The sequence below is a fragment of the Mesorhizobium sp. M0833 genome (assembly GCF_040319905.1).
Taxonomy (GTDB): Bacteria; Pseudomonadota; Alphaproteobacteria; order Rhizobiales; family Rhizobiaceae; genus Mesorhizobium.
On the sequence record NZ_JAMYOQ010000019.1, the window covers coordinates 57,376 to 113,896 of the forward strand.

Annotated in this window: 52 protein-coding genes and 1 pseudogene (1 of these 53 cut by a window edge); 18 read left to right on the forward strand and 35 right to left on the reverse strand. The window is 63.1% G+C overall.

The features are described 5' to 3' along the window. On the reverse strand, positions 1–670 hold the 5' portion of the coding sequence (locus tag NKH98_RS21205; protein ID WP_352901327.1) for an oxidoreductase. 1,376 nt of this gene lie to the left of the window's left edge; the window shows 670 of its 2,046 coding nt (coding positions 1–670); its start codon is at positions 668–670; its stop codon lies off the left edge, out of view. 113 nt (positions 671–783) lie between these two features. Between NKH98_RS21205 and queF the strand changes: the two genes are divergently transcribed. Beyond that, the gene (gene queF, locus NKH98_RS21210) at positions 784–1,245 is read left to right on the forward strand and encodes a preQ(1) synthase (RefSeq protein ID WP_023674394.1); all 462 of its coding nucleotides are present in this window, start codon (positions 784–786) and stop codon (positions 1,243–1,245) included. A gap of 29 nt (positions 1,246–1,274) precedes the next feature. Here queF and NKH98_RS21215 read toward each other — a convergent pair whose 3' ends face one another. From NKH98_RS21215 to NKH98_RS21235, 5 genes are all read right to left on the reverse strand, one after another. Further along, positions 1,275–2,459: a mandelate racemase/muconate lactonizing enzyme family protein gene (locus NKH98_RS21215; RefSeq protein WP_352901330.1), complete on the reverse strand. Its 1,185-nt coding sequence runs from the start codon at positions 2,457–2,459 to the stop codon at positions 1,275–1,277. Between the two features lie 11 nt (positions 2,460–2,470). Beyond that, a complete protein-coding gene (locus tag NKH98_RS21220; RefSeq protein ID WP_502894287.1) occupies positions 2,471–3,028 on the reverse strand; it encodes a hypothetical protein in 558 nt (185 codons plus the stop codon). A 4-nt stretch (positions 3,029–3,032) separates the two neighbouring features. Continuing rightward, positions 3,033–3,512 (reverse strand): DUF3828 domain-containing protein, encoded by a 480-nt coding sequence (locus tag NKH98_RS21225; RefSeq protein ID WP_352901332.1) that lies wholly within the window; start codon positions 3,510–3,512, stop codon positions 3,033–3,035. Between the two features lie 105 nt (positions 3,513–3,617). Next, the gene (locus tag NKH98_RS21230; RefSeq protein WP_352901334.1) at positions 3,618–5,267 is read right to left on the reverse strand and encodes an ABC transporter substrate-binding protein; all 1,650 of its coding nucleotides are present in this window, start codon (positions 5,265–5,267) and stop codon (positions 3,618–3,620) included. A 41-nt stretch (positions 5,268–5,308) separates the two neighbouring features. Further along, entirely contained in the window at positions 5,309–6,859 is a 1,551-nt protein-coding gene (locus NKH98_RS21235; RefSeq protein ID WP_254817465.1) for a trimethylamine methyltransferase family protein, read from the reverse strand. A 91-nt stretch (positions 6,860–6,950) separates the two neighbouring features. On the opposite strand from NKH98_RS21235, the gene NKH98_RS21240 reads away from it, so the two are divergent. Continuing rightward, entirely contained in the window at positions 6,951–7,853 is a 903-nt protein-coding gene (locus NKH98_RS21240) for a LysR substrate-binding domain-containing protein (RefSeq protein WP_254817464.1), read from the forward strand. A gap of 17 nt (positions 7,854–7,870) precedes the next feature. Here the strand turns inward: NKH98_RS21240 and NKH98_RS21245 are convergent, their stop codons facing one another. Beyond that, entirely contained in the window at positions 7,871–8,860 is a 990-nt protein-coding gene (locus NKH98_RS21245) for a zinc-dependent alcohol dehydrogenase family protein (protein WP_352901336.1), read from the reverse strand. Positions 8,861–8,963: 103 nt separating this feature from the next. On the opposite strand from NKH98_RS21245, the gene NKH98_RS21250 reads away from it, so the two are divergent. Both NKH98_RS21250 and mutL read left to right on the forward strand, forming a co-directional pair. Further along, positions 8,964–9,866: a LysR family transcriptional regulator gene (locus NKH98_RS21250; RefSeq protein WP_352901338.1), complete on the forward strand. Its 903-nt coding sequence runs from the start codon at positions 8,964–8,966 to the stop codon at positions 9,864–9,866. 80 nt (positions 9,867–9,946) lie between these two features. Then, positions 9,947–11,806 carry a DNA mismatch repair endonuclease MutL gene (gene mutL / locus NKH98_RS21255; protein WP_352901340.1) on the forward strand — a complete coding sequence of 620 codons (1,860 nt, stop codon included), beginning with the start codon at positions 9,947–9,949 and terminating at the stop codon, positions 11,804–11,806. Between the two features lie 34 nt (positions 11,807–11,840). On the opposite strand, the gene NKH98_RS21260 is transcribed toward mutL, so the two are convergent. Then, positions 11,841–12,602, reverse strand: coding sequence for a hypothetical protein (locus NKH98_RS21260; protein ID WP_352901342.1), 762 nt, complete (start codon positions 12,600–12,602; stop codon positions 11,841–11,843). Between the two features lie 126 nt (positions 12,603–12,728). After that, on the reverse strand, positions 12,729–13,622 hold the full coding sequence (locus NKH98_RS21265; RefSeq protein ID WP_254817460.1) for a DMT family transporter: 894 nt from the start codon (positions 13,620–13,622) through the stop codon (positions 12,729–12,731). Positions 13,623–13,712: 90 nt separating this feature from the next. Between NKH98_RS21265 and NKH98_RS21270 the strand changes: the two genes are divergently transcribed. Beyond that, complete coding sequence (locus tag NKH98_RS21270; RefSeq protein ID WP_352901344.1) at positions 13,713–14,639, forward strand: LysR family transcriptional regulator; 927 nt, start codon at positions 13,713–13,715, stop codon at positions 14,637–14,639. Positions 14,640–14,869: 230 nt separating this feature from the next. Continuing rightward, a complete protein-coding gene (locus tag NKH98_RS21275) occupies positions 14,870–15,103 on the forward strand; it encodes a DUF2093 domain-containing protein (protein ID WP_031211156.1) in 234 nt (77 codons plus the stop codon). Positions 15,104–15,356: 253 nt separating this feature from the next. Here NKH98_RS21275 and lpxK read toward each other — a convergent pair whose 3' ends face one another. The 7 genes from lpxK to NKH98_RS21310 form a co-directional block, all read right to left on the reverse strand. Further along, positions 15,357–16,385 (reverse strand): tetraacyldisaccharide 4'-kinase, encoded by a 1,029-nt coding sequence (gene lpxK, locus NKH98_RS21280; protein WP_352901345.1) that lies wholly within the window; start codon positions 16,383–16,385, stop codon positions 15,357–15,359. A 1-nt stretch (position 16,386) separates the two neighbouring features. Continuing rightward, positions 16,387–17,703, reverse strand: a complete 1,317-nt coding sequence (waaA, locus tag NKH98_RS21285) for a lipid IV(A) 3-deoxy-D-manno-octulosonic acid transferase (RefSeq protein ID WP_254817457.1) — start codon at positions 17,701–17,703, stop codon at positions 16,387–16,389. Further along, the gene (locus NKH98_RS21290) at positions 17,700–18,479 is read right to left on the reverse strand and encodes a lysophospholipid acyltransferase family protein (RefSeq protein WP_023717166.1); all 780 of its coding nucleotides are present in this window, start codon (positions 18,477–18,479) and stop codon (positions 17,700–17,702) included. Before NKH98_RS21290 ends, waaA begins: the two co-directional genes overlap by 4 nt. 5 nt (positions 18,480–18,484) lie before the next feature. After that, entirely contained in the window at positions 18,485–18,730 is a 246-nt protein-coding gene (locus NKH98_RS21295; RefSeq protein WP_352525444.1) for a DUF4170 domain-containing protein, read from the reverse strand. Positions 18,731–18,804: 74 nt separating this feature from the next. Beyond that, a complete protein-coding gene (locus tag NKH98_RS21300) occupies positions 18,805–19,611 on the reverse strand; it encodes a 3'(2'),5'-bisphosphate nucleotidase CysQ (protein ID WP_352901347.1) in 807 nt (268 codons plus the stop codon). Continuing rightward, entirely contained in the window at positions 19,598–20,941 is a 1,344-nt protein-coding gene (locus tag NKH98_RS21305) for a TldD/PmbA family protein (RefSeq protein WP_352901350.1), read from the reverse strand. The genes NKH98_RS21300 and NKH98_RS21305 overlap by 14 nt, the downstream gene beginning before the upstream one ends. A 162-nt stretch (positions 20,942–21,103) precedes the next feature. Further along, positions 21,104–21,595: an FAD-dependent oxidoreductase gene (locus NKH98_RS21310; protein WP_352901353.1), complete on the reverse strand. Its 492-nt coding sequence runs from the start codon at positions 21,593–21,595 to the stop codon at positions 21,104–21,106. Positions 21,596–21,615: 20 nt separating this feature from the next. Between NKH98_RS21310 and NKH98_RS21315 the strand changes: the two genes are divergently transcribed. Then, entirely contained in the window at positions 21,616–21,756 is a 141-nt protein-coding gene (locus NKH98_RS21315; RefSeq protein ID WP_352479933.1) for a hypothetical protein, read from the forward strand. After that, on the forward strand, positions 21,750–22,061 hold the full coding sequence (locus NKH98_RS21320) for an ABC transporter permease (RefSeq protein ID WP_352479932.1): 312 nt from the start codon (positions 21,750–21,752) through the stop codon (positions 22,059–22,061). Before NKH98_RS21315 ends, NKH98_RS21320 begins: the two co-directional genes overlap by 7 nt. 12 nt (positions 22,062–22,073) lie before the next feature. On the opposite strand, the gene NKH98_RS21325 is transcribed toward NKH98_RS21320, so the two are convergent. Further along, positions 22,074–22,748, reverse strand: coding sequence for a DUF8692 domain-containing protein (locus tag NKH98_RS21325; RefSeq protein WP_352479931.1), 675 nt, complete (start codon positions 22,746–22,748; stop codon positions 22,074–22,076). Positions 22,749–23,069: 321 nt separating this feature from the next. After that, positions 23,070–24,116: an EF-P lysine aminoacylase EpmA gene (gene epmA, locus NKH98_RS21330; RefSeq protein ID WP_352901356.1), complete on the reverse strand. Its 1,047-nt coding sequence runs from the start codon at positions 24,114–24,116 to the stop codon at positions 23,070–23,072. A gap of 114 nt (positions 24,117–24,230) precedes the next feature. Between epmA and efp the strand changes: the two genes are divergently transcribed. After that, a complete protein-coding gene (gene efp, locus NKH98_RS21335) occupies positions 24,231–24,797 on the forward strand; it encodes an elongation factor P (RefSeq protein WP_023674374.1) in 567 nt (188 codons plus the stop codon). Positions 24,798–24,918: 121 nt separating this feature from the next. Here efp and NKH98_RS21340 read toward each other — a convergent pair whose 3' ends face one another. Then, the gene (locus NKH98_RS21340) at positions 24,919–25,926 is read right to left on the reverse strand and encodes an AraC family transcriptional regulator (protein ID WP_352901361.1); all 1,008 of its coding nucleotides are present in this window, start codon (positions 25,924–25,926) and stop codon (positions 24,919–24,921) included. A 224-nt stretch (positions 25,927–26,150) separates the two neighbouring features. On the opposite strand from NKH98_RS21340, the gene NKH98_RS21345 reads away from it, so the two are divergent. The 4 genes from NKH98_RS21345 (at position 26,151) to NKH98_RS21360 (ending at position 30,150) form a co-directional block, all read left to right on the forward strand. Then, positions 26,151–27,533, forward strand: a complete 1,383-nt coding sequence (locus NKH98_RS21345) for an FAD-binding oxidoreductase (protein ID WP_352901364.1) — start codon at positions 26,151–26,153, stop codon at positions 27,531–27,533. A 476-nt stretch (positions 27,534–28,009) separates the two neighbouring features. Next, positions 28,010–29,050: a glycosyltransferase family 2 protein gene (locus tag NKH98_RS21350; RefSeq protein ID WP_352509473.1), complete on the forward strand. Its 1,041-nt coding sequence runs from the start codon at positions 28,010–28,012 to the stop codon at positions 29,048–29,050. Continuing rightward, positions 29,025–29,717: a class I SAM-dependent methyltransferase gene (locus tag NKH98_RS21355; protein WP_352901367.1), complete on the forward strand. Its 693-nt coding sequence runs from the start codon at positions 29,025–29,027 to the stop codon at positions 29,715–29,717. The genes NKH98_RS21350 and NKH98_RS21355 overlap by 26 nt, the downstream gene beginning before the upstream one ends. Next, the gene (locus tag NKH98_RS21360; RefSeq protein WP_352901370.1) at positions 29,710–30,150 is read left to right on the forward strand and encodes a GtrA family protein; all 441 of its coding nucleotides are present in this window, start codon (positions 29,710–29,712) and stop codon (positions 30,148–30,150) included. The genes NKH98_RS21355 and NKH98_RS21360 overlap by 8 nt, the downstream gene beginning before the upstream one ends. Here NKH98_RS21360 and NKH98_RS21365 read toward each other — a convergent pair. Then, a complete protein-coding gene (locus NKH98_RS21365) occupies positions 30,147–30,779 on the reverse strand; it encodes a hypothetical protein (RefSeq protein WP_352901373.1) in 633 nt (210 codons plus the stop codon). The two genes, NKH98_RS21360 and NKH98_RS21365, sit on opposite strands and share 4 nt — an antisense overlap. Continuing rightward, positions 30,766–31,923: a hypothetical protein gene (locus NKH98_RS21370; RefSeq protein WP_352901375.1), complete on the reverse strand. Its 1,158-nt coding sequence runs from the start codon at positions 31,921–31,923 to the stop codon at positions 30,766–30,768. Before NKH98_RS21370 ends, NKH98_RS21365 begins: the two co-directional genes overlap by 14 nt. Before the next feature lie 305 nt (positions 31,924–32,228). On the opposite strand from NKH98_RS21370, the gene NKH98_RS21375 reads away from it, so the two are divergent. Further along, positions 32,229–32,969 (forward strand): gamma-glutamylcyclotransferase, encoded by a 741-nt coding sequence (locus NKH98_RS21375; protein ID WP_352901378.1) that lies wholly within the window; start codon positions 32,229–32,231, stop codon positions 32,967–32,969. Here the strand turns inward: NKH98_RS21375 and NKH98_RS21380 are convergent. The 8 genes and pseudogenes from NKH98_RS21380 to NKH98_RS21415 all read right to left on the reverse strand — a co-directional run bounded on the left by NKH98_RS21380 (position 32,956) and on the right by NKH98_RS21415 (position 45,987). Continuing rightward, positions 32,956–34,938 (reverse strand): glycoside hydrolase family 127 protein, encoded by a 1,983-nt coding sequence (locus NKH98_RS21380; protein WP_352901381.1) that lies wholly within the window; start codon positions 34,936–34,938, stop codon positions 32,956–32,958. The genes NKH98_RS21375 and NKH98_RS21380 overlap by 14 nt on opposite strands. A gap of 27 nt (positions 34,939–34,965) precedes the next feature. Continuing rightward, positions 34,966–35,823 (reverse strand): carbohydrate ABC transporter permease, encoded by an 858-nt coding sequence (locus NKH98_RS21385; RefSeq protein ID WP_352901384.1) that lies wholly within the window; start codon positions 35,821–35,823, stop codon positions 34,966–34,968. Further along, positions 35,823–36,749 (reverse strand): carbohydrate ABC transporter permease, encoded by a 927-nt coding sequence (locus NKH98_RS21390; protein WP_352901387.1) that lies wholly within the window; start codon positions 36,747–36,749, stop codon positions 35,823–35,825. Before NKH98_RS21390 ends, NKH98_RS21385 begins: the two co-directional genes overlap by 1 nt. 337 nt (positions 36,750–37,086) lie before the next feature. Then, positions 37,087–38,340, reverse strand: coding sequence for an ABC transporter substrate-binding protein (locus NKH98_RS21395; RefSeq protein WP_352901390.1), 1,254 nt, complete (start codon positions 38,338–38,340; stop codon positions 37,087–37,089). Positions 38,341–38,409: 69 nt separating this feature from the next. Further along, the gene (locus NKH98_RS21400) at positions 38,410–39,465 is read right to left on the reverse strand and encodes a LacI family DNA-binding transcriptional regulator (RefSeq protein ID WP_352901393.1); all 1,056 of its coding nucleotides are present in this window, start codon (positions 39,463–39,465) and stop codon (positions 38,410–38,412) included. 208 nt (positions 39,466–39,673) lie between these two features. Beyond that, complete coding sequence (locus NKH98_RS21405; RefSeq protein WP_352901396.1) at positions 39,674–41,152, reverse strand: DUF6600 domain-containing protein; 1,479 nt, start codon at positions 41,150–41,152, stop codon at positions 39,674–39,676. Between the two features lie 219 nt (positions 41,153–41,371). Next, positions 41,372–41,584, reverse strand: a pseudogene (locus tag NKH98_RS21410) (LacI family DNA-binding transcriptional regulator); the annotation flags it as partial. 191 nt (positions 41,585–41,775) lie between these two features. After that, positions 41,776–45,987, reverse strand: a complete 4,212-nt coding sequence (locus tag NKH98_RS21415) for a helix-turn-helix domain-containing protein (protein ID WP_352901399.1) — start codon at positions 45,985–45,987, stop codon at positions 41,776–41,778. 17 nt (positions 45,988–46,004) lie between these two features. Between NKH98_RS21415 and NKH98_RS21420 the strand changes: the two genes are divergently transcribed. The 3 genes from NKH98_RS21420 (at position 46,005) to NKH98_RS21430 (ending at position 48,815) form a co-directional block, all read left to right on the forward strand. Beyond that, positions 46,005–46,241, forward strand: coding sequence for a dihydrofolate reductase family protein (locus tag NKH98_RS21420; protein WP_352901402.1), 237 nt, complete (start codon positions 46,005–46,007; stop codon positions 46,239–46,241). Between the two features lie 81 nt (positions 46,242–46,322). Next, positions 46,323–48,053, forward strand: coding sequence for an adenylate/guanylate cyclase domain-containing protein (locus NKH98_RS21425; protein WP_352901404.1), 1,731 nt, complete (start codon positions 46,323–46,325; stop codon positions 48,051–48,053). 225 nt (positions 48,054–48,278) lie between these two features. Beyond that, complete coding sequence (locus NKH98_RS21430) at positions 48,279–48,815, forward strand: dihydrofolate reductase family protein (protein ID WP_352901407.1); 537 nt, start codon at positions 48,279–48,281, stop codon at positions 48,813–48,815. A gap of 171 nt (positions 48,816–48,986) precedes the next feature. Here the strand turns inward: NKH98_RS21430 and NKH98_RS21435 are convergent, their stop codons facing one another. From NKH98_RS21435 to NKH98_RS21455, 5 genes are all read right to left on the reverse strand, one after another. Continuing rightward, the gene (locus NKH98_RS21435) at positions 48,987–49,850 is read right to left on the reverse strand and encodes a patatin-like phospholipase family protein (RefSeq protein ID WP_352901410.1); all 864 of its coding nucleotides are present in this window, start codon (positions 49,848–49,850) and stop codon (positions 48,987–48,989) included. Beyond that, positions 49,847–51,259, reverse strand: coding sequence for a M16 family metallopeptidase (locus tag NKH98_RS21440; RefSeq protein WP_352901413.1), 1,413 nt, complete (start codon positions 51,257–51,259; stop codon positions 49,847–49,849). Before NKH98_RS21440 ends, NKH98_RS21435 begins: the two co-directional genes overlap by 4 nt. 4 nt (positions 51,260–51,263) lie before the next feature. Then, a complete protein-coding gene (locus tag NKH98_RS21445; RefSeq protein WP_352901416.1) occupies positions 51,264–52,628 on the reverse strand; it encodes a M16 family metallopeptidase in 1,365 nt (454 codons plus the stop codon). A 98-nt stretch (positions 52,629–52,726) separates the two neighbouring features. Further along, positions 52,727–53,281, reverse strand: coding sequence for a 16S rRNA (guanine(966)-N(2))-methyltransferase RsmD (rsmD, locus tag NKH98_RS21450; protein WP_352649677.1), 555 nt, complete (start codon positions 53,279–53,281; stop codon positions 52,727–52,729). After that, entirely contained in the window at positions 53,262–55,187 is a 1,926-nt protein-coding gene (locus NKH98_RS21455; protein ID WP_352901420.1) for a pseudouridine synthase, read from the reverse strand. The genes rsmD and NKH98_RS21455 overlap by 20 nt, the downstream gene beginning before the upstream one ends. A 76-nt stretch (positions 55,188–55,263) precedes the next feature. Here NKH98_RS21455 and NKH98_RS21460 point away from each other — a divergent pair, with 76 nt between their 5' ends. Continuing rightward, positions 55,264–55,716 (forward strand): nucleoside deaminase, encoded by a 453-nt coding sequence (locus NKH98_RS21460; RefSeq protein WP_352901424.1) that lies wholly within the window; start codon positions 55,264–55,266, stop codon positions 55,714–55,716. Between the two features lie 71 nt (positions 55,717–55,787). On the opposite strand, the gene NKH98_RS21465 is transcribed toward NKH98_RS21460, so the two are convergent. Then, positions 55,788–56,468 carry a hypothetical protein gene (locus tag NKH98_RS21465; protein WP_352901481.1) on the reverse strand — a complete coding sequence of 227 codons (681 nt, stop codon included), beginning with the start codon at positions 56,466–56,468 and terminating at the stop codon, positions 55,788–55,790. Between the last annotated feature and the right edge of the window lie 53 nt (positions 56,469–56,521).

Consider the following 56,521-nt stretch of genomic DNA (forward strand, 5'->3'; position numbering starts at 1 on the left):
CGACCATGCGGATGCCGACGACGAACTTTTCGCCGACCGCGGCACGCACCGCGTCGAGCACCATTCCGGTGAAGCGCAAGCGGTTGTCGAGCGAGCCGCCGAAATCATCGTCGCGCTGGTTGGTGGCCGGCGACCAGAAGCCGTCCATCAGGTGGCCGTAGGCCTCGAATTCGATGCCGTCGAGGCCGGCAGCCTGGCAGCGCTGGGCGGCAGCGGCATAGTCGGCGACGATGCGCTCGATGTCCCAGTCCTCGATAGTCTTGGGAAAGGCGCGATGGGCCGGTTCGCGCACCGGCGAAGCCGACAGGACGGGCAGCCAGTCGGCCTTGTTCCAACCGGTGCGGCGGCCGAGATGGGTGATCTGTATCATCACCTTGCAATCGTGCTCGTGGCAGGCGTCGGTCAGCTCAGCGAGCCAAGGCACGATGCGGTCGTCATAGACATGCAGATTGCCGAAGGCGGCCGGGCTGTCGCGCGAGACGATCGCCGAACCGGCGGTCATGGTCAGCGCCATGCCGCCCTTGGCCTTTTCGGCATGGTAGAGCCGGTAGCGTTCCTTCGGCATGCCATCCTCGGAATAGGCCGGCTCATGGCTGGTCGACATCACCCGGTTCTTCAGCGTCAGGTGCTTGAGCCGATAGGGCTGGAGGAGCGGGTCGTTGCTAGTCATCGTCTTCCTGCTGTTTCAAATTGTGCTAATGAGCGGCAAATTTTTGTTTTTACGCATGTCGCTGTCCCAAAATCGCTGCGCAGTTTGGGCGACATGCAGCAAGGAACCTGCTCATGACCGATACGAAAAACCTCACCCAGCTCGGCACCAACGTCGAGGCGCCACAGAGCCCTGAAGCGGCAGTCCTGGAAACCGTGCCGTTTTCGCGCGGCGACGGCCCGCCGGCCATCGTTCGCTTCACCTGCCCGGAATTCACGTCGCTCTGCCCCGTCACCGGCCAGCCGGACTTCGCCCATATCGTCATCGATTACGCACCCGATGCGTTGCTGGTGGAATCGAAGTCGCTCAAGCTGTTCATGACCTCGTTTCGCAACCATGGCGCCTTCCACGAAGAATGCACCGTCATGATCGGCCGCCGCATCATCGCCGCGACCAAGCCATTGTGGTTGCGCATCGGCGGCTACTGGTATCCGCGCGGCGGCATTCCGATCGACGTGTTCTGGCAAACCGGCGCGCCGCCGGAAGGTGTGTGGCTGCCCGACACCGGCGTCGCCCCCTATCGCGGGCGCGGGTAAGCCTGAGTTACTACGAAGAAAATGTTGCATCAGTTGAGCGGCAGCCGCCGGTAACGCCCGGGATTGTTCGGATCGCTGAAATGGTGCATCGGCCCATGTTCGGCGAAGTGTGCTGACCAGCGTTTCATGGCGGCAGGGTCAAGCTCGACGCCCAGCCCGTCATCCTCCGGCACGCGCACCGTATTGCCGGTCTGCCGGAAAGGACCATCCTCGATGACATCGCCGATCTGCCAGCGAAACAGCGACTGCGATGCTTCGGTGATCCACGGTGTCGCCGCCACGACGTGCAAATAAGCCGATGTCATGATGCCGAGATCGTTCGAATAGCACCAGAACCCCTTGCCCATCGCCTCACAGGCGGCGATGAATTTCAGAGTTTTCGACAATCCGCCGAGTGCTGCGAAATTGCAGACGAAGTAATCCGGCGCACCGAGCGCGACTGCCCGCCTGAGATCCGGGATGTGCGTGGAGAACGGAATGCGCGAATGCTGGCGCAGCGCCGCCATCTCCTCGAAGGTCGCGACCGGATCCTCGTAATTGCGGATGTTGAACGGCTCGATCTCGCGCAGTACCCAGCGCGCTGTGGTTAGCGACCACTGCATGTTGGAATCGAGTTTGATCTGCGCCTTGTCGCCAAGCGCCTCGCGCAGCATGCGCACTGTCCTGATCTCGAGCTCGGGATCGCCCATTATCAGCTTGCCCTCGAAGATCGTCGAGCCGTGCTGTTCTCGCATGCCGAGACAGTAGTCGACGATCGCTTCGGCGGTCATCTCGCCGCCGGCTCCGCCTTGAGCGGGGCGAAAGGCGAAATATTCCGAAAACGGAATGTCCTTGCGCACCGCGCCGCCGAGCAGCTTATAGAGCGGCATACCGAAGACCTTGCCTCTTATATCCCACAGCGCCAGTTCGACGGCGCCGAACGCCACCGTGGCTGCGTTCTCGCCGGTGTTGGCGGTGATCTGCCAGGGCGGCACACAGCGCGCCTCGCAGTCGGCGATGTCGAGCGGATCGGCGCCAATCAGCGCCGGCGCGATCTCGGCCTTGATCACCTCGCCGAAATGCCACCATGGCGCCTCGCCCAGTCCGATCACGCCTTCGTCCGTCTCGACCTCGATGATCGATTTCGAGGCGCCGCCGTAGAGACCAGCGGTCCACCAGAACGGAGCATCGAGCGGGACGTTGACGTGGGTGACGCGGATGTTGGTGATCTTCATCGGTTCCGTTCTCACTCACACTGGTATTGGCTTAGCGCCCATTCGCCGGTCACCGAGAGCAGGTCCGATATTTTCCAGTCGCCGTCGACTTTCCTGAATTTCCACTCCAGCCGGTGCGGGTTGCCGGCGACGACGAACGCGACGACCACCTTGGCCTCGTCGCCGTTGATCGCTTCGATGGTCTTCAGGCTTTTGTCGATCTCCGCCTTGTCGTATTCGGAATTGTCGAGCGCCATGTTGGGATCGAGGCACTCGCCCTGCCCCGACTTCCGCAGCGCGTCGCTCTTGTCCAGCACCGACTTTGCCGGGTCGGTGAAATGGCCCCGCTGAGCCGGATCGACCTCGAGCCCGGCATGCTCGTAGAACGGCTTCACCACCGCGGTCGGCGAGCCCGGCTGCACGGGTGCAGTCGGCGCGTTTTCTGCCGGCGGCAACACTGCCGGCGGAGGTGGCGCACTGTCGGCCGGAGCGTTTGCGGGCGGCGCGCCGAACAGGCCCTGAGCGGCGGCGCTGCTCAATCCGGCCAGCAGGCACGCAGTCGCCAAAAGCCAGGGACGGCAGCGCAGCACGGCATCACTCCGGCGACTGCCCGGCCAGGCATTCGAGCGCACTCAGCGTCCAGCCGCTGGTCTTCGAGGTGATGTCGGCGACCTTCCACTGGCCGTCGATCTTCTTCAACGACCAGACCATTTCGCGTTTGGAATCATGCCCTTCCGGAAAAAGGTTGAAGGTCGCTGTCACCTCGGCGCTGTCGCCATCCAGCGTTTCGGCCAGCGTCAGCGTCTTGGCCACGGTCTTTTCGTCATAGTCCTGCGCATCGAGACCAGGGGCGAAGTCGATGCAGGGAACTTCATCCGGATGGTTCTTTGCCGCATTGTCGTTCAGTTCGAACAGTTTCGTCACCGGTGCGGTGAAGCGGTCGCGATATTGCGCATCGGCCTCGAATTTGACCGACGGGACATAAAAGAACTTCACGGCATTGGCAGCAGGGCCGGCAAACGCGGCCGCCGGCAAGGCCATCGAAAGCGCGGCAACAAAAAGTGGCAGTTTCATGCGTGTCCCCGATTGTTCACTGACGGAAGCTATCAGTACCACGCATCTTGCCCGTCGGCTTTCTTGCGGTCCATGAAATCCTGCAACGCGTCCTCTGCTGGCAACTCAGGCGTTCAGCCAGACGTTCTGGAGATCCATCTCGAAGGTTTGGTGCACACCGTAGTTCTTCACCTTCTCGTTCATGTGGCTGAACAGCTTCTGCCAAAACGGCTGAATGATGACGCCCGAATCCTGCAGGATCTGCTCGATGTCCTTCATGACCTCGCGGCGCTTCTCGACGTCGATGAGCGAGAGAGCCTGCTTGAGCCTGGCGTCGAAATCAGGGTTCGAGTAGCCGGTTTCGTTCCAGGCCTCGCCGGTGCGATAGCCGAGCGCCAACACCTGGACGCCAAGCGGGCGCATGTACCAGATGGTCATGGAATAAGGATATTTCGTCCAGTCGTTCCAGAAGGTCGAACCCGGCAGCACCGTGCGTTTCACTTTGATCCCGGCATCGCGCAACTGGCCGGCAATCGCGTCGCCGGTGTTCTTTTGCCAATCGTCCTCGACGGTGATCAGTTCGTGCTCGAAGTCGGCCTGCCCGGCCTCCGCCATCAGCTTCTTGGCGCCCACGGCGTCGCGTGTCTTCTTGGGCAGCGCGTAGTATTCCGGATGAATCGGGCTGACGTGGTGATTTTCACCGACGGTGCCTCGCCCGGCATAGCCAAGTTCGAGCACCGCATTGTTGTCGACGGCCATCTGGAGGGCGTTGCGGACCCGCTTGTCATCGTAGGGTTTGTGCGTGATGTTGGTGCGGGCAACGAGCGTGGTCGCTGTCGCGACCTCCGATTTCACCAGCCCCATCTTGTCGAGGATGTCTATGAAGTCGGCAGGCGTCTCGAAGTTGAGATCGATTTCGCCGGAGTCGAATGCGTTTATCGACGCATTGAAATCGGTTCCGTAGTCGATGAATTCGACGCCGTCGAGAAGCGCTTCACCGCCCCACCATTTACCATTTTCGCGACGCTTGACGACCGCTTTCTGGCCGACCGCATACGACACCAGTTCGAACGGCCCGGTGCCAATCGGCTTCTCGATCGGATTGGCGCCGTCGGCGTCGAAGTTGCGATGGACCACCAGCGCCGGATAGTCGGTGAAGTTCGGGATCAGCGAGATGTCCGGTTCGTTCAGCTTCAGCCTCACCGTGTTGTCGTCGACCTTGGTGATCGCTCCTTCCCTGGCCTTGCCGGTCTTTGCATCAATCAGCGCACCAACGCGCGCGGCCATCGAATTGCCGGCGGCAGCCTTCTCGCACCAGCGCGTCAGATTGTAGACCACATCTTCGGCGCTAAAAGCATCGCCGTTGTTCCAGGCGATGCCCTTGCGAACATGCAGCACATATTCGGTGGCGTCGTCGTTGACCTCCCAGCTTTCGAGCAGAACCGGCTCGAATGTGAACTGGCGGGTGTAGCGGACAAGCGGCTCCAGCCAGCAGCGTGAAATGTTCGCAAGTTCCACCCAGTCGTAGGTGCGCGGATCCTTCTGTGCCTTTACCGACATCGAAACGTGCAGCGTGCCGCCTTTCTTCGGCTCTTCAGCCAAGGCCCGTTCTGGCACGGCAAGACCGATCATGCCGTAGGCAAGGGCCGTCGATGCTCCGAAGGCGCTTGCCAGCGCCAGAAACTCGCGTCGGTCGACACGACCTGCACGAGCCTCGCTGGCCATCGCTTCGATGGCGCTCGGTACGCGATCGCCGTTGCTTCTGAAGAGTGTCATTTTTTCCTCCGTTATGGTTCCCATCGGGTCTTCGCCCGTTATCAACTAACGCTGTCCGGCAGTTTCTCCTCGCGCCGCGCAATCAAATCTTTGAGGCCATCGGCGATGCCCTCATCGAGCTTCGGCTCCTCGTAATCGGCGAGCATGTTGCGCGCTTTCTCGCGGCCGCGGGTGTCGTGGTCCTTTGCTCCTTCTGCCTTCCACTGTTCGAACGAATTGAAGTCCATGATGCTCGGTATGAAGAAGGCGGACTCGAAATGTTCGAGCGTGTGCTGGGTGCCGAGGAAATGGCCCTGCGGTCCGACCTCGCGGATAGCCGCCATAGCCTCCTTGAAATCGTCGAATGGCAGCCCGCCAGCATATTTGTACCAGCCGACAAGCTGCTCGCAGTCGGTGGCAAATTTCGAATAGCCGCAGGTCAGGCCGGCCTCGAGCCAACCGGCGGAGTGCCAGATGTAGTTGGCGCCGGCAAGGATGGCGGCATGCATCAGCATGTTCGCCTCGTAGCCCGCCTGGGCGTCGTTCAGCTTCGAGCCGACATGGAAACCGGACGTGCGCCACGGCAGCCGATACTTCCGCGCCAGCGCGCCCATGAGATACATCATCTGGGCCGCCTCCGGCGTGCCGCCCATGGGAGCGCCGGTCTTCATGTCGACCGTCACCATGAACTGTCCGTAGATCTGCGGCGAACCCGGACGCAACAGCTGTGTGAACGCGACGCCCGCCAGCGCTTCGGCGTTGACCTGCGCGACCGCACCGACGGCAGAGGCCGAAGTCGAGGCGCCGCAAAGGGCGAAGGGCGCGAGGATCAGCGGCTGGTTGTGGCGCGCATAGACTTTCATCGCGTCCAGCATGGTGGCATCCCAGACCAGCGGCGAATTGCAGTTGGTGATCGCAACCAGCACCGGGTTGTCGCGGACATAGTCCTCGCCGAACACGATGCCCGCCATCGCCATCGTGTCTTCGGCTCGATCCCTGGACGTCACGATACCCATGAACGGCTTGTCGGAGTGCTTCAGCGCCGAATGGATGATGTGGAGGTGACGTTTCGGCACTGGAATTTCCATCGGCTCGCAGATGATCGAGCTCGACGAGTGCAGCGCCGGCGCCATGTAAGCGAGCTTGTGGAAATTGTTGAGGTCGGCGAGTGTGCCGTAGCGCCTGTTGTTGTCGAGGTCGCGCACGTAAGGCGCGCCATACATCGGCACGAAGATGGAGTTGTTGCCACCCACACGTACGGAACGCTGGGGATTCCTCGCATTGAGCGTAAACTCCGACGGGACCTTCGAGATGAGCTCCATCAGCAGGGCGCGGTCTATGCGGACCCTTGTCTCGGAGACATCGGCGCCCGCTGCCTTCCACAGTGCGATCGCCTCGTCGTCGCGGAACTCGCATCCCACCTCTTCGAGGATGCTGAGCGATTCCTGGTGGATCAGCTCCACCGCCTCGTCCGGGACCATCTGATACACCGGAATCTTGCGAACCAGGGTCGGAAATGACGCAACGGGTGCGCCTCGCAGCGCCTTGCGCCCCAGGCGGCCACCCGCGCGACGATTGGTATGTTCGCTCACTTCAACGGCCGGTGCGTTCATGGAGGCTCCATCTTCCTGTCTCGACCAATCTAGCCAGACAAAATGCAGCTGTGACGCTGGAAAATCCTGATCTCTTGTATAAGGTCAGCTTATGCGAAGCTTGCGCCACCTGCTGCCGTCGGCGGGCAGCCTGATCGTTTTCGAGGCCGCCGGGCGGCTGTCGAGCTTTACCGCCGCCGGACGGGAGCTCGGCATGACGCAGGCTGCCGTGTCCTATGCGATCCGCGGGCTCGAAGAACAGCTCGGCGCCAAACTCTTCCAGCGCCGCCACCGGCAAGTCAGCCTTACCGAGGCCGGCGACCGCTTCCATGCCGACGTCTCGCTCGGCCTGTCGCACATTCGCAAGTCGGCGGAGGATCTGCGCCAGATCGCCGTCGGCGCGCATGTGACGCTCGCCGCCTCGACCGCCTTCGCCTCATTCTGGATGATGCCGCGCCTGCAGCAGTTTCGCGACGAATTGCCGGGCATCGACCTGCGCATCCAGACCGCCGACCGCGATCTCGACATCATCGCCGAGGACATCCCGCTCGGCGTCCGCGGCGGCGAGCCCAGGGAATGGCCGGACTATCATTCGCTGCCGCTGGCCGATGAAGTGATATTCCCCGTTGCCGGCGCGAGTTATGTGGCCCGGTTCGGGCTGCCGGAGCGTGTCGCGGACCTTCAATCGCACCGCCTCATCCATCTCGAAGAGCCGTTTCGCGAGGCCGCGAGTTGGGACGAGTGGTTCGCCTCGGCCGGTGTCGACATCGCCGATGCCGGACGTGGCTTGCGCATCAACGACTATGCGCTGGTGATCCAGGCAGTCATGGAAGGGCAAGGCATCGCGCTCGGCTGGGGTCACCTCGCCGAGCGGCTGCTGGCATCAGGGCTGCTGGTGCGCGTCACCGGCCACACGATGACGACCGGCAAGGGCTTTCATGTCATCTGGTCGAGGAACCGCGAGCTCAGCGACAACGCCCGCAAGGTGCGGGACTGGCTGGCAGCGCAGGCTTGAGATCCCAGGGTCACTGGTCACACCGTTACGACGATCTTGCCGAATTGTTCGTTCGCTTCGAGATAACGATGCGCCTCGACGATCTGGTCGAGCGGAAAGGTTCTGGCGATTGCCGGCTTCAGCGAACCCGAGCTTAGTCCGTCAAGGATGAACGCCTTGGCGGCCTGCAGCCGGACCGGATCGCGCACGATCTCATGCATGAGATAACCGCGCAGCGTCAGTGTCTTCGCCAGCACTGCAGGTAGCGGAAAGGGTGTCCGGTCGAGGCTCAAGCCGCCATATTCGATGAGAATGCCACCTGGTGCCATCGCTGCCGTCAGAGGCTCGAAAATCGGACCGCCGACGGCGTCGAACACCACGCGCACGCCGTCCGGGCCGGCGATTTCCTTCAGCCTGGCCTCCAGATCTTCTTCCGCCGAAGCGATGACGTGGGCCGCGCCGAACGCAACCAAAGCCCGCTTCTTGGCGGACGTCCGTGTGACCGCGATCGGGATCGCGCCAACCAGGTTGGCGATCTGGATCGCCGCAAGTCCGACACTGCTCGACGCCGCAGTGATAACGACAAAGTCATCCCGGCCAAGTTGGGCAATGTCGATCAGCGCACCATAGGCCGTGAGATATTGCATCCACGCGGCGGCCGCCTCTTCCCAGCTCAGCGCCGGCGGGTGCTTGACGACGAGCTCGGCGGGGTATGTGGCAATCTCACCATAGGCAGGCCAGCGGACCATCGACAATGGCGGCACGATGCTGACGGCATCGCCCGGCGCAAAACCGCTCACGCCTTCGCCGACCACCTCGACGACACCCGCCGCCTCAAGCCCAAGACCCGAAGGTAAGGGCGCAGTCTGGATGTATCTGCCTGAACGCAGCAGCGCCTCGGCCCGGTTGAGACCCAACGCCCTGACACGGATCTGGACCTCGCCTCGCCCGGGCGCAGGCATGTCGACATTCTCGATGCGCAGAACCTCGGGACCACCAAGCTCATGAAAACGAACGACACGCGCCATCGGTCACAACTCCAAAACATTTGAACTGAATCAGCTATGCCAGCGGCGATCAGGCAGATAAATAGCCGCTTGAGTAGACCAGCAGAAACTGTAGGTTTTGAATATGGATCGCCTTACGAGCATGGCCGTGTTCGTCAAAGCCGTCGATCTGGGCTCGTTCGCGGCCGCGGCGGCCGCGCTCGATCTGTCCGGGCCGATGGTCGGCAAGCATGTCCGGTTTCTTGAGGAGCGCCTGAGCATGCGCCTCATCAGCCGGACCACACGCCGCCAAAGCCTGACGGATTTTGGGCGCGCCTATTACGAACGCTGCCGGCTGGTGCTTGCCGAAGCGGAGGCCGCGGATGCACTCGCCGCCGACCAGCTTGCCGAACCGCGCGGAAAGCTGCGCGTGCTCATGCCGGTGCATTTCGGCCGGCGCTGCGTTGCCCCGATCCTGTTCGGGCTTGCGCAGCAATATCCGGCGCTGGAACTTGACCTGTCGTTCAGCGACACCCTCGCCGACCTCCCCGAGGATGGCTGCGATCTTGCCATCCGAACGGGCGACCTGGAGGACCAGGCCGGGGTTATGGCGCGTCGCATCGCGCGCCAACAGATGGTCGTCTGCGCGTCGCCGTCCTATCTCGACCGGCACGGCCAGCCGCAGGAAATAGATGACCTCGGCAGCCATCACGCGATCATCTACCGCCGTTCCGGGCGCGCCGTTCAGCCGTGGCTGTTTCCGCGCAACGGCCAGCCCGCGATGGAGATCCGGCCCGTCAGCAGATTGCGGCTCGACGATCTCGATGCGATCGCCGATGCCGCGGCCGCCGGCATGGGGCTCGCCTGGCTGCCGTACTGGCTGGTTCGCCAGCGCATCCAGGCGGGCGCGCTTGTCCTGCTATTGCCGGAACAATCCCGGTTTCTCTACGACGTTCATGCCCTTTGGTTGCAGACGCCTCATCTGCCGATGAAAGTCCGCCTTGCCGTCGATGCACTGGCGGCAGCGCTGCCCAAGCTCATGAGTTGAACGCGCGCTCGCGGTAAGCTGCGCGGATTTCCGCAATTCTACCCTCCCGCATCGGCCACGAATCCGGCTATAGTGCTGCCATGCCCATCCGCCAGCTTTCCGAAACGATGATCAACCAGATCGCCGCCGGCGAAGTCATCGAGCGTCCGGCAAGCGTGGTCAAAGAACTGGTCGAGAACGCGCTCGATGCCGGCGCTACCAGAGTCGAGATCGTCACCGCCGGCGGCGGGCTGAACCTGATCCGCGTCAGCGATGACGGCTCGGGCATTCCGGAAAAGGAACTGGCGCTGGCGATCGCGCGCCATTGCACCTCCAAGCTCGCCGACGACATTCACGACATCCGCTCCCTCGGCTTTCGCGGCGAGGCCTTGCCCTCGATCGGCTCGGTGGCGCGGCTGTCGATCCGCTCGCGCACCGCGTCCAGTGAAAACGCCGCCGAGATCGGCATCGACGGCGGTCGCGTCTCCGCCGTCAGGCCGGCCGCCGCCAATCGCGGCACCACGGTCGAGGTGCGCGACCTGTTCTTCGCCACGCCGGCGCGGCTCAAATTCATGAAGGGCGAGCGCGCCGAAAGCTCGGCCATCGGCGACGTGGTCAAGCGCATCGCCATCGCCTTCCCCGCCGTGCGCTTCACCCTGGCCGGCCCGGACCGCTCGACGCTGGAACTGCCGGCGACCGACGACAGCCCGGAAGGCCGGCTGCGCCGGGTGGCACAGGTGATGGGCGCCGACTTTCCGGACAATGCGATCGCCATCGACGCGATGCGGGACGGCGTGCATCTCGCCGGCCATGTCTCGGTCCCCTCCTTCACCCGCGCCAACGCGCTACAGCAATACGCCTATGTCAACGGCCGCCCGGTGCGTGACAAATTGATCGCCGGCGCCATTCGCGGCGCCTTCGCCGACGTGCTGCCGCGCGACCGCCATGCCGTCACTGTGCTGTTTCTGACGCTCGATCCGGCGATCGTCGACGTCAACGTCCACCCGGCCAAGGCAGACGTGCGCTTCCGCGACCCGGGGCTGGTGCGCGGGCTGATCGTCGGCGCCGTCCGTGAAGCACTGGCCCATGCCGGCATCCGCGCCGCCACCACGGGGGCCGCCGGCATGATGGCGGCGTTCCGGCCAGGCGCGGCATCCTATGCGCATGGCGGGCCGGCCAACGGTCACCGCAGTTACGAGGCCGCCTATCGGGCCTCAGGCTTTGCCGGGTTCGATCTTGCCCGCTCGCCACAGCGGCCGCTCGATATGGGCTCTGCAAATGGCCGCCTCGGTGAGGACGAGCAGACGGCCTTCGACGCCGGACCGCTGCACAGCGCCGACGTGCGCGCCGGGATCAATGAAGCGGCAGAGACGCTGCTCGGCACGGCATTGGGCGCGGCGCGCGCACAAGTGCATGAGAACTACATCGTCGCCCAGACCAGGGATTCGCTCGTCATCGTCGACCAGCATGCGGCGCATGAGCGGCTGGTTTATGAGGCCTTGAAGAACGCCCTCCACTCACGCGCGGTGCCGTCGCAGATGTTGCTGCTGCCCGAGATCGTGGATCTGTCGGAGGAAGACGCCGAGCGGCTGGCCATGCACTCCGAGACGCTGGCCCACTTCGGCCTTGGCATCGAGCGTTTCGGTCCCGGTGCCGTCGCTGTGCGCGAGACGCCGTCGATGCTCGGCGAGACCAACGTCCAGCAGCTGGTGCGCGACCTTGCCGACGAGATCGCCGACAATGATACGGTCGACACGCTGAAAGGGCGGCTGGACAAGATAGCCGCGACCATGGCTTGCCACGGCTCGGTGCGCTCCGGCCGCCTGCTCAAGCCCGAAGAGATGAACGCGCTGCTGCGCCAGATGGAGGCGACGCCCGGCTCCGGCACCTGCAATCATGGCCGTCCGACCTATATCGAGCTCAAGCTCGCCGACATCGAGCGGCTGTTCGGGCGGCGGTGATCATTACCTGCGCAACGCCAAGTGAAGCACCCGGTCAGTTCACCAATTTCTGATACTTCTTGGTTTTGCGAGAGAAAACATAGTCCATCGTGTAACCGGCGCCACCGCCGCGAAAGTTTACCGATATAATCTCGACGGTTTTTTCCGTCTGTTTTTGAACGTTCATGTAGATTGGCGTCATCAGCATGCCCGCGTCGCAATCTTCGTCATCGAAAGCGATCTCTTGAACGACTTTCTTGCTGCGCTTGCTGATGACTAGCAACTTTTCCATGCAAATGCCGGCGTCGGTTTTCGCGTAGATTCCCGCAAATCTATCGGTGGCGGTCTGCGCCCAGAACGGGATCTCAACGGTTCCGTCAATCTTCCCGTCGCCGGTATCGTCCAGGCCCGCAACTTTCTTGAGCGTAACGGGATGTTTGTCCGCACCCTTGCTCCAGGCCCCCGTTGCACCGCTTTCACCAATGTCGAAAGAAAATGGGCATCCAGTGGTGTCGACGGGCGTTTTCGATCCCATGACCAGCACCCGGTCGAATTCCTTGTCGTCCGCAATCTCGCAAAGGGATACGCTGGTGCCGTTGATCTTGCCGTACACTGCTATCGGGCTTTGCTTCGCGTCGTAGAAATAGCTCCCCTCGACCGTAATCCCGCTGCCGAAACTGTCATTCCTCTGCAGCGACAGATGGACTGGGTTAGGCCCAATGAAACCTTCGTAGTTTTCGACCTGGTACCAACCCGCGGCGGCTTTTTGGCTGAGCAGCAGCAAGAAAAACACTGCGGAGATGAACTGCATTCCCATGTCGACCCCTCGATGCGCTTCGCCAATGCAAATCAATGTAGACACCCGCCTGGCTCATGTCTGCATCGCAATGGCCGTCAGCAGCGGCTCCTAGCTTGAGTCGGGAAAAGCCTTCAATTATCTGATTCATCTCTTCAAATTCACCACGATGACGCCGCCTAGCGCCAGCGCGCCGCCGATGATGCCGAGCAGCGTCGGCACCTCGCCCAGCCAGAAGAAGCCGATCAGCGTCGCGACCGGCGAGACCAGGTAGAGGAAATTCGAGGCGCGCGCGGCGGGCAGGCGCGACAGGGCGGTGGCCCAGGCGGCATAGGCGATGAGGCTGGGCACGATGCCAAGAAAGATGACCGCGCCGAGCCCGGCGGTGTCGGCGACCGCCGCTTGCGCCAGACCACTCGGCAGGAAGGGCGACAGGCAGAGCGCGCCAAGCACCATGTTCGAGGCCGAGATGGTCAGCGGGTGGTGGCGGCCAAACAGCGGCTTCTGGACGATGGTGTTGACGGCCGAGCACAATGCCGAGCCGAGGACAAGCAGCGCACCACTGTTGAAATGCAGCCCTTGCCCCTCGCCCATGGCGATGATGCCGATACCGGCGAAGGACAGGAATGTGCCGGCCCAGGCCAGGCCCGAGAAGCGTTCGCCGAGCAGCGCCATGGCCATGATGGCGGTGAAGATCGGGCTGACATTGATGATGAAGCCGGCCGCACCGGCCGAAACGGTCAGTTCGCCGAAATTGAGCATCACCGTGTACAGCGCGACGAAGACGGCACCACCGAAGACAAAGCGCCAGAGTTCATCGAGCCTGGGCAGTGCCGGCCGCTTGACAGCGAGGAAGATCGCCGCCGGAACAGCGGCGATGGCAAAGCGCAGCGCGCCAAGTTCCAGCGGCCCGAAAGCGGCAAGGCCGGCGCGGATCGCCGGAAAGGCGGAGGCCCAGCCGACCACCGTCAGCGCCACCGCGATGGCAGCCGTGGCATCCATGCGCTGTGTCGTATTCAACGTGCCGGTGTAAGCGCTCATCTGAGTGTCCTCGCGATCCAATGCCATGAAGTAGAGAAACGCTATTGCGGGTCGGTTGACAAACGAACAAATCGAGGATCACCTGTGACTATGGATCACAGCTTAGACCCGATGCTGCCGCTCGAAACGCTGCGCGCCTTCGACGCCGCGGCTCGGACCGGCAGCTTTTCGGCTGCGGCCGAGAAGCTCAATATCACCCATGGCGCCGTCAGCCGGCAGATCGCCAAGCTCGAGGGTTGGCTCGGGCTGAAAGTCTTTGATCGCGGCGCGCGCGGCGTCTCGCTGACCGTCGAGGGCAACCGCCTGCATCTGCGCACCACCGAAGCCTTCGCCCTGATCGCCAGCAATTCGGATCGCTGGGTTGAGCCGCGCGGCACGGCGGTGGTTCGGCTGACCTCGATCCCCTCGGTCAGCGGGCTGTGGCTGATGCCGCGCATGGCGGCGCTGGAGAACCACCCGTCCAAGCTACGGATCATGCTCGACGTCGACATCCGCCAGGGCGATCTTGCCGACGAAGGCATCGACCTCTCGATCCGCTGCGGGCGCGGCCGCATTCCGGGCCGGGTCTCGGTGCAGCTTTTCGAAGAATATGTGTTCCCGGTCGCCTCGCCGGAATTGGCCAGGGAGATCGGCCGCGGAGATCCTGCCCGGCTGCTCGAATTTCCGGTGATCAACGATTCCGACGCTTCGGCCTGGCGCGCCTGGTTTGCGGCGCAGGAGATGGACTATCGGCCGCGGCCGCACGACCGCCGTTTCGAGGACTACAACCTCGTGGTCGACGCCGCCGCGCACGGGCTCGGCATTGCGCTGGCACGTCCGCCGTTGACGGTGGACCAATTGAAGTCGGGCCGCATCGTCGCCGTCGACGAACGCAGCGTTCTCAGCCCGATATCCTACTGGCTCGACCGGCCGCTGGGGCGGCCGCGCGCAGCCGCCGCCGAACTCGCCCGGCGCATCGCCGTCCAGGCAGGGCTGCCAGCGGAGAAGATCGAGCAGTTTATCACGGCCGAGGAATGAGATGCCTAAGACGCGTCGCATTCGACCGGCCTCATGCGACGTCCTTCAGGTTCTTGTGTTTATGCATGTCGCGCAAAACCGCCGCACACTTTTGCGCGACATGCATTGGCATTCGCTTTGCCGGCTTGTTCGAGCAAGTGTCACCAGAAACAGAACCAGGCAAGGCCAACCAAGCTTGACCTCGCCGCAATTTGTGGCGATGACATCGGCATGAATTTCGGCACCACCCCATGATGAACCGTTTCGAAGGTCCCGGCGGCAAGGAAGCCCGCATCCGCTATCTCGATGGCGACTTCCAGGTGACCAGCCCCGGCGCCTTCGTGCGCTGCGCGGTGACCGGCGAGAGCATCCCGCTCGACGAGCTCAAATACTGGAGTGTCGCCAGGCAGGAACCCTATGTGAATGCCGCCGCCTCGCTGCGCCGCGAGATCGAAGCGCATCCGGAACTGCGCCGCCGACGCTAGTCCAGCGCAAATGGAGAGTCGCCCCGTTGCGACCCTGCGCCCTCTGCCGCCGCGTCAGGCCGGCAACACCGAAACCTTAAAGGCTATCTTGAAATAAAAAACCCGCCTCGGGCTCAAGGGCGGGTCACCGGCGAATCATCACCATACTCGGTTTAGTAGCATAGCTGCCGGCACAAAGCAAGAACAAAATACGCTCGACCGGCGGAAAGCTGCAAATTCCAGTCCTACATCGCCTCGGTGCTCAAGCTGCTGGTCAGCCCCTGAGCCTGCGCTGCCGCCAGGCATCCAGCGTCTCGTCGATGATGCGCTGCGGCACGTGGTCAAGCTCGAACACAGTGTCGATCTTCAGCACATCGACCCCGTCGAGGAATTCCGGCGGTGCTGCGCCGTGACGCAGGCGGGCAGCGTCCTTGGCGGTGGTAATGAGGCCAAGTCCGGCTTTACGTGCCGTCGCCGCCAATTCGGCAAGCTCGTCCGCACTGTAGAAATGATGGTCTGGAAATGGTCGGGTCAGCGCAAGCTCGCCCCCGGCCTCGCTTACGGTGTCGAAAAACCTGTCGGGATGACCGATGCCGGCGAACGCCAGGAACCGCCTGCCGGCCAGCGTCACCTTGCTGCTCGGCACGGTATGCGCCTCGAAGATCGGCCTGCCGGCGCGCGCTGCCTGGCGCACGACCGTATCGGCTGCGGTGCCCTCGCCCATTTTCAGCAAGGCGCTGGTGAAGACCAATTGGTCGACGATGTTTGCCCGCAGCGGCCCGCCAGGGATGACGCGGCCATTGCCGATGCCATGGCGCGCGTCGACGACGACCAGCGCATAGTCGATGTGGATGCGCGCGCTCTGAAAACCGTCATCCATGATCAGGAAATCGCAGCCGAGCTTCTCCAGCAGAAGCCTGGCGCCAGCGGCCCGGTTCGGCGTCACCGCGACCGGCGCGCGTTCGGCCAGAAGCAGCGGCTCATCGCCGACATGCTTGGCGGCGTCGTGGTGTGGATCGACGATATGCGGCTGCGCGAAGGAGCCGCCATGGCCGCGCGACAGGAAACCCGGATTGAGCTGCATGCGCCGGGCCTGCTCGGCCAATGCGATCGCCACCGGCGTCTTGCCGGTGCCGCCGACGGTGAAGTTGCCGACGCAGAGCACCGGCGCCTCTACCTTTTCGCGCGGCGCATGCCGCATGCGGCGACCGGCGACAAGCGCATAGATGGCGGAGAGCGGCGACAGCGCCGTGACCCGCCAGTCGGGCTTTTCCCACCAGAAGGGCGGCGCTTCCGAGGTCACGTCAGCGCCCGTTCGCGCCCTTCAGGCGCGACTTGACGACCAGCGGCTGGATATAGGGCTCGAGCGACCTGAGCGTATGTGCCAGCGCACCGCGCATCTCGTCGACCGTCGCCGCACCCGCCGCCATCATCTCATGGCGGGCAGCCTCGTTGGTCAAAAGGAAATTGACGGCGCCGGCCAGCATATCGCGGTCGCGCACCAGCTTGGCGCCGCCGCTGTCGAGCAGGCGCTGATAGGCCTCGCGAAAATTCTGGACGTTGCGGCCGGCAAGCACCGCCGTCTCCAGCATGGCCGGTTCCAGCGGGTTCTGGCCGCCCTCGGAAGTCAGCGAACGGCCGACAAAGGCGATTTCCGTCAGTCTCAGATAAAGCCCCATCTCGCCGATCGTGTCGCCGAGCAGAATATCGGTGTCGGCAGTGATCCTGTCGCCCTTGCTGCGCTGCGCCAGCTTCAGGCCCATGCCGGAAATCTGGGCGGCCAGCTGCCCGGCGCGATCGGGATGGCGCGGCACGATGATCGTCAAAAGCCCGTGGTGGCGCTTGTGCAGCATGGCGTGAACTTCGGCGGCGACCGCCTCTTCGCCATCATGGGTCGAGATCGCCGCCCAGGTCGGGCGACCACCGATCTGGCGTTTCAGCGCCGCCAGTGCCCGCTCGTCGGCCGGCGGCGGCGCGGTGTCGACCTTGAGATTGCCGGACACGGTGACCGGCCGGGCGCCGAGCGAAAGGAAGCGCTCGCCATCGAGATCCGATTGGGCAACGACATGGGCGAGATTTTCGAATAATGCTTCGGCAATGTTGGCGCGCTTCTTCCAGGATTTGAAAGAGCGGTCGGACAGCCTGCCATTGACCAGAACCTGCGGCACGCGGCGGGCGCCGAGTTCCAGGATGGTCATCGGCCAGATCTCCGATTCGGCGATGATCGCCAGGTCGGGCTGCCAATGGTCGAGGAAGCGGCTGACCGCCGGCTTGAGGTCGAGCGGCACATATTGGTGGATGATGCGGTCGCCCAGCCGTTCTTCGGCGACCTGCGCCGAGGTGACCGTGCCTGTGGTCAGCACGATGTTGACGCCGTAATCGAGAATGCTCTCGACCAGCGGCACGACGGCGATGGTCTCGCCGACGCTGGCTGCATGGATCCAGATCACGGGGCCTTCGGGGCGCTCGCGTCCGGCGACGCCGTAGCGTTCACGCCGGCGAATGCGGTCCTCCTTGCCTCTGGAAGTGCGCCAGGCGACGTAAGGTCCGACCAGCGGGTAAGCGGCGGCCCCGGCGAAACGGTATGCCGTCAGGAAGGCGCGCGCCCAGCGCATACTCATTTCGAACCGTCCACAAGGCGATAGGCCTCGGCGGTCGCGGCATTGAGCGAGGCCGTGACCTCCTGGCGCTTGCGTTCCATTTCCGCGGCGTCGGCGTTGGCCGGCACGAAGACGGGCGTGCCGACGACGATCGAGGAGCGGCCGAAGGGCAGGTTGATAGTCGTCTTGTCCCAGCTGCCCTCGATCACCTTGCGGCGGCTGGTGGCTATGGCCGCAGGCAGGATCGGCCGGCCGGACAGCCGCGCCAGGAGGACGACACCCAGCCCCGCATCGCGCGGCGTGCCGTGGGGAATATCAGCAATCATGGCGACATTCTTGCCGGTGGCGAGCGACTTTTTGAGGGCGATGAGCGCCTTGGCGCCGCCCTTGTCGAGATGCCTTGCGCTTTCGCGCCCGCCAGAGCCGCGCACCGCCTCGATGCCGAATTTCTCGACCATCAGCGCGTTGAGCTCGGCATCGGCGCTGCGCGACACCATGGCAACCAGCGGCCGTCCCTTGGGATAATAGGCCGGGGTCAGCAAATGCTGGCCGTGCCAAAGCGCGATAATGCCAGGCTCGAGCTGCGCATAGGCGCCGCCGGAAAACTTCGCCGATCCGTCGACCATGCGGTTGGTCAAGCGGACAAGGCGGACGAAATACGCAAACAGCGCGGCAAGCGCATTCTTGACGAATCGCGACTGCGCCAGCGGTTCGCGGATCTTGCGCCAGAACGTCTTCGGCTTGCGACGTCTAACCGCCGACCGCGGGGCTGAACGCTTGACCGCTTCATGGTTCATCGATGTCAACCGGCAGCCTTGTTTTCGGGGTCGAGCAGGCGGTGCAGGTGAACGACGAAATAGCGCATATGGGCATTGTCGACGCTGGCTTGCGCCTTGGCCTTCCAGACGGCGTGCGCCGATTGGTAGTCCGGATAAATGCCGACGATGTCGAGCGCGTCGAGATCGCGGAATTCTGTGCCGCCCAGCTTCTTGAGTTCGCCGCCGAACACCAGGTGCAAAAGCTGTTTCTTTCCGTCTTCAGCGGCCATGTCGATCCTTCACATATCGTGAGTTTGGGACAGGTCTAGACCAAAGCCGCCGACTTTGGAACTATTGATAGCGGTCAATTGTCCAGCCCGGCGATGACGCCGGCGAGCACGGCGAGGAGTTCGCCGCTGCCGGCGGCGAGCGGTCCGTGACGGATCACTTCGCCGGCATAGAGCGGCGCGCGGCCGTGCCGATCGAGCACGGCGCCGCCTGCCTCGCGCAGGATGAGATCGGCCGCGGCGATGTCCCAATCATGCGCATTGGCCTTGACGAAGGTGGCATCGAGCTGGCCGCCGGCGATCATCACCAGCCGGTAGGCGAGCGACGGAATATAGGGCACCCGCTTCAGCCGTTTGTGCCATTTCGCCGGCAGCAGGTCGATCATCGGCTTCGGTCCGGCGATTTCGGCCGTTTCCGACAGCGGACGCACGCTGATGCGCTTGCCATTCAGGAACGCGCCCTCGCCGGGCAGCGCCCAATAGATTTCGCCCTTCGCCGGACAGTCGAGCACGCCGGCAAGCGTGCGGCCGTTCTCGACCACCGCTACGCTGACGCACCATGTGGGCAAGCCCTCGAGGAAGCCGCGCGTGCCGTCGATCGGATCGACGACGAAGGTGCGGTGCGCGATAAGCCTTACCGGGTCGTCGACGGTTTCCTCCGACAGCCAGCCGTAGTCCGGCCGGGCCGCCAGCAAGGTTTCGCGCAGATATTTGTCGGCGGCGTGATCGGCTTCGCTGACCGGCGAGGTGCCGCCCTTCATCCACACCTGCGGATTGTTGTTGAAGTACTGCATGGCGATGAGCCCTGCCTCGCGGGCAGCGTCGAGCAGCAGCTGCAGGTCTTCAGTAGCGCCGGCCGAGACGGCCGGATCAAGCTCCGGCAAGGGTCATTCCTTCGATCAAAAGCGTGGGCGCGGCAGTGCCGAAATTGCGGTCGAGATCGCTCGCCGGAACCATGTTGAGGAACATGGTTTTCAAATTGGAGGCGATGGTCACCTCGGCGACGGGATAGGCCAGCTCGCCGTTATCGATCCAGAAGCCGGAAGCGCCGCGGCTATATTCGCCCGTCACCATGTCGACGCCCTGGCCGAACACTTCGGTGACGTAGAAGCCGGTCTTGAGCGACTTGATCAGCTCTTCCGGCGTCCGTTCGCCAGGCTCGATTGCAAGATTGGTCGATGACGGCGAGACCGACGAGCCGTTGCGCGAGCCGCGCCCATTTGTGACGAGGCCGAGTTCCCGAGCCGCGGAAGTCGACAGGAACCAGTGGTTGAGCACGCCCTTGTCGACCATGAACAGTTTTTCGCCCTCGACGCCTTCGCCGTCGAACGGGCGCGAGGCCTGGCCGCGGCGCCGGAGCGGCTCGTCGGTGACGGTAATTGCGGCCGAAGCCACCTTCTTGCCCATCATGTCGCGTAGAAAGCTGGTCTTGCGCGCCACCGCGGCGCCATTGATGGCACCGGCGAGATGGCCGGCAATGCCGCGCGCCACGCGCGGATCGAACACCACGTCGACCGGCCCGGTCGCAGCCTTGCGCGCGCCAATACGGCGTACGGCGCGCTCGCCGGCCTTGCGGCCGATGTCTTCCGGCGCGTCGAGATCGGAAAAATGCTGGCGCGAGGAGAATTCGTAATCGCGCTCCATGCCGGTGCCCTCGCCGGCGATCACGCTGGTCGAGCGCGAAAAGCGCGACGCGACATAATGGCCGACAAACCCATGCGAAGTGGCGAGCACAAGGCCGCCCAGCCCGGCACTGGCGCTACTGCCGGCCGAATTGGTGACGCCCTTGACGGCAAGCGCCGCCGCCTCGGCGGCAAGGGCTGCTTCCTTCAACTGGTCGGCCGATACCTGAGTGGCGTCGAACAGATCGAGGTCGCGCGGCGTCTTGACCAGCAAGGCCGGATCGGCGAGACCCTGATAGGGATCTTCGGGCGACACATTGGCCATGGCGACGGCACGCTCGGCCAGCATATTGGGGTCGGATGCCGCCGTTGCCGAAACGCTCGCTACCCGCTTGCCGACGAAGACACGCAGCGAGACGTCTTCGCTCTCGGACGCCTCTGTGCCTTCGACCTTGCCGAGCCGCACCGACACGCTGGTCGAACGGCCGCGCACCGCAACCGCATCGGCGGCATCGGCGCCGGCCCGTTTAGCAGCCTCGACCAGGGCTGCGACGCGATCGGTCAGTTTCGCTGCGTCGAGCGTATCGGTCATGCGCATGATCCTGTTATTTCCGGCCGGCTGAAGGGCAGCCGTTGCTGCACCATCTATTGTCCCGGCGCGGCTTCTGCAATGGGAGAAGCGGACAATCAGGGGGCATCCAGCCCAGGTCGGCGCGACTCCTGATCGCAACCCGACGGCGAAATGTTCGATCGATCAGGCGCGGAAGCGATCAGCCGAAAACGCCGCGAGACGCGCTGGATCGCCGCGACCAATGATCAGCTCGGCGACCAGGCGCGCGGTGATCGGCGCGAGTGTCAGGCCGAGATGACCATGACCGAAGGCATGGATCACCCTGGAGCTGCCGCGCGACGGACCGATGACCGGCCGGGAATCGGTGACATTCATCGAGTCCGGGAAGTACAGACCGCTGGCCCCGGTCGCGGGCAGGCCGGGCTCCAGCGCGGCCACCGCTTCCGGCATCAGAACCTCTTGATGGACGCCAAACCCGGCGCGCAGCGCCCTGCCCCCAGCGGCCTTGGCGAAATCGCTCTCGCGACGATACAAGTAGAGACAGCCGTTGGAGCGCGGCAAGTCTGCCAGGTCAGCGTCCGCCACCACCTCCTCCCAGGCCGTCAGGGCCTCGGCCAGCAGACCGGCGAGCGCCAGCGCATTGGCGCGGGTGGCCGCCGGAAGCGATTGGCGCACGAATTGGAGGCATTGAAAGAGTGCCGCCGGAGCAGGCGATCTTCCTGCAGGTGTTCATGCCCACATTCTTCGTCGCCGCGGCGGAGACGCTGGCCACGCTGATACTGGGCTTCCCCCTCGCCTGCCTCATCGCCTCCGTGCCCAAGGGCCTCGCATGGTGATCCTGTTTCTCCTCCTGATCCTCGTTCCGGTTCCCTTGTCGTTCAACAGCGGCGCCTTCTTCATCTTTCCGCTGGAGGGGATTTCGACGCGCTGGTACGCGGTCGTGCTCGGCACCCAACGCTGGCAATCGGCGATCGGGAACAGCCTGATCGTTGCGTTCGGGACGACGCTGATCGCGACGACACTCGGCACGTTTGCAGCGATTGCGCTTTCCGACGAAAAGTTTCCCGGCCGCCGCATCGTCATGCCGCTGCTGCTGTCGCCGCTGATCGTGCCGGTGGTGATCACCGCCGTTGGCTCATAGCGTGTGCGGCAGTCAGCCTGTAGAGTTGGGATCGGCTGGATCCACCCACGGGCGGCCCAATCGTGTCACCATCGCCGCGTACCCGACGGCACCTGCCGCCCAAAGAAAGATGCCAAGCTCTTTGACGGCGTCTTCGGCGATGTCGACCGCCGAATCCGGGGTTGGAAACAGCTCTCCCAGCTGGTCGATGGCTGCTGACATCGCGAGTAGGAAGCCTGCGGCCACAAATACGATCGTGCCCTCGAATGTCTTCCGTCGCAGCCGAAAGAACCAGAACAACCCGGCGACGGCATAGGCAATCATGGGAACAATCTCTGGTATCGCAACAACGGGCAGCACGTCCTCATGGATCAACAACAGGTCATCGAGGCCCAAGACCAGGGTAAGGCCGCCGAGAAACGTGCAATCCCATCGGCGCGTGAGCCGACCAGCAAACAGGGTCGCAGCGCCGGTGCCGATCCATAGTGAGGCACCTAGAGACGAAATCCACCCCGTATAGAAGCCGACGTCGGCGGCTGCAGATGGATCTCGATAGAAGATCGTAGCGTCCAGACCAAGAATTTGCGCGACGAACAGCGCGGCCAAGAGCATCACAACGTTAATCGCTGCGGCCGCAAGTATGACCAAGCGCCAGGACATGGTCCATTCGCCGCCATGCTTTGCGTCCAGCGCGTTCTTGTCTGGCATTGTGCCCAGGCCCATTCTGAGTACGATCGCCGCTAGCTCCGCTGCGCCGCGAACTCCGCCAGCACTATGCCGGCCCACCATGATCGCGGCAACACACGGAACGGTTGCAGCGCTTCGCCCATGACCGGTCGTCGTGGTGCAGTTCCTGGCCAGTGCCAACGGCCGCGCGAAAAGCTCTCCCGGCAATCACCGCCGCCGGCACCCTGATGATGGGTCTGTCGATGTTCGTCGTTGCTAATCTTCTGGCCGAAGGAGCCTGCGGCGGCCTGGTCTGACATGTAATTGATCCAAATCTGACGCGTCGGTCAGCCCAACCTATCGTCAGGGACCAGCCACCGGCGTCCAGATCACGTCGTCGACCCTGAGCGCGCCGGTGGCGAGCATTACCAGCCGGTCGAAGCCGAGCGCGGCGCCGCTCGCCTGCGGCATGATGGCGAGCGCGGCGAGGAAATCCTCGTCGATCGGGTAGCGTTCGCCATAGACGCGCTGCTTCTCGTCCATCTCGGCGGCAAAGCGCCGGCGCTGCTCGGCCGGATCGGTCAATTCGCCAAAGGCGTTGGCGAGCTCGACGCCGCAGCAATAGAGCTCGAAGCGCTCGGCGGTGCGTGGATCGTCGGCGCTCGGCCGGGCCAATGCCGCCTCCGAGATCGGGTAGCCGTAGAGGATTGTGGCACACCCCTGCCCCAGCGCCGGTTCGATTTTTTCGACCATCACCCGGCTGAACAGGTCGGCCCAATTGTCGTCGGGCGCGGTCCGCAATTCGGCCTGGACCAGGGCGGCATGCAAGCCCTCGCGGTCGGTGCTGCCGTCCGCTGCTACCGTCGCCAGCAGATCGATGCCGGCATGGCGCATGAAGGCTTCGGCGACGCTCAACCGTTCCGGCTCGGCGAACGGATCGGCCTCACGGCCGCGGAAGCTAAAACGCTTCGCTCCAGCCCGTTCGGCCGCCAGCGCGACGAGCTCGGCGCAATCGCGCATCAGGCTCTCATAGGTCTCGCCGACGCGGTACCATTCGAGCATGGTGAACTCAGGATGGTGCAAGGGGCCGCGCTCGCGGTTGCGCCACACAGCCCCGAGGCTGAAGATGCGCTCTTCGCCGGCGGCAAGCAGCTTCTTGCAGGCGAATTCCGGCGAGGTATGGAGATAGAGCGGCTGGCGCTGCCCGTCCGGCCCGATCGCCTCGGTGGCAAAGGCCGACAGGTGCGCTTCATTGCCGGGCGAGACCTGCAGGGCCGATGTCTCCACCTCGACGAAGTCGCGGCGGGCGAACCAGTCGCGCATGCCGGTGGCAATGGCGTTGCGCAGAATCAGCCGCGGCCGGCGGTCGGCGTGGACATGCGGCGTCCACCACGGCGAAGCGGCGGTCATCGGCTTCAGGGGAATTGCACAGAGGGCTGGCGATTGCGGCCAAGATGGGCTAGGCCGCACGCAACGGCCTCCCCAGCCGATTTGCGCCAACAAATTTTGTCAGGATGGAAACCCGTGAAGGTCATCGCCAGCTCCTTACGCAAAGGCAACGTCGTCGAAAAGGACGGCAAGCTTTATGTGATCCTCTTTGCCGAAAACATTCATCCTGGCAAGGGTACGCCGGTCACCCAGCTCGACATGCGGCGCATCTCCGACGGGGTAAAGGTTTCCGAGCGTTATCGCACCACAGAGCAGGTCGAGCGCGCCTATGTCGAGGAGCGCGAGCACACGTTCCTCTATCGCGACGGCGAAGGCTTTCACTTCATGAACCCGGAGACCTATGATCAGGTCGCGGTGCCGGAAAGCGTGGTCGGCGACATGGCGCCTTATCTGGTGGAAGGGATGCCGGTGCAGATCTCGCAATACAACAACATCGCCATCTCGCTGGTGCTGCCGCAGCGCGCCACTTTCGAGGTGGTCGAGACCGAGCCGGTGACCAAGGGCCAGACGGCATCCTCGTCCTACAAGCCGGCAACGCTGTCCAACGGCGTGCGCACCCTGGTGCCACCACACATCAGCGCCGGCACCCGCGTGGTGGTGATGACGGCCGATGGCGCCTATGTCGAGCGCGCGAAGGATTGAGGCGCGAAGCTCGCCGAAAGCGTCGAGGCGGCCGGTCATCGTCTACCGCTTTGTGCCAGGGGCTTTCGAGTATTGGGACGCTGCACGCAGACCGAAGCGTCAACGCCCTGCCAGTTCTTTCCTATTGCACGACGCCAGCGGGCAATCTCTGAGCCTCGAGCAACGCCGACCGTCCCTTTCGCCAGGTGCCAGGTGGAATGCCGACGAACTTTTTGAAGGCGCGATTGAAGGCGGCTTCCGACTCGTAGCCGACCTCGGCACCCGCCTGCGCGATGCTCATTCCGGGCCGTTCGAGCAGACGTCCCGCCAGCTGCAGACGCCAGCGAGCAAGATAGTGCATCGGCGAGACCTCGACATAGTGGGTAAAGCGGCTCGCAAACGCTGTGCGTGAGAGCCCCACTTCGCGGGCGAGCCGGTCCAATGTCCATTCATCCCTTGGGCGAGCGTGGATGAGCCGGAGCGCCTCGCCGACGTGTGGATCCCGTAGGCCTGACAGCCAGCCGCGCGAATCGTCGGGGAGGGTCTCGAGATGGCGGCGGATGATCTCGACAAACATCAGCTCGCTCAGCTTGGCAAGAATCGTTTCACAGCCCGCCCGCCCACTGCCACCTTCTGCCAGCGCCAGCCGAAAAAGGTCGATAACCCAGCTGCTTCCATCGGCGGGCTTGCGGGCACACAGGATGGCCGGCAATGCGGCGAGGAGAGGATTGAAGGGACGCGCATCGCAGCCAAGATACCCGCAAATGAACCGGGTCCGCTCGTCTCCCCCGCCCCCATGGATCACCGCGAACGGCAGGCTCTCGTCTATCGGCCGATAATACATCGCCATATTGGGCTCGCCCCGCGCCCCCGGCGAGGAGCTCAACACATTCGGAACACCACCGGGGAAGACAACGACATCACCGGCGTTCACGAGCACCGGGGGGACGGAATCGTCTGCCAGCGCGGCCCAGCACGACCCCGACATCACGGCATGAAAGGAAATGATGTGCTCTGCCTCCGGCATGACGGCGGCGGCAATGTCGGCCGTGCCCGGCGACTCGCCAACCCAGGGAGAACTGGCGTCGACGTCGAAATAGATCGCACCCGTGAGGCGAACAGCTCGGAGCACATCGGAAAGGACATCCATGCACTACACCTCCGGGAACGATCGGCTACTCCCTTTGACAATGAGTTTTTCGGTCAGGCATCGAACTATCCGGCAATACAGCCGCCCGAGCAACCATCCATCCGGTCTAATCCTACTCTGAACGATCGGGCAACAGAAATGGACGATGTGACATTTGCGGGAGCAGCGGACGGGACTAGCGTTTCATCGGCCGGCCGACAGGTCCAATAACAGGGAGGAATGTCATGCACGATGAAGACATCATCAAATTCGCAGCAAGCCTGCGGGGCGAAGTGATCCGCGCCGGCGACGCCGGCTATGACGAAGCCCGCAAGCTCTACAACGGCATGATCGACAAGCGGCCGCTGATCATCGCCCGCTGTGTGGACGTCGCCGACGTGATCACAGCGGTGAATTTCGGCCGCGACAACAATTTGCTGGTTGCGGTACGTGGCGGCGGCCATAACGGACCAGGATTGGGGAGCTGCGACGACGGTCTGGTGATCGACCTGTCGGCGATGAACGGCGTGCGCGTCGATCCGGATGCCCGTACGGCGCGGGTAGGCCCGGGCTGCACTCAGGGCGACGTCGATCACGCCACCCATGCGTTTGGCCTGGCCGTACCGGCGGGGATCATCTCGACCACCGGGGTCGCCGGACTGACGTTGAGCGGCGGCCATGGCTATCTGACGCGCAAATATGGCCTGACCATCGACAATCTGATCGAGGCCGATGTCGTGCTTGCCGATGGAAGCTTCGTCACCGCCAGCAAGGAGCGGAACCCCAACCTGTTCTGGGCGCTTCGCGGCGGCGGCGGCAATTTCGGCATCGTCACCAGCTTTGTGTTCAAGCTCCACCAGGTCAGCATGGTCTTTGCGGGGCCGATCGCATGGGATCAGCGCCACGCCCGCACCATCATGCAGCATTATCGCGAGTTCCTGCCGAACGCGCCCGAGGAACTCGGGATCTTCCTCGGGCTCAAGACCGTCCTCTCGAGCGCACCGTTCCCGGAAGAGTTTTGGGGAAAGCGGATGTGTCTGCTGATGTGCTGCTACAACGGCCCGGAGGAAAAGGGCAGAGAGGCGCTGGCCCCGCTGCTCGATGCGCTGCCCGCGCCCTGGTTCAACTGGATGGGAACGATGCCCTATCCCGCGGTGCAGAGCATGTTCGATGGGCTCTACCCGAAGGGAATGCAGTGGTACTGGCGGGGCGATTTCGTCAAGACGCTGTCCGACGAGGCGATCGACGCCCATCTCGAGCAGGCGGCGAAGACGCCGAGCGAGCTATCGCTCATGCACCTCTACCCGATCGACGGCGCGGTCCATCGCGTCGGCAAAGACGAGACACCCTGGAATTACCGTGATGCAACCTGGTCGATGGTCATCGCCGGGATCGATCCGGACCCACAGAAAGCCGGGCCGGTGACCCGCTGGACCAAGGCCTACTGGGAGGCCGTGCATCCGTTCGATCTGGGTGGCGCCTACCTGAACTTCATGATGGATGACGAGGGCGAAGGAAGGCTCAAGGCGGCTTATGGCGACAATTATGAGCGCCTGGCTACGCTGAAGAAGAAATACGACCCAAACAACCTCTTCCGGGTGAACCAAAACATCCGGCCGGCTGCTTGACGGCGGCGACCGGCCAGGCCGGCAAGTGTCGTACCGGCTGCGGGCCAGCTAAGGCTTGGCCGGTACGATAAGGCGGCCGGTTAGGGCGCTCGCTGGCCTGCCAGCGGGATACTCGGCCGCGCTCGCCGACCGTGTTCCATGAGACATGTCCGGCATGCGTCAAAAGCGGTCGGCCCGCACCCTTAGGGTCACCCGTAGCCCCGCTTCAACCGACAAGTCCGGGAGAGTAGGCCTCACGGTCAACGCGTTATGCCTCAACGACTGCTTCTCGCCAGGCCGATCGCGCCGGCAGCCACCGATAGTTTACGCCTCGATGTGGACGTCCGACCTCACGACGACATCCTCCAAGTGCTTATCGAGAACCGGTACTCCCTCCAGAACTAGATAAATTAGCAGTTTCTTAAGTGCCTTTGGAACTTTGTAGCTTTCGTTCCATTTTCAACCGCATGCGAGAGTCTGTGGTCCACGACCCTGGAATGACGGTGAACAGGTCACCGCCTCGCTACTCGCTGGTCCTGCCCGTATACAATGAAGAACAGGTGCTTCCTCGGCTGATCGAGCGGATCAGTTCGCTTATCGGCCGGCTGGACGGCGAAACGGAGGCCATCTTCGTCGATGACGGAAGCCTCGATGGAAGCGTCGAATACCTCCAAAAGGTGGTTGCCGCCGAGCCGCGCTTTCGGCTGATCGAATTTTCCCGCAATTTCGGTCACCAGGTGGCGATTACCGCCGGTATGGACGCCGCTGCGGGCGATGCCGTCATCGTCATGGATGCAGACCTGCAGGACCCGCCGGAAGTCGTTCTCGACCTGGTGGCAAAGTGGAAGGAAGGCTTCGAGATCGTCTATGCCCGCCGAGTCAAGCGCGAGGGCGAATCCTGGTTCAAGCGCTTTACGGCAAGTCTTTTTTATCGCCTGCTGGAGAAAATGACGTCGGTCGATATTCCGCGCGACGTCGGCGACTTCCGCCTGGTCGGCCGCAAGGCGCTGGAAACCTTCAAGCATATGCCCGAACATGACCGCTTCGTCAGGGGCATGTTCGGCTGGATGGGCTTCAAGCAGACGGCAGTGCCATTTGAGCGCCACGCCCGAACCCTGGGCCAGACCAAATACCCATTCTGGAAGATGATGCACCTTGCGGTTCACGGCATCGTTAGTTTCTCCGAGAAGCCGTTGCGCCTGGCCCTCTGGGGCGGATTGGCCATTTCCGCGCTTGCGGTGGTCTTTGGTGCCTACGCCATCTTTGCCTGGTTTTTTGAAACCGGCATCATTGCCGGCTGGACATCAACCGTGGTGATCGTGTCGCTCCTGTGCGGCATCAACCTTTTCATGACCGGCGTGGTCGGGCTCTATGTCGGCAGCATCCACGCCGAGGTGAAACGCCGCCCGCTGTATGTGATCGATCGGCTCACCGGCTTCGACGAGGCGATGCGTGCCGTCTCTGGTGAGCGCCGCCGATCGTTTCACAAGCCCAGGAGTGGAGTCCCCGCCAATGGGCGAACTCTTCGACAGCTATAATTCCAACTATGGCGAGGCGGTCGAAGGGTCCATCCGGTTTTCCGGACTCAGGCACGACTTCTTCCTTGTCGCCAAGGCGGACCTGCTGCGGCGTCTGCTCGTCGAGCGAAAGCTTGGACAGGGTGGGGCGACCGTAAGGGCGCTGGATATCGGCTGCGGCGTCGGTTCGCTCCACCCCTACCTCGAAGGTGCTTTCGACAGCCTGGATGGCTGCGACGTCTCGCAAGAATCGATCTTGCGTGCCAGCCAAGACAATTCGCGTGTGGCCTACAGGACCTGCAGCACGCAGCGGCTGCCTTATGAGGACGGCACGTTCGATCTGGCTTTCGCCAGCTGCGTCGTCCATCATGTCTCGCCCGCTGTCTGGCTGGATTTCTTCCTGGAACTGCGCCGCGTCGTGCGGCCGGGCGGCGTCGCCTGCATCATCGAGCACAATCCCTACAATCCACTGACGCGTCTTGCGGTGTTTCGGTGTCCGTTCGACCACGAGGCAGTCCTGCTCAACGCCGCCAAAGCAAGGTCCCTTTTTCAGGAAACAGGCTTCAGGGACATCCGCTCCGAGCATTTTCTGCTGCTACCCTCGGCAACGCCCTTGGCCAAAAAGGTCGAGCGCCTGGTTTCCGCCCTGCCGCTTGGAGCGCAGTATGCGTGCAGTGCGCATGTCTGAGCGCCGTTCGACCGGCGACGCTGGGCTGAGGCTGCTGGCGCGCTTCGGGTCGGTCGGCATTGCTGCAACGATCCTATATGCAGTGATGGCCACCGCTTTGGTCAAATGGCAACGGTTCGGCCTCTCGCCGGTCGGTGCCTCGCTCGCGGCTTATACCGCTGCCGCCCTGTTTTCTTATCTCGCGCATAAGTTCGTGACCTTCGCGTCGAGCGGATCGCATCGATCGGAGGCTCCGCGTTTTCTGTTGTTGACGGCGACAGGCTTCGCCGTTGCCTACGCGGCGCCGGCACTTTTGACCGCGAAATTCGGCCTTCCACCGATCATCGCCATCCTGGTTACATGCTTGCTTGTTCCGGCGGTCAATCTTCTCATACTCGACCGCTGGGTTTTTGCCCAGCGAAGACGCGGCCAGCAGCGTGATCGCCTGCCCTAATCCGCCTCAATGGGATCGAGCCGGAGCGACAACAATTTGATGGAGCGCTTGTAGATGTTGCTGGCGGCCGGACTTGGTGGAATGCCGTCGAGGTAGTCGAAAGCGATGTCGAGTGTTTTAGCCTCGGCGAGAGCCGCCGGTGGGATAACGAACGAGACCGTTCGTGGCTCTTTGCCGGACAGCGTGACCGCATGCGCCCGAACGCGGTTCACCGAGATCACGACCCTTTGCGTGACCTGTGGCGGGCGAATGACGGCGGCCATTTGCAGCGTAGCCGTCAGGCCGTCGCGGAGCGGCGGTATCTTCAGGCGAAGCCGCGAGGTCTCGCCCAGAGAATGGGTGCCGTCGGCAACAGGTCCCGACCAGCCGCAGACCCTCATGCCGGCTGCCTTTTTGGCTCCGTCGGACCGGAACGACACCGTCTCGCCAAGTGTGTAGCTACCGACCGCATCGCGATTGAGGCAGGTCGTCGTCCGGTCGACGTAATAGGCGCGATAGTCGGCATTGACGTTTGGATTGAGAGCAAGCGCAAGGATGATGATTTCCGCCCCGGCCAGAACCGCCGCCAGCGTGTAGCCGCCAAACGAGGCCGCGCGCCGATGCGGGCCCGGAGTGCTAGACCAGGGCAAGATAACCCCCGATCCACGCCGCGGTCATGAAATAGCAGGCGCTGAGGAAGAGGCCCAGAGCCGCAAGACAAGTCAGCTTCGACGCCGACAGCAGCATGGCCAGCAACATTGTCAGAGGCGCAAGCCCAACGACGTATCTGACCATCGAGGCCAGGTTCGTGATCAGCGGCAGGATGATGCAGCAGGCGCAGAACAGCGCGGCGCCATATTGCCTGCGAACCGCCAGAACCGCCGATAGCGCCAGTCCTATGAGTGCAGCGAGCGCGCTCCATTGCGGCGCCGTAGGCAGCCATCCAGTCGTCGGAACGGCCGAGAGTCCATCCCATATGAAGGCGAGCGGATTGCCCGCCACCCGTCCAAACGCGCGCTGGACGTGCAGGAAGGCAAAGCCGTCCCCGACTGTCAGATAGAGGAACAGGATGTAGGCGAACAAGCCGGCAGGCGAGACGACGATTGCGACGAGCAGATCCGGCCGGCCAAGCAACCAACGCGGGAATGACAGCGCCGATCCGCCCTTTGCGCGGTACTCCCCGAACATCTGAATGACGGTCGCAAATACAACAAGCACCCCGACCAGCCTGGTTGCCGACAGGAGAGCCGATGACAGTGCCGCAGCCAGATAGCTGGAGCGTTTGAGCGCCAGAAAAACGCACGAGGTCAGGAGCACGAAAAGAGGTTCGGTCAGGAAAGTCGTAAAATGAAAGGAGAACGGGCCGCTGAGCAGAAAGGCGCAATACAGCGCATAAGCGCGCATGTTCTTCTCCAGCAGCGGCCAAGCCACCAGACAGGCGGCGTAGCTGCACGCGATCGATGTGATCGATGCGACCACTATCGTCGGGAAAGGGAAAACAGACCGGATCGCCGCCACCAGCATCGGATAGAGCGGGAAGAAGCCCCAGCGTCCGACATTGCTCTGGTTTGGGACGGGAAAGCGCTCATAACCGTTTTCGGAAATGCCGACATACCACGCACAATCCCAGCGGCAGAGCGCCTGGGCATAGGCCGCGAAGCCTGGTTCCGCCGAAACCGAAGCAAATGCGGCATAGCGGATGGCCAGCCCACTGACGACGAACAGCAGCGGCACCGCCGCGACCGCAAAAAAGCGGCCGCCAGCGTTCGGACGCGCGACAGCTTCGAGCGCCACAATCTGCCTCCACCCATTCAAGTGGCTGGCGCCACCCAACGCTAGATGACGCGCGGCCCGGCGAATTCAAGGCATGCAACGCGGCTCAAATGGCGATACCGCTACCCCGCGCTCCTGAGCCAGACCAGCATCTCGCCGCATCACGTTGAAATGGGTTCAGTCAACGCATTTAACCCGTCGCGTGGGTATTTGTGCAGTCAAGCTGTTGTACACGACAGTTCGGATTCTGATATCGCGCCGGTGTACTCGGCCCTTGAGAATCCTTCAGCCTTCGGCAACATGGCGGCAAGGCTGAGAGCATGAGGATGAGCAAGGTCATTTCCGCCGCATCACGGCGTTCGCCGCGCAAGACACCGATGGCGCTGACCGAGGCGCTGGTCGCCCGCACCTTGCGTGCGGTCGAGGATGCCGGGCCGACGCCGGGCATGGTCTACATGACCGATGCCGATTACGCGCGCATTCGCGACGAGGTGTTGGCCGGCGCGCCGGCCGGGCCGGTGAAGCTGTTCGCCTATGGCTCGCTGCTGTGGAAGCCGGCCGGCGAGGTCAGGGGTGGCGAACGGGCCGTGGCGACGGGCTGGCACCGTTCGTTCTGTTTTACGGTGCAGCGCTTCAGGGGCACCGTCGAGCAGCCCGGCCTGATGATGGCGCTCGACCGCGGCGGCCAATGCCAGGGCATGGTGTTCGAGATCGCCGAGCCCGTGGCGGCCAATCTCGAAGCGCTGCTGCGCCGCGAGATGACCATCCTGCCCTCCGTCAACGTGCCGCGCTGGCTGCAGGTCAGGACAGCCGACGGCATGGGCCAAACGCTTGGTTTCGTTGTCGATCGCGCCAATCCGCGCTATGCTGGCAAACTCGACAAGCGAGCGATAGCGGCGACCCTGGCCAACGCCGTCGGCCATTGGGGTTCGGGCGCCGAATATCTGTTCGAGACCATTCGCCATCTCGACGCCTGCGGCATCCGCGACCGCAATCTCTGGCAGTTGCAGGAACTTGTGGCCGAGGAGATCGGTCGGGCGCTGCCGCCGGGCTTCATTCGTCCCTGAGCCAGACCAGCATCTCGCCGGGGCCGCGGTTGTCCCAGGCGAAATACGGCACGGCGGTGAGCTTCGCTTCCTCCACCGCAGGCGGTTCGGTGCGGTAGAGCCCCTCTTCCCAGTTTTCGAAAGCCTCCTTTTTGGCGATCGCCGAAAGTGTCACGACGCCGCCCAGAAGGTTCGGCTGCTGATGCGCCTCGATGTCGGCCGTGCGCGGCAGAGCGATGCGGTGCAACTGGCTGGAATTGTCGGTCTCCTCGACGCAATAGATCAGCGGCCCGCGCGCCAGTGCGACACGGCCGATATCCTGCCGCACCTGCGGGTTGGCGTATAGACGGTCGACCGCCATCTCGAGGTCGAGCTCGACGCGGTCGCCTTTGCGCCATTCGCGGCGGATCGCGGCATAACCGTCGCTGGTGGCAGCAGCCAGATCGACATCGGCGCCGTTGACCTTGAGCGTTGCCTTGCGGCACCAGCCCGGCAGGCGCAGGTGCAAGCTGAACGCGGTCGGCGCTTCCGGTTCGACGGAGATCGAGACCGCACCGTCCCAGGGATAATTGCTGGTCTGGGTCAGCTCTATTTGCCGGCCCGCGATATCGAAACGAGCCGTGCCGTTTCCATAGAGATGGACGGCGAGTGCGTCGTCCGACAGGCCATAGAAATAGCTGCCGATCGAGGCGACCATGCGCCCGACATTGGGCGGGCAGCACGGGCAGCGATGCCATTTCCAGCGGTGGTGGGCGCCGCGGCTCTCCAGCGGATTTTCGTAGAAGAACAGCGAGCCGTCGAGCGACAGGCCCGAGATCGAGCCGTTGTAAAGCGCCCGCTCCATGATGTCGGCGTAGCGCGCATTTGGGCCCATGCCGAGCATGCGGCTCGCCCAGAACACCAGGCCAACCGAAGCGCAGGTCTCGGCATAGGCGGTGTCGTTGGGCAGGTCGTAGTCGGCAGTGAAACCCTCATTGTGCGAGGACGGCCCGAGGCCGCCGGTGACGTAGAGGTTCTTGGTCATGAGATCGTCCCACAACCGGTCGAGCGCCACCCGCAGCGTGTCGTCGCCATATTCGGTGGCGATGTCGGCCATGCCCGAATAGAGATACATCGCTCGCACCGCATGGCCGACGACCTTGTCCTGCTCGCGTACCGGTTTGTGCGACTGGTTGTATTCGTAGGTCTTGAAATGATACGCCTTGGGGTCGGCGCCGCGGGCCCGCGCTTCCTCGTCGAAATAATGCGGCTGCTGGCCGCGCTGGTCGATGAAGTATTTGGCAAGCTCCATATATTTGCGCTCGCCCGTCACCCGCGCCAGCTTGACCAGCGCCAGCTCGATCTCCTCATGGCCGCAATAGCCCTTTTTCTTGCCGGGCTCGGGACCGAACGTCTCGGCGATATGGTCGACATAACGGCACATGATGTCGAGCAGCTTGCGCTTGCCGGTGGCCTGGTAGTAGGCGACGGCGCCTTCGATCAGATGGCCGGCGCAATAGAGCTCGTGGCAGTCGCGCAGATTGGTCCAGCGCAGGCCGGGCTGGATGCGCTGGTACCAGCTCGACAGATAGCCGTCGGGCTGCTGCAGCTTGCCGTACATATCGATGACGGCGTCGATCTTCTTCTCCAGCTCGTCGTTGCGGCGGCGGTAGAGCGAATAGGCGGCGGTCTCGATGGTCTTGCCCCAATCCGAATCCCAAAACATCTGCGTCGTCACCGTCGAGCCGGTGAACTCGTTGCCGGCGGTGGCTGCCTCGTCCGGCGAGGGTGAGTGGAACGGGATGACGACGCCGGGCGACGGCCGGTCCGGGTCGATCTGCTCGAGCATGCGCGCCTCGACGCAGCGGTCATAGAGGATGCCGGCGGTCTTCGAGGCGACGGCATCGACGCGGTCGCCCCAGAAGCCGCGCACCTCGACCTGCGGCACCGGCAGCGGGCGGAAGGCGAGTTTCGGCTTGGCGCCCTGACTGGCGGATTGCGATGCGGTCATCAATTCACTCCGGTTCGGTTCGATTGGTCACTTCACGGCCCCTGCCATCAGGCCGCGGATGTAGAAGCGCTGCAGCAACAGGAAGAGCACGAGGCACGGCACCATCATGACGGTGACGCCGGCCTGCACCGCGCCCCAGTCGATGGCGCCGAAGCGGCCGGACTGGAGTGCGGTCATCATGATGGGCAGCGTGAATTTGGACTGGTCGGTCATCAGCACGAGGGCCGCCAGAAACTCGTTCCAGGCGCCGAGGAAGGCGAACAGCGCGATGGTGACGATGCCCGGCCAGACCAGCGGCAGCATCACCCTCAAGAGCATGGTGACATTGTTGGCGCCGTCCATGCGTGCGGCCTCCTCGATCTCGCGCGGCACCGCGTCGAAGGCGTTGCGCATCATGAAGATCGAGAACGGCAGCTGCAGCGTGACATAGACGCAGACCAGCCCGGTCAGCGTGTTGTGCAGGCCGATTTTTGTCAGCACCAGGAAGATCGGCGTCAGGATCGACTGGAACGGGATCATGATCGTCGACAGGATGACGACGAAGAGCAGGTTCTTCAGCGGAAAACGGAAGCGCGAGAAACCGTAGCCGGCGAGCACGCTGACGATCACCGACAGCACCACGGTCATGACCGAGACGTAGATGCTGTTTTGCGCCGGCAGCCAGAGGCCATCGCCGAAGGTGTTGAGCGTGGCGTAGTTCTCGAGCGAGATGCCGCTGGTCGGCCAGGGGGGCAGCGGCGGCTGGCGCGCTTCCTGCGCCGGCTTGAAGGCCGAAAGCACCGTCCAGGCGATCGGCGCCAGGAACAGAATGGACGCGAGAATGCCGGTCGAGTGCTCGGCAATCTGCATGCCGATGCGGCGTTTGCGGCTCCTTGCCTGCGCCATCAGTCGACCCCCTCGGGCTGGCGCAGCAGCCGCAGCTGGACGAGACTGAGCGCCACCAGGATGACCAGCAGGACCATCGAAAGTGCCGCGCCATAGCCGAGCTTGAACGACACGAAGGACTGGTTGAAGATCCAGTAGACGGCGGTCAGCGTCTGGTTGCGCGGGCCGCCGCGCAGGATGATGTAGAACTGGTCGAAGGCGAGGATCGAGCCGGCCACCGACAGGATCAGCGCCAGCGCCAGCGTGCGGCGCATCAAGGGCAAGGTAATCGCCCGGAACCGCGCGAATGGCCCTGCCCCGTCGATCATTGCCGCTTCCTGCAGATCCGGCGGGATCGATTGCAGGCCGGTCATCAGGATGATCATGGTAAAGCCCGCCACCTTCCACACCACCATGGCGATGATCGACCAGAAGGCCGGCTGGAAGGTCGCCAAAAGGTTGAATTTCTTCTCGGTCAGGCCAAGCTCGAAGGCGGCCGGGCTGAACAGGCCGGAATCGACATTGAGCAGCCATGACCACAAAAGGCTGGCCGAGGCGAAGCCGATGACCGCCGGCATGAAGAAGGACGTCCGGTAGAAGCCCGTCAGCTGCCGCGGCCTTTCGATGAACAGCGCCAGCGGAAAGGCGACGGCGAAGATCGCGATCGTGACCACCACCGTGTAGTAGCCGGTGAACTTCAGCGCGTTCCAGAAGCGGGTGTCGCGCAGGATCGCCCAGTAATTGTCGAGCCCGACAAAGCTGTGCGCGCCCATCAGCGGCCAGTTGTGCAGCGACATCCAGGCGGTCATGCAAAGCGGCACGATGAAGAAGACGACGACAAGCGCGACGGCCGGCGCGACATAGAGCAGGCCGATCCACTGCCGGCGGCCGGCGCCAACGAGTTTGCGGGGGCGCGTCGGGGCGGAGATTGCTGTTATGGTGGTCATGGCTGGCCGCTCGCCTTCCCTTCTCCCCCTGTGGGAGAAGGTGGATCGGCGCGCAGCGCCGAGACGGATGAGGGGTGTTGGACCAGCCATATTGCCAAGCTGGAGCACCCCTCATCCGACCGAGCTTCGCTCGGCCCCCTTCTCCCACAAGGGGAGAAGGGGGAGCCGACCCAACAGGGCTTGGGTTCCTCGCCCCTACGATGTGGGGGAGAAGAACCCAAGCTGGAGAGCAGACCCGACAGATGCCTCAAAACTTCCATGAGATAGCCCTGCATTGACGCATGCAATGTCCGGCCACCCGCCCAGGGAGACGGGCGGGCAGCCGGACGGCGCCAGCCTACTTCTGCGGCGCCGAATCGATGATCGACTGCATGGTCTCCTGCGCATTGGCGATGGCGCCGTCGACGTCTTCGCCGAAAAAGACCTCGTTCATCATCTGGTTCCACGGACCGTTGGCCGAGTTGATCAGGTCGTTGAACACCACCGAATAGGGCGTGCGGCCCTTGGCCATGGCTTCGGCGGCAACCTTGTAGCGCGGGTCGAGGTCTTTCAGCGCCTCATTGGCGATGTCGCCGCGCACCGGCAGGCTGCCGTATTTCGCCAGGATGGTCTGGCCTTCGAGCGAATAGGCGAAATCGAGGAACTCCTTCACCACCGCAACCTTGGTGGTGCCCTTGGTGACGACGAAATTGTCGCCGCCGGCAAACGACGACCAGCCGCCGTCCTTGCCGGGCAGGAAGGTGATGCCGTAGTCGATGTCGGGATATTGCGTGTTCAGCGCGCCGATGGCGAAGGCGCCGGACGGCGAGATGCCGATGTTGCCGGTGGCGAAGGCGGCAAAGAAGTTGGAGCCGGTGTCGGTCTGCGCGCCTGAAGGCACCAGGTCCTTCTTGACCATCGAACGGTAGAGGTCGATGGCGCCGCGCATCTGCGGCGTGTCCAGCGTCGCCTTGGAGCCGTCCTCCGTCAGGATGTCGCCGCCCGAGGCCCAGATCAGCGGCGTGAAGGTGAAGATGTTGCAGCCGCCGCAATTGCCGGAGAAGTAGAAGCCCTTGATGTCGCCGCCGAGCGCGTTGACCTTTTCGGCGTCGCTCTCGATCTCGGCCCAGTTGGTCGGGCCCTTTTCCGGGTCGAGGCCGGCCTGCTTGAACAGCTTCTTGTTCCAGATCAGCACCGAGGAATCCGCCGAGAACGGCAGCCCGTAGATGCGGCCCTTATAGGTGCCGGTCTTGACATGTGCCGGCGACAGGCTGGCGAAATAGGGCAGCGATTTCGCCCAGTCGGTGATGTCCTCCAGCTGGCCGGCGGCGGCGAAGGAGGGCGTGTAGATCAGGTCGAGCGAGAGTGCATCCGGCGCGGTGCCGCCGGCGGCGGCCGCACCATATTTCGGGATGATTTCGGCGTTGGGGATGATGTCGAGCTTGATCTGGTTCTGATGCCCCTTGTTGAAGGCATCGACGATGCGCGGCATGAAGTTCGAGCCGTCGGCGCGAACCCAGATGTTGGCGGTGTCGGCGGCGGCCGAGCCGACTGCTGCCAGCGTGCCGAAAATGCTCGCGGCGATGGCGAGCCCGGTAATGGTGGTTCTCATGCTTCTCCTCCACATGGTTTTAACTCGACCGCGCCCCAGCGCTTTGCAATCGACACGGCCCGTTTCGTTTCAGCCGTCCGGCGGACGGCCGCATGACTGACGCACCACCAGCCGGCACGGCAGTTTTCTGATGCCCGGCAAAGCGGGTTCGCCGCCGACGAGCGAAAGCAAGGCAAGGCCGGCCTCGCGGCCAAGTGCTGCGAGATTCATGTCGACCGAGGTCAGCGGCGGCCGGGTCGCCTCGGCGACGATCTGCCAATTGTCGAAGCCGATGACGCCGACCTCGTCCGGCACGCCGATACCGCGCTCGCGCAAGGCGTCGATGACGCCGCGCGCGATCTGGTCGTTGCCGCAAAACACCGCGTCCGGTTTTTCGCGCGTGCCGTCAAACCCCTCGCGGTCGAACAGCGTCTTGACCGCCTCATGCCCCCACGCCTCCGACCACGAGCCGAGCAGCGGCTCCATGACCGGCAGGCCGTTCTCGGCCAGCACCGCGCGATAGGCCTCGGCGCGGGCATGCACCACGGCAAAGCTCGCCGGGCCGCTGACATGGGCGATGCGCCGCCGCCCGAGCCGGCAAAAGTGCTCGACCGCCAGCCGCGCCCCGCCGGCATCGTCGGACACGAAAGCGATGGCGTTTGGATCGGGCTCGGTGAAGGCATAGATCGCCGGAATGCCGAGATTGGCGAGATCGACCGGCAGGTGGCGGTCGATGCGCTTGCCGGTGGCGATGATGCCGTCGACGCGCTTGTCGAGCATGGCATCGACATGCAGCCGCGCAAGGCGCGGGTCGTCCTCGACATTGCACAAAAACACCGAGACGCCGGCATCGACCAGCGCATCGGAAACGCCGGCCATCAGCGGCAGCGAAAAGCGGCCATAGGTGTCGTTGGTCAAAAGCCCGACGGTAAAGGAGCGCCGCCGCAACAGGCTCTGCGCCAGGCTGTTCGGGCGAAAGCCAAGCCGCTGCGCCGTCTTGCGAATCCGGGTCCGCGTCTCGGCCGTCATTCGCCCCTGCCCGTTCAGCGCCTTGGACGCCGTGGCAACGCTGACGCCGGCAATAGCCGCCACTTCACGCAAGGTGACGGGCTGCTTGGCGGGCGTTGGCTGGACGTCGGACGCCATGATTTGAATATGATCCTCCCAGGTGGGAAAAGCTTTTCTCTTATGGCCCCTCAGGGTGCTGATTGGTGATGTCAGCGATGCGAGGCGAGTTGGGAAAAGGTTTTCTCAAGGGAGAGATTAGGACGAAGGATGTGGGGATGGCAAGGGGGAATGGCCGCTCAGCGGCACCGCGATCGAACAATCGCGGTGCCGCAGTCTACCCGTACGGCTAGCAGCTCTCAGTCTGCGGATCGCACGCCTTGTTTTTCTGCTTCTCCGGCTTGGGCTTGGCCGCCTGTTCCGGCTCGGCTTGCTGCTGCTCGGCGGGCTGCTCCTTGGCCTTCCGCTTCTCAGGCTTGGCCGCCTGCTCGGGCTCGGCCTGCTGCTGCTCGGCGGCGGGCTGCTTCCTGGTCTTCTGCTTCTCAGGCTTGGCCGCCTGTTCCGGCTCGCCCTGCTGCTGCTCGGCGGCGGGCTGCTTCTTGGTCTTCGGCTTCTCAGGCTTGGCCGTCTGTTCCGGCTCGGCCTGTTGCTCCTCGGCGGCGGGCTGCTTCTTGGTCTTCGGCTTCTCAGGCTTGGCCGTCTGTTCCGGCTCGGCCTGTTGCTGCTCGGCGGCGGGCTGCGTCTTGGTCTTCTGCTTCTCAGGCTTGGCCGCCTGTTCCGGCTCGCCCTGTTGCTGCTCGGCGGCGGGCTGCTCCTTGGCCTTCGGCTTCTCAGGCTTGGCCGCCTTGCCAGGCTCGGCCTGCTGCTGCTCGGTGGCCGGCTGCTCCCCGACCTTCGGCTTCTCAGGCTTGGCGGTTTCTTCGGGCTTGGCCTGCTCGGTCGTTGCAGCGCCTTCGGTCGGCTTCGATTTTCGGCCAGCCTGAACCTGCTTCACCTCCTCGATGTCTTTGAGCTTAGCTGGTTTGGCCTTAGGGTCGGCTTTCACCTCGCCCTCAAAGACAGCGACCGTATCGTTTTCCAGTTTGCCGGACTGCTCGGGCGCGTCGGTCTTGCTGACCTTGACGGCAGTCACCTTCTGGTTCGTCTCCTTTTCGATCACATCGACATCAATGACTTTGTTGATCACGACGTTGTTCCGGATCGTCACGTCGCCGGCCGGCTCGGCCGCCTCGACGATGCGCACAAATTCTGGCTCATCACGGATGACGACGGTAGAAACGTCCGCGGCAAGGAATTCGCGGGTGGGGACCACAACCCAGTAATAATCCGGCGTCGTGTCGAAGGTCACCTCGATTGAAATCAGATCCGGATCGCGGCGCGGCGGCAGCGGAGCCCAAATCATGTGCTCCCTGTCACGACGCCAACTCACCCATGCCGGCGCCCAGCGAGTGCCCGGAACCCAATACCAGCCGATATCGTCGGCATAGCCCCACCGGCCGTAATGGTACGTTGCCCAGCCGAATGGCTCGTCGGATACCCAGAGCCAGCCATACTGCTCGGTATAGACCCAATGTCCAAGCGTATACGGACGCCAGTCGTCAGGCACATCGACCGGCACGAAAACGGTCGCTCCGTGATACGAGACCCAATCGCCGTAGGAAGACAGGTCTTCATAGAATGTGCTGATCGAAACGGTGGTGGCAGCCCTTGCCTCGGACACAAGCGACAATGGCGCAATTGGGTTGGGAATCTCGACGACCGTGAGCAGGCAGGCGGTTACGCCGCCCAGCATCAGTCGCACCGCATGTTGGGCGAGGACGCGTTTCATCGTAATCTTCCTCCGAAACAGATCGCCCTTCATCCTACAAACCCGCCGGCTGCCGGATTGTTCCATTTCGCCGATGTTACCCGCATCCGCTCACGCAACGGCTTGGCATCGCATGATGATATTTGGGATCAGAGCTGCTTCATGAAGGCGGTGACCGTCACAAATGCGCGCCGAAGGCGCGGCGATAGGTCGTGGTCAGCGGGCCCGACGGTAAGGGAGCCGCCTGAGCAGGCTCTGCGCCAGGCTGTTCGGGCGAAAGCCAAGCCATTGCGCCGTCTCGCGAGTGCGCGTCCGCGTCTCGGCCGTCATCCGCCCCTGCCCGTTCAGCGCTTTGGACGCCGTGGCCACGCTGACGCCGGCAAGCGCCGCCACCTCACGGAGGGTGACCGGCTGCTTGGCAGAAACATGCGTTGGCTGCGCATCGGACGCCATGATTTGGCTATCGATCCTCCCAAGTGGGAAAAGCTTTTTCTCTTATGGCGCTGCGAGGCGCAGAATGGTGAGGTCAGCGGATGCGGGGCGACTTGGGAAAAAGGTTTTCTCAGAGGGAGATTAGGAAAACGATGCGGGGATGGCAAAGAGGGAATGGCGCGGCCTAACGGGTACAAGGCGTCACTGAAAATCTACCACTGACCAGCTTCTGCGTCATCGTCGTGTCGTTTAGCGTCGTGGTCGTAGCTTCGTGCGATGTCTAGCAACTCGCCGGCCGTACGGGGCCATTCCAGCTCAATCGATTTTGCCCAGGTCCTATATTGCGCCGCAAGGTCTCGCTCTTGTAGCCCTCCATCAGTCGGCATTCGCGAGGTTACGCCACGACTATTAACTACGCCGAGGAAGAAGCCGCGCCCGATATCAACACTGCCAAACTCGTCAATGATATCGCGAACTCCTTCCGCAGGCCAAAGTCCGTCTTCACCGAGGGGAGAAAAGGCCAGAACCTGTCCTATATGACGTTCACCCGACTTCAGACGTCCATGCTTTCGGCAACTTTCCCGTGCCGCCTCCACCCACGTTCTAAGAGTTATGGGATCGATCTTGCCGTCGACCAGACCGGGAGGAGTTTTCCACGCTTGCAGGAGATGAAATGCCTGCGTCGCAACGGTGGCGCTTCTTTTTTCGTCGGAAGAAGGCTCCTCCTGGGCACCATCATCACGCTTATAGAGCGCCACAACGATTTCCGCGAAGAAGTCAGGGATGGTTGCGAGGGAACGGTATAAGGCTTTCGGTGCCCGTTCTTGTGAATCATCCAGCACCTGGAGGTAAATCCATTCGAGGCGACCGAACTCTTCGTCCGAAGTGCCGGCCTTGTCCAATGCCTTAAATACCTGCTCTACATAGTAACCAAACATTCCTGGATCGTCGTCACGATCATTGGCGTTCACGGCCCCGTCGAGTACCCGAATCAGTACGTCAGCCGGAATTTCTGCATGTTGCTGACCAGCAAGTTCAACTGCAGCGTAGCCGCGTTCGACCTCAAGGAGCTTATCTAGGGCGAAAATGATCGTATCAACGCTCTCGTCGACCCAAGTTGTTCGAACTTGTTTCCAATAAGCCAGTTCTACACTCTCGCCTGCCGCTGCAACTCGCGAAAAATGAGCACTGTCTGTCGGTAGCGACGCAAAGAAGTTTGCCAGTTGCTGTGCTTGGAGCCCCTCGTTGGTCAATCTCGCAATCATGCGATCAGTCCAATTACTCCCTAATTTTCTTTGCATCGCATAGGTGAGGCTCTGAGCCAGATTGCGGTCAGCGCCGCTGTCCGACTTCAGCCCATCGACAAGAATGTTGCTGACCTCTTCTTCGGGCAATGCATCCGCAGCGGCTTGGCCGACGAGCCCAGGCAGGCGGACAAGCTCGGCGAGTTGGCGAACTGCACCGACCCCATGCGTTTTAACCAATTCTCGAACGGCATCGACGCGAGCCTTCCCCGATGCGCGCCTTATTTCATTGTAGTCGGAATCTTCCTTGGCAATTGGCAGTTCTGCCATATCGCTTTCGAAGAGCCAGACAACCGGAAAGAAGCCGTTCCTCGGTCGGAATAGCTCTTGAATTTCAGCCAGCTTATCGATCTCAGCAGATTTAAGCGCCCACTGCGCCGACTGGAACTTCCGATGGCGGTAGACGAAATGCCTTAGCGCCTCGCTTACTATGTGAGCATCTTCTGGGGCTATAAGCTGCTGTGCCAGCTCACGAAGTGCCGCGATGAGTTCATCACGGATAGCAGCGCCATGATGATCGAACGTCTCAATCAGCTCTTTCCAACGCCGAGGGGATTGGCCGGCGTCCGCTATCAGCCAATGGCCGATCTCGGCTGAAGCTTCTCCGATTAATCGACGACTAGCAGGCTCGATCTCTCCATCCTGTCTCCCGAAATCGCGCCACTGCGCCTTCGGCGAAGGTGACATATGGTCGTGAGATTTTGGCAATAGCGATAACATTAGGCGCCAAGCCACATCCGGATTCCGTTTACGCAGGCGATTTAGAACCTTGGAACGCTCGTCCCACGTTGCATTGGTTTGCGGATGCCAAAGTAGAAAAATGTTCCGAAGACTATGGGCTGGTCGATTGCTATACGTTCCCCCAGGATCTCGCTCGGTAAGACTCGCTAGAATGTCGCACGTTTTTGTAAGGTAGGTCGTACTCCAGGCGAGCATTTCGAGTGCCCAAAGCAAATGAGAGTGATGTGCCCCTCCCCAATGCCCAACATCCCCCCCGAATAAGCCCATGATCGGCGCATCGTCGCGCGCCAGACTATCCTCGGCCGCTTTTAGAAAGGCGTCGGGCGACGCCTCCGCGAGCGTTTTCAGATGGGAACCAACACTCCACCACCTAACGGAATCGGCGTCGCTGAGCAGTTCGCGCACGATATGCTCGCTGCGCCAATTGCTTTGCGCGTCGCCAGATGCCCGACCCGGAAAGACACCGAGCAATGCAACTGTTTCGCTGATACCGTTTACAAGAATGCCGGAAAATGTTGGCCTTACGCCTCTGACCGACGCCATCCAACGTTCATCAGGAGCAATATGAAATCGTGGGTCAGACGTTCGGAGCACATCCAATACAACTGCGACGAATCGCACCATGTCGTCCGAGGTCAAGTATGATGCGACTCGAAACCACGCATCGCGTGGGGACGCCACCTTCCATACTTGCCCCACCTTACGCACCGGGCTGTCTGCTCGATGCAGCCAGCCGACTAGATGACGCGCCACCTCTTCATAAGGCTTGCCCGTAAGCCTCGAGACAATCTCTCTATCTGCATCATTCCCCTCATCCCACCCTCCTGCTAGCAGCGCCGGAGCGATAACTGGTCCGTACTCGGGCTTTGCCCATTCTGGTACTTCGCGCCCTGGGGCCGAGGGGATAAGGCGCCTAAGCACCGTCAAACTTCTCGCGCAGTCCTTTGCCCACCTATCGGCTTCATCTTCGGAGAAGCCCATTGCGATGAGTTCGTTCTGGATTGCGTATCGCGTAGGTCTCGACAGGGAGACGGCGCTGTCATCAAGTCCGGGAGCTTGAACACGGGGGATATAGACGTAGTGGCCTTGCTTGACCAACTGGGCGGCCAATCCCGCATCGGCCTGCTCGCAAATGACAATTAGTGGAGTGGGGGAATTAGCAATGCTTCTTGCGACATCAGGTGTATCAGCAACAACCGCGCGTGCATGATAGACTTCACTTATATCAGCTGGGAGTTGTGCGATTGCAGCATGGAGAAAGGCGACCACCTCGCCGGTCGATTCGCCTTCAACCGTCAGAATAGCAGGTTCGCCGCGCGACCAATTCAGGATCACAGTTGCCTGCTCATCGCGATCTAGCAGCACGAGATTTTCGGAGAGCAATCGCTGCGTTGCCTGCGACCACTCATCCCACGCCTCCTGAAGGAAATAAAATCCAGTAGGTGCGAGCTTACCTATCATTCGGGCCAGCCAAAGGGCGACGGCGGGCAGCTTTTCGATCCATTGAACGAGATCCACGCCGTCATAGGCGCGGACGTCAGCCCATTTGCCCAAGGCTTTAGCATCTTGCAGCCAGGCCGCCTTTCCAGACCAAGGTCTTGGGGTAACGAAGACGAAAGTGCTCTTTGCCGGATCAAGCTCTAGCGGCGCACTTGTGCGCTTGGCGAAGTCATCGTCTGCCTTTGATTTCACCTTCTTGTCGGTACCAAATTCCCATCCCGTAGGGCCTGCCGGCACCATGTTGGACGCAACACCAACATTGGAAATCCCATCCCAGCCGGGAAGACGGACACTATCGCCCGAGGGAAAACGGAACCCGTCGTGGTAGCCGTGTTCACCAAGAATCAGGCGCCGGATGAGTTCAGGCATCATGTCTTGGCCGTCACGGCGATCCGCCCAGCGGCTTAGATCGCTCTCGTCAATCAACCGAAATGGTTGGAGTATTGCGGCAGCAACACCGGATCGTGGCGTCAAAGGCGCGGGAGGACCGACAATGGCTCCGCCAGGGAGAAATGAGATACCTTCCGCTGTCAACGCCTCGCGCATTGCCTGAAGATTGTTCGCAACAGGGTTGCGATAACCGCGTTCAAAGTCGGCGACCGTTGAAGTTGCGACCTTTGCGCGCTTGGCGAGTTCTTGCTGGGAAAGACCAAGAAGCGCCCGGGCGGCTCGCGCTTGGGCGGCGGATATTTCGGTTATTTTATCTGATGTCATATTAACAATATGAACTGCGACTGTTACAAATGTCAAGGAAGTCGACGACATGGCAAGCGCTGCCGTACTTCCCAAGGCCGTTCGCATCAGGCCCGTGCCGTCCGTCCTCTGATTGAGAAGCGAACCCGCCATGAGAAAACTCATCGTCACCAAATTCATCAGCATCGATGGAATTGCCGAGGATGCAAAAGTTCAAGGACGACGAACTTGCCGACAGCGGCGCCATGCCTTTGGGGCGCACGACCTATGAGATCTTTGCCGGCTCGTGGCCCAAGGAGACCGGAGATTTCGCCGACCGGTTCAAAGCGCTGCCGAAATATGTCGCCTCGACGAGCCCGACGCCGCGCCTCCCGCCGTTGATGCGATCGGCAGCCACCAGGCGGAGGGTTCTGATCCGCCCTTTCTTGCTGCGGCGGTAGAAGACGTCTTTGATTCAGCCACAAGCCCAAATTGCTGGATTTGGCAGCCCAGGAAGCGTAGGCTTGGTTTTTGGTTCAGCGATGGAACAGAGACTAGCCGCAATTCTGGCTGCCGATATGGCGGGCTACAGTCGGCTAATGGAGGCCGATGAATCCGGCACGCTTGCACGCCTTCGGACCCATCGCATAGAACTGGTCGATCCCGCCATCGCTAAGAACAAGGGCCGGATCATCAAGACCACCGGAGACGGCATGCTCGTCGAGTTCCAGAGCGTGACCGATGCCGTGAAATGCGCCGTGGAAATCCAACAACGCATGAAACGGCGCAATTCGGATGTGCCGCAAGAACGGCGTATCGAATTCAGGATCGGCATAAATCTCGGCGACATCATTTTCGACGATGAGGATATTTTCGGCGACGGCGTCAATATTGCCTCGCGCATCGAGCAACTCGCCGACGTCGGCGGCATCTGCGTGACCGCAGCGGTGGCGACCCAAATTGCCGACCGTCTCGAAATTGCCATGGAGGACCTGGGCGAGAAGACGTTGAAGAACATCAGCCGCCCGGTTCGCCTCTATCGCATCGGGCTTGACAGTCCTGTCCTGCCGGAAGTCGAGGCAAAGCGATCCATCTCGAAACCTTCGATAGTGGTGCTGCCATTCACCAACATGAGCGGCGACCCCGAGCAGGAATTTTTCGCGGACGGACTGACCGAGGACATCATCACCGAACTGTCCCGCCACCATGAGCTGTTCGTCATCTCGCGCAATTCCAGCTTCGTCTACAAGAACCGAGCCGTGAATGTGCGCGAGGTGGCCGAGAAACTCGACGTCCAATACCTGGTGGAGGGAAGCGTCCGCAAGATCGGCGAGAGGGTGCGCGTGACGGTTCAGCTCATCGACACGGCGAATGACGCTCATATCTGGGCAGACAAATATGACCGGAAGCTGGTCGATATATTCGCGATTCAGGATGAGGTGACCGCCGCGATCGCAGCCACGCTGCCCGGTCGTGTCGAGGCGGCTCAGCGCGACCAGCTCGCGCGGGCGAAACCTGCAAACATGGCCGCGTATGAATGTGTGCTTGCTGCCAAGGTGCTGCATCACCGAAGCACGATTGCGGATAATGAACGTGCGCGAACTTTGATAGAAAGGGCCGTCGCGCTCGACCCCGATTATGCCCATGCCCATGCCTGGCGGGCCTGCATTCTTGGCCAGGCCTGGGTCCATAACTGGTGCGAAGACAGGGATGCCGTCTGGAACAGCATTATGGCGGCGCTGGACAGGGCGCTGGCGCTGGACAACAACGATGCCGATGTCCATCGCATTCTCGCGGCAGTGAACGTGAACAACAATGAGCTGACCACAGCGCGCTACCATCAGGAGCGGGCGCTGGCCCTCAATCCCAATTACGACCTCGTAGTGGTGCAGCAAGGCGAGTTATTGACGTGGCTCGGGAGACCGGAAGAGGGAATTGAATGGATCCGCAAGGCCATGCAGTTGAACCCGCACCACCCGGAGAGGTTCTGGAGCCATCTGGGAAAGGCGCATTTCGCCGCGCGCCAGTATGGCGAGGCGATCGAAGCTTTCATGCATCTGTCGACCATGGACTCGGTTCAGCACGCCTTCGCCGCTGCCTGCTACGGCTGGCTCGGCGACGAAATCGCGGCCGCGGCGCATCTGGGCAAGATCAGAACGCTCGATCCCCAATTCGACCTCGATTCATTCATCGCCACCCTGCACTATGCCCAGGAGTCCGATGTGCAGCACGTCCGCGAAGGACTGCTGAAAGCCGGTATTGCCAAGCTGTAGGCAGCCCGTAACGACGAACCAGACCCAATCGGGGACAGGCAAAAAAGACCGGCCCCCAACCCGAGGCGGACCTTGTGGTATGACCGAACGGCGGGCGGGTCGGAGAAGCTTTCCCACGGTATCGGTCTTTGGAAGCAGACAGGAAAGCCCTCCCCCTGAAAAAGCGCCGCGCTAGTTGACGGAGCAGTTCGCACAAGACGCGCGCTCGGCAGAAAGGAACCCACCATGCGAAAACTCATCGTCACCGAATTCATCAGCGTCGACGGCATCGCCGAGGTCGAGAAGCTGCCGAGCGTCGCCTGGAACGATGAGATGCAGAAATTCAAGGAGGACGAGCTTGCCGACAGCGGCGCCATGCTTTTGGGACGCACGACCTATCAGATATTTGCCGGCTCGTGGCCCAAGGAAACCGGAGATTTCGCCGACCGGTTCAACGCGCTGCCGAAATATATCGCCTCGACCAGCTTGCAGGCGCTCGACTGGCAGCCGGCCGAGCTGCTGACTGGCGCGTTGCCGGACGCGGTCAGAGGGCTGAAGCAAGGCAGCGGCGGCAACATCTATGTGCATGGTAGCCTCAGCGTCGCGCAGGAATTGCTGCGCAACGGCCTGGTCGACCGCATCAGGCTGCTCAGCTACCCCGGTGCCGTCGGCCAGGGCAAGCTGCTGTTCCCGCCCGGCGCGCAATTGCCGCTCGAGCTGATCTCGGCCACGCAATTCAGCAACGGCGTGGTGGCGCTGGAGTATGCGGCCGGGATGGCGTGATCGGCCAATCTCCCCCCTCGAGGGGGAGATGCCCGGCAGGGCAGAGGGGGTCGGTTCGACCGGGCGCGGTTTCTCTCTTGCGGCAGCGGGGGGTCGGCGCATTACGCGAGACGACCCCCTCTGTCGCCTTCGGCGACATCTCCCCCTCGAGGGGGGAGATTGGCAGCTTCCCTACACCGTCCGCTGCCTGCCCTCGACCGCAGCGTCTTCCCTCGCCTTCAGCGCCTGCTCCACCTCGCGCTTCAGCTCGTCCTTGATCACAACCGTCTCGGCCATCAGCGCCTCGACCTTCATGAAGTCCAGCACCCGGTATTTCGACACCGCCGGCCGGACCAATATGTCGGGCCGGCTCTGGTTCAGCTTGCTGGCGATGATCGACTGCATCATCAGCTGCGTGGCGCCGAACATCAGGTCGACGGAGGTCGGGAATTTGCGGCCGGCCTCGGTCGGCGCGCCGACCACGTCGACGGCAATGATGATGTCGGCGTCGAGCTCGATCAGGTCGAATGGCACGGGATTGTAGATGCCGCCGTCGATCAGCATCCTGCCGTCGCGCATCACCGGGCGGAACACCGCGGGAATTGCCGCCGAGGCGGCCAGCGCCGAAGGCAGTTCGCCTTCGGCCAACACCGCGAGCTTGTGGCCATAAAAATCCGTTGCCGTCACCTTCAGCGGTATTTTGAGTTCGGCGAAGGTCTCGGGAATGGCATCGGGCAGGAACGCCTTGAGGATGCGCTCGACATTGAACTGGCTGACCCGCAGGCCGCCCTGCATTGCCTCGGCAAAAGTGCCGGGCCGCGCCCGCCACATGCGCGCCGCCACCTCGGCGCGGCGGCCGAGGATCGAGCGCGCATAGTCGTGGATGTCCTTGCCGGTCATACCCGAGGCCATGCCGGCGCCCATGATGGCGCCGATCGACGAGCCGGCGATTGCCGCCGGCCTGATGCCCAGCTCGTCGAGCGCCTCGATAACATGGATATGCGCCAGCCCGCGCGCGCCGCCGCCGCCAAAGGCGATGCCGAAGCTAGGGCTCATCCCTTGTTGGCCGCGCCCAGCTTCGGCCCGACCACCATGACGGCCGGCTCGGCGGAGAGCAGCTTTTTCGCCACCGCTTTCACCTGGTCCTGCGTCACCGCGTTGATCAGGGCGGCGCGGCGCTGCATGTAGTCGATGCCGAGCTTGCCGAGTTGGATCTCGACCAGCGTTGAGGCGATCGCGCCCGAGGAATTCAGATTGTTGATGGCATAGGCGCCGATCATGTATTTCTTGGTCGCTGCCAGCTCGGCTTCGGTCGGCCCCTCCTCGGCCATGCGCTTGACCACGTCGCGCACCACGGCCAGCGTCTCGGCCGCCCTGTCGGCGCGGGTCGAGGTGGTGATGGACAGCGCCTCGGAATGCTGGTGGTCGACGAGGTCGGAGCTGACGCTGTAGGCCAGGCCGCGCTTTTCGCGCACCTCGTCGAACAGCCGCGAGGTGAAGGTGCCGCCGCCGAGGATCTCGTTCATCAGCACCGCGGCGAAAAAATCCGGCGCATTCCGCTTCACCCCGGGATAGGCGAGCTGCAGCGAGGCCTGCGGCTGGTCGTACACGACCTCGAGCTGCTGACCAAGCTTCAGGTCGATGTCGGGAACGGGCGTCAGCGCCTGCTTTTCCGGCAAGCTGCCGAACACCAGGTCGAGCTTCTGCTTCAGCGTCTCGGCATCGATGGCGCCGACCACCGCGACATGCAGGCCGTCGCGGGCGAAATTTGCCTTGTGGAAGGCGCTGAGATCGGCCGGCGTAATCGTCGCGATGCTTTGCCTGGTGCCCTGGTCGGGCCGCGCATAGGGATGCCTGCCGTAGATCGCGTCCAGCCATTTGCGTTGGGCGAGCGTATCGGGATCGCGCTCGCTGGCGATGATGCCGGACAGGATTTGCGCCCGGATGCGGTCGATCGGCACCTGGTCGAAGCGCGGCTGGTTGACCGCCACGCGCAGCAGGTCGAAGGCGCCGTCGCGCTGGTCGGCCAGCATGCGCATCGAACCGTAAATGCCATCGCGCTGCGCATCGAAGCTCATCTCGGCGCCGACCTCGTCAAGCTTGATCTGGAAGGCCTCGCTGTCGAGGTTGCCGGCACCTTCGTCGAACAGGCCGCTCATCAGATTGGCAAGCCCTTCCTTGCCGGGCGGATCCTGCGTCGCGCCGCCATCGAAAACGAAGCGGATGGCGACGATCGGCACCGAATAATCCTCCACCAGCCAGGCGGTAATGCCCTTCGACGAGGTCACCTCCTGGATGTTCATGGCGGCGCGAGCGGAAAGCGCCGGCAGGACGAGGAAGACGAGGGAGAGGAACAGGGTCGCTAGAAGCGGGCCGGCGTGCTGGCGCTTCCCTTCTCCCCCTGTGGGAGAAGGGGAGGAGCCCACGAGGGGAGAAGGCAGAGCGGGACCATGCTGGCTCATCATCACATCAATTCCCAGCTTGGGTTTGCGGCAGAAGATAGCCGGTCGTTGCGTGGTCGAGATTGAGATAGCGGGCAGCGACCGCCTTGACCTGGTCGGCGGTGACCTTGCGGATGCGGTCCGGCCATTGCTGAACGTCCTGGACGTTGCCGCCGGTGGCGAGCGTCGAGCCATAGATGTTGGCCATGTCCTCCTGCTTGTCGCGGGCGAAGATCATCGAGCGGACGAAACGGTCCTTGGATTTTTCCAGCTCGTCGCTGGTGACGCCGTCTTTGGCGATGCGGGCGATCTCGGCGTCGACCGCGGCCTCGATGTCGGCAAGCTTGGCATCGCCGCGCGGCGCGCCGTAGACGGTGAAATTGGTGTCGTCGAGCATGGTGCCCTGGAAGAAGGCGCCGGCCGTCGCGGCGATGCCTTGCCTGACGACAAGCTCCTGGTAGAGCCGGCTGCGGTTGCCGCCGCCGAGGATTTCGGACAGCACGTCGAGCGCTTCGGCTTCGCCGGGCTTTGCCGTGTGATAGGACGGGACCACCCATTGCGTGGTAAAGCTCGGCACGCTGACGCGCCCGTCGGTCAGCGTCACCGTACGCCTGGTGTTCTGTTCCGGCTCGACCGGGCGGATGCGCGGCGGCAGATCCGGGCCGCGCGCGACCTTGCCATAGGTCTTTTCGGCCAGCGCCTTGACCGTTTCCGGCTCGACATCGCCGGCCACCACCAGCACGGCGTTATTGGGTGTATAATATTTGTTGTAGAAGGCCATCGCGTCGGTGCGGTTCAGCTTCTCCATCTCCTGCATCCAGCCGATGACCGGAATGCGGTAGGGCTGGTTCTGCCACAGCGTGGCGTCGACTTCCTCGTCGAGCACCGCCTGCGGATTGCTATCGATGCGCGAGCGGCGTTCCTCGAGGATGACGTCGCGCTCGGTCTTGATGACATCGTCGGTGAGGATGAGGTTGCGCATGCGGTCGGCCTCGAAGCCCATCATCTCACCGAGCGCCTGCGGCACCACCGTCTCGTGAAAGGCGGTGTAGTCGTAGGAGGTGAAGGCGTTGTCCGAGCCGCCGATGGCGGCGACGGCGCGGTCGAGCTCGCCGGCCGCATGGTTGCTGGTCGCCTTGAACATCAGATGCTCGAAGAAATGGGCGATGCCGGACTTGCCCGGCGGCTCGTCGGCGCTGCCGATCTTGTACCAGACCATATGGGTGACGATCGGGGCGCGGTGATCGGGGATGACCACGACCTCCATGCCGTTGTCGAGCAGGAAATCGGTCACGACGCCGTCGTCGGGATTGTTGCCCGCCAGAGCCGGCGCGGCCATCACTAGAGCCAGCCCCAAGAGCGTTGCGCGTAGCCATTCAGCCTGAAATGTCATAGATGGCTCCGGTTTGGTGGTGGGACGATAGGCGGGGTTGCAGGTCGAGGCAAAGCGAATTGTGCGTCATTTTGAAGGCGCCATCGCGGACACCGAACTCAGGCGGCCTCGATGAACCGGATGACCGTCTCGCCATAGTTGCGCTCGTCGACAACCGAAAAGCCCGGCCCTGTCTCGAACGGCGCCGCCGTCGCTTCCTCGACGATGCAGAGCGCGCCGGGGGCGAGCCAGCCGCCGGCCTTGGCCGAGCGCAAGGCACGTTCGCCAAGGCCTTTGCCATAGGGCGGATCGGCAAAGACCAGGCCGAATGCGGCGATGGTGCCCGCCTCGCCCAAGCCCGTCGCGTCGCGGCGGAATATCTTGGTGCGGCCGGTGAGGCCGAAGGCCTCGACATTGGTGCGGATCACGCCGCGCCCTTCGGCGGATTCTTCGATGAAGACAGCGTAGGAGGCGCCGCGCGACAGCGCTTCGAGGCCGAGCGCACCGGTGCCGGCGAACAGGTCGAGGACGCGCGCGCCGTCCAGTCTTTCGGGAAAGCGATGCGCCAGCACGTTGAAGACCGCCTCACGCGTGCGGTCGGTGGTCGGGCGGATAGCAAAGGTGCGGGGCGTCGCCAGCGGACGCCCGCGAAACTCACCGCCGACGATCCGCATTGCTTCCCTTCGGGCCGCCACGCGGCCGGTCGCCACCGCTGTCCGGACGTTCGCCGCGCGGCTTGCCGAACGGCTTTGCACCGCCGCCTTGCGGCTTGCCGCCGGGCTTGCCGTAAGACGGCTTGAACGAGGCCTTGCGCGCCTTGTTTTCTGCCGCCTTGGCGGCGTCTGCCTCCGCCCTGCCCTTGCCGATCGGCCGTGCGCCCGGCGCCATCCAGACATTGGCCTTGCGCTGGCCCGGCGGCTCGATCGGCCGCTGCTCGCGTTCGGACTTCTTCTCACCGAAGCCCCCACGCGGCTTGTCGCCACGGGGTTTGTCCCCGAAGTCGCTGCGTTCAGGTCTGGGGCCACGCTCGCCAAAGCTCTTTTTCGGCCCAAAGCTCCTGTCGGGGCTTGTCGACAGCTTGCCGAGCGCTTCGTCGCGGCTGCCTTCGCGACGCTTGCGGTTCTTGATCAGGCCGCCCTCGCCGATCGGCCGGCGTTCGCCGTCGCGGGTGAATTTCGGCCGCTCGGGCTCCTCCTCCCGCTCACGCCTGACCGGCTTGTTGGAGAATGGCTTGGCGATATCGGCGTCGAAATTGGCGCCGGACTCTTCGACCAGACGCTCGCCGAGTTGGTCGCGCAGCACACGGCCCTTGATCTCCAGCACATGGCCTTCCGGCAAATCATCGAGCTGGAACGGCCCGTAGGAAATGCGGATCAGCCGCGTCACGTCGAGACCGAGCGAGCCCAGGATGTTCCTGACCTCGCGGTTCTTGCCTTCGCGCAGGCCGAGTGTCAGCCAGGCGTTCGAGCCCTGCTCGCGGTCGAGCGTCGCTTCGATGGCGCCATAAAAGACTCCGTCAACGGCAAGGCCTTCGCGCAGGCCGGCAAGCGCGCTTTCCTCGACCTTGCCGTGGACGCGCACGCGGTAGCGCCTGAGCCAGCCGGTGGCCGGCAGTTCGAGGACGCGCGACAGGCCGCCATCATTGGTGAGCAGCAGGAGGCCTTCGGTGTTGATGTCGAGCCGGCCGATGGTCATCAGCCGCGGCAGCCCGGGGGGCAGCACATCGAAGACGGTCTTGCGGCCTTCGGGATCGCGATTGGTGGTGACCACGCCGGCCGGTTTGTGGAACAGGAACAGCCTGGTGCGCTCGATCGGCGGGATCTCCATGCCGTCGAGATGGATGATGTCGCCGGGCATCACGTTGAAGGCCGGCGAGGACAACACCTTGCCATTGACCTTGACGCGACCGGCCGCAATCAATTCCTCGGCATCGCGGCGCGAGGCCAGGCCGGCACGCGCCAGCCGCTTGGCAATGCGTTCGCCGGCTTCTTCCGTTACCTCGACGCGACGCGGGCGCGGCTTGAAGCCGCCGTCCGACGCCGCCCGTGCCGTTTGTGCACCTTGCGGCCGATCGCCGCCAAAATCACGCTTAGGACGATCGCCGAAGTCACGCTTGGGACGGTCGAAGCGCCTTTCGCCGTGCTCGCCTTCGGCAGCGGCCGGCCGGTCGCCGCGCGGCGCGTAGGGCTTGCGCGGACCTTCGCGCTTCTCATAAGGCTTACCCTCCGGACGCGGCCCTTTGCTGAACGGCCGGTCGCCGCCCTTGAAGTCGCGCTTCGGCGGTTCGCCTTCGGCCGCCGCTGGCCGGTCGCCGCGCGGTACGTACGGCTTGCGTGAACCCTCGCGCTGTTCATAAGGCTTGCCTTCCGGACGCGGCCCTTTGCTGAATGGCCGGTCGCCTTTGAAGTCGCGCTTCGGCCGTTCGCCTTCGGCCGCCGGCGGCCGGTCGCCGCGCGGAGTGTAGGTTTTTTTCGCGCCGAAGGACTCCTTGCCGCCCTTGCCGGGAGCGCTATCGCGACCGCGCGGCCCCGCCGGTTTCGGGCCGGCCTTGCGCGGGAATTTCTTGTTTTTGTCGTCCATGTGGCCTTTGCTCGTTTGCGCGGGTAGTAACAGGATCGCGCTCTAGTGGCGAGGAGATAATCGGAATGGAAACCGCGTGAAGCGGCAGGATTTCATGGCGCTGGCGCTGAAAGAGGCCGAAGCCGCCGCCCAGCGTGGCGAGGTGCCGGTTGGCGCGGTCGTCGTCGGCGGCGATGCGGTCGTTGCGAGTGCCGGCAACCGCACCCGCGAGTTCGCCGATCCCACCGCTCATGCCGAGATGCTGGCGATCCGCGAAGCCTGCCGCAAGCTTTCCAGCGAGCGGCTCAGCGGTCACGATCTCTATGTGACGCTGGAGCCGTGCGCCATGTGCGCCGGCGCCATCTCCTTCGCCAGGTTGCGCCGGCTCTATTTCGGCGCTGCCGACGAGAAGGGCGGCGCAGTGGTCAACGGCGTTCGCTTCTTCACGTCACCGACCTGCCACCATGTGCCCGACATCTATCCGGGCATGGCCGAAAACGCTGCGGCAGCGCTGCTGAAAGACTTTTTTCGCGAGCGACGCGGACCCTGATTTTCCGGTCCGGCAGACGGTCCAAATCCAAGTCAGCCAATCCAGGCAAGAACGTCTCTGGCGCTGTCAGGCTACCAGGGCAGCCAGTTGAACATGCCGCCGCTCTTGCTCTTGGCGGCCGCCTCCTTCTTGAGGCGGCGTTCCTTCTTGTACTCATCCTCGCCGAGGTCATCCACCGGCGCGGTGGAGGCGGCGGCGCGGTATTGCACCGGCGGCTCGCTCAGATATCTGCGGGTGGTCGGGTCGCCCTGTTTGCCTTCAGCCAGACGGCGCTTGACTTCCGCGGCGCGGCCCTTGTCCGAATCCGCTGGAGTCCAGGCCGGCGGATGGCTCGAAGCCGACTGCGCCATCGCGGCCTTGACGGCCACCGGGTCGGTCTGCACGTCATCGACAATCTGCGCCTGGTAGGCCGGGTCGTCCTGATGCAGGGTGGCATCGGCGCGCAGGCGGGCACGGCGCTGCTCCGGCGATTCGGGCCATTCAGCACTTGCCGTTTCGATGCTTTCCTGGGGCGGCGGCAAGACTTCCTTCTGCCCCGGCCCTGGCTTCACCAGCGTGGGGCGCGGCTTGTAGTCGATGTTGTTCTTGCGCTTGGGTGCGAAGGAAAAAGCCCCCGTGAGGTCGTCGGCAAGCTGCGAGGCAGCAGGCTTGTCGGTCCCGTAAGTGGGCGAGCCCATGCAGCCGGACAAGGCGAGGCCCGATACGACAAGCGGCGCCAGCAGCGCAACGCGCGCGTAAGTTCTCTCGGTCATGCCAAAAAGTCCCACTGTAGACAGCCTCTCGATTGCCGCCGGCCAAAGAAAGG

Bases quoted from the DNA above. Each gene is read 5' to 3' on its own strand.
- NKH98_RS21425 (WP_352901404.1), top strand. From the start codon at position 46,323: ATGGAACAGAGACTAGCCGCAATTCTGGCTGCCGATATGGCGGGCTAC.
- NKH98_RS21240 (WP_254817464.1), top strand. From the start codon at position 6,951: ATGCGAAGCTTGCGCCACCTGCTGCCGTCGGCGGGCAGCCTGATCGTT.
- NKH98_RS21455 (WP_352901420.1), bottom strand. From the start codon at position 55,187: ATGGACGACAAAAACAAGAAATTCCCGCGCAAGGCCGGCCCGAAACCG.
- NKH98_RS21305 (WP_352901350.1), bottom strand. From the start codon at position 20,941: ATGACCGATACGCTCGACGCAGCGAAACTGACCGATCGCGTCGCAGCC.
- NKH98_RS21325 (WP_352479931.1), bottom strand. From the start codon at position 22,748: ATGCCAGACAAGAACGCGCTGGACGCAAAGCATGGCGGCGAATGGACC.
- epmA (WP_352901356.1), bottom strand. From the start codon at position 24,116: ATGACCGCCGCTTCGCCGTGGTGGACGCCGCATGTCCACGCCGACCGC.
- NKH98_RS21345 (WP_352901364.1), top strand. From the start codon at position 26,151: ATGCACGATGAAGACATCATCAAATTCGCAGCAAGCCTGCGGGGCGAA.
- NKH98_RS21465 (WP_352901481.1), bottom strand. From the start codon at position 56,468: ATGACCGAGAGAACTTACGCGCGCGTTGCGCTGCTGGCGCCGCTTGTC.
- NKH98_RS21265 (WP_254817460.1), bottom strand. From the start codon at position 13,622: ATGAGCGCTTACACCGGCACGTTGAATACGACACAGCGCATGGATGCC.
- NKH98_RS21270 (WP_352901344.1), top strand. From the start codon at position 13,713: ATGGATCACAGCTTAGACCCGATGCTGCCGCTCGAAACGCTGCGCGCC.
- NKH98_RS21430 (WP_352901407.1), top strand. From the start codon at position 48,279: ATGCGAAAACTCATCGTCACCGAATTCATCAGCGTCGACGGCATCGCC.
- NKH98_RS21275 (WP_031211156.1), top strand. From the start codon at position 14,870: ATGATGAACCGTTTCGAAGGTCCCGGCGGCAAGGAAGCCCGCATCCGC.
- NKH98_RS21230 (WP_352901334.1), bottom strand. From the start codon at position 5,267: ATGACACTCTTCAGAAGCAACGGCGATCGCGTACCGAGCGCCATCGAA.
- mutL (WP_352901340.1), top strand. From the start codon at position 9,947: ATGCCCATCCGCCAGCTTTCCGAAACGATGATCAACCAGATCGCCGCC.
- NKH98_RS21400 (WP_352901393.1), bottom strand. From the start codon at position 39,465: ATGGCGTCCGACGTCCAGCCAACGCCCGCCAAGCAGCCCGTCACCTTG.
- NKH98_RS21415 (WP_352901399.1), bottom strand. From the start codon at position 45,987: ATGCTGATGAATTTGGTGACGATGAGTTTTCTCATGGCGGGTTCGCTT.
- NKH98_RS21390 (WP_352901387.1), bottom strand. From the start codon at position 36,749: ATGACCACCATAACAGCAATCTCCGCCCCGACGCGCCCCCGCAAACTC.
- NKH98_RS21360 (WP_352901370.1), top strand. From the start codon at position 29,710: ATGTCTGAGCGCCGTTCGACCGGCGACGCTGGGCTGAGGCTGCTGGCG.
- NKH98_RS21290 (WP_023717166.1), bottom strand. From the start codon at position 18,479: ATGAACCATGAAGCGGTCAAGCGTTCAGCCCCGCGGTCGGCGGTTAGA.
- NKH98_RS21245 (WP_352901336.1), bottom strand. From the start codon at position 8,860: ATGGCGCGTGTCGTTCGTTTTCATGAGCTTGGTGGTCCCGAGGTTCTG.
- NKH98_RS21260 (WP_352901342.1), bottom strand. From the start codon at position 12,602: ATGGGAATGCAGTTCATCTCCGCAGTGTTTTTCTTGCTGCTGCTCAGC.
- NKH98_RS21380 (WP_352901381.1), bottom strand. From the start codon at position 34,938: ATGACCGCATCGCAATCCGCCAGTCAGGGCGCCAAGCCGAAACTCGCC.
- rsmD (WP_352649677.1), bottom strand. From the start codon at position 53,281: ATGCGGATCGTCGGCGGTGAGTTTCGCGGGCGTCCGCTGGCGACGCCC.
- NKH98_RS21375 (WP_352901378.1), top strand. From the start codon at position 32,229: ATGAGCAAGGTCATTTCCGCCGCATCACGGCGTTCGCCGCGCAAGACA.
- NKH98_RS21340 (WP_352901361.1), bottom strand. From the start codon at position 25,926: ATGGATGTCCTTTCCGATGTGCTCCGAGCTGTTCGCCTCACGGGTGCG.
- NKH98_RS21225 (WP_352901332.1), bottom strand. From the start codon at position 3,512: ATGAAACTGCCACTTTTTGTTGCCGCGCTTTCGATGGCCTTGCCGGCG.
- NKH98_RS21435 (WP_352901410.1), bottom strand. From the start codon at position 49,850: ATGAGCCCTAGCTTCGGCATCGCCTTTGGCGGCGGCGGCGCGCGCGGG.
- NKH98_RS21440 (WP_352901413.1), bottom strand. From the start codon at position 51,259: ATGATGAGCCAGCATGGTCCCGCTCTGCCTTCTCCCCTCGTGGGCTCC.
- NKH98_RS21320 (WP_352479932.1), top strand. From the start codon at position 21,750: ATGGTGATCCTGTTTCTCCTCCTGATCCTCGTTCCGGTTCCCTTGTCG.
- NKH98_RS21295 (WP_352525444.1), bottom strand. From the start codon at position 18,730: ATGGCCGCTGAAGACGGAAAGAAACAGCTTTTGCACCTGGTGTTCGGC.
- NKH98_RS21445 (WP_352901416.1), bottom strand. From the start codon at position 52,628: ATGACATTTCAGGCTGAATGGCTACGCGCAACGCTCTTGGGGCTGGCT.
- NKH98_RS21250 (WP_352901338.1), top strand. From the start codon at position 8,964: ATGGATCGCCTTACGAGCATGGCCGTGTTCGTCAAAGCCGTCGATCTG.
- NKH98_RS21405 (WP_352901396.1), bottom strand. From the start codon at position 41,152: ATGAAACGCGTCCTCGCCCAACATGCGGTGCGACTGATGCTGGGCGGC.
- NKH98_RS21355 (WP_352901367.1), top strand. From the start codon at position 29,025: ATGGGCGAACTCTTCGACAGCTATAATTCCAACTATGGCGAGGCGGTC.
- NKH98_RS21235 (WP_254817465.1), bottom strand. From the start codon at position 6,859: ATGAACGCACCGGCCGTTGAAGTGAGCGAACATACCAATCGTCGCGCG.
- NKH98_RS21420 (WP_352901402.1), top strand. From the start codon at position 46,005: ATGCAAAAGTTCAAGGACGACGAACTTGCCGACAGCGGCGCCATGCCT.
- queF (WP_023674394.1), top strand. From the start codon at position 784: ATGACCGATACGAAAAACCTCACCCAGCTCGGCACCAACGTCGAGGCG.
- NKH98_RS21395 (WP_352901390.1), bottom strand. From the start codon at position 38,340: ATGAGAACCACCATTACCGGGCTCGCCATCGCCGCGAGCATTTTCGGC.
- NKH98_RS21385 (WP_352901384.1), bottom strand. From the start codon at position 35,823: ATGGCGCAGGCAAGGAGCCGCAAACGCCGCATCGGCATGCAGATTGCC.
- waaA (WP_254817457.1), bottom strand. From the start codon at position 17,703: ATGAGTATGCGCTGGGCGCGCGCCTTCCTGACGGCATACCGTTTCGCC.
- NKH98_RS21215 (WP_352901330.1), bottom strand. From the start codon at position 2,459: ATGAAGATCACCAACATCCGCGTCACCCACGTCAACGTCCCGCTCGAT.
- NKH98_RS21350 (WP_352509473.1), top strand. From the start codon at position 28,010: ATGACGGTGAACAGGTCACCGCCTCGCTACTCGCTGGTCCTGCCCGTA.